55 protein-coding genes and 1 riboswitch are annotated in these 55816 nt (G+C 64.9%); of the genes, 39 read left to right on the forward strand and 16 right to left on the reverse strand.

Features of this window, described 5'->3' with window-relative positions; genetic code table 11:
* The first annotated feature begins 153 nt into the window (after positions 1-153).
* The 3 genes from C8N34_RS18985 (at position 154) to ribD (ending at position 2449) form a co-directional block, all read left to right on the forward strand.
* Complete coding sequence (locus C8N34_RS18985) at positions 154-567, forward strand: hypothetical protein (protein ID WP_108130105.1); 414 nt, start codon at positions 154-156, stop codon at positions 565-567.
* A gap of 314 nt (positions 568-881) precedes the next feature.
* Positions 882-1352 (forward strand): transcriptional regulator NrdR, encoded by a 471-nt coding sequence (nrdR, locus tag C8N34_RS18990; RefSeq protein WP_054302633.1) that lies wholly within the window; start codon positions 882-884, stop codon positions 1350-1352.
* Positions 1353-1366: 14 nt separating this feature from the next.
* Positions 1367-2449, forward strand: a complete 1083-nt coding sequence (gene ribD / locus C8N34_RS18995; protein ID WP_108130173.1) for a bifunctional diaminohydroxyphosphoribosylaminopyrimidine deaminase/5-amino-6-(5-phosphoribosylamino)uracil reductase RibD — start codon at positions 1367-1369, stop codon at positions 2447-2449.
* A 3-nt stretch (positions 2450-2452) separates the two neighbouring features.
* Here the strand turns inward: ribD and C8N34_RS19000 are convergent, their stop codons facing one another.
* Positions 2453-3136, reverse strand: a complete 684-nt coding sequence (locus C8N34_RS19000) for a DNA alkylation repair protein (protein WP_108130106.1) — start codon at positions 3134-3136, stop codon at positions 2453-2455.
* 122 nt (positions 3137-3258) lie between these two features.
* Here C8N34_RS19000 and C8N34_RS19005 point away from each other — a divergent pair, with 122 nt between their 5' ends.
* Complete coding sequence (locus C8N34_RS19005) at positions 3259-3675, forward strand: hypothetical protein (protein WP_108130107.1); 417 nt, start codon at positions 3259-3261, stop codon at positions 3673-3675.
* Here C8N34_RS19005 and C8N34_RS19010 read toward each other — a convergent pair.
* From C8N34_RS19010 to glmU, 3 genes are read right to left on the reverse strand one after another with little or no spacing between them, the layout of a single operon-like run.
* Entirely contained in the window at positions 3672-4229 is a 558-nt protein-coding gene (locus tag C8N34_RS19010; protein ID WP_054302683.1) for a pyridoxamine 5'-phosphate oxidase family protein, read from the reverse strand. The two genes, C8N34_RS19005 and C8N34_RS19010, sit on opposite strands and share 4 nt — an antisense overlap.
* Complete coding sequence (gene glmS / locus C8N34_RS19015; RefSeq protein WP_108130108.1) at positions 4229-6043, reverse strand: glutamine--fructose-6-phosphate transaminase (isomerizing); 1815 nt, start codon at positions 6041-6043, stop codon at positions 4229-4231. Before glmS ends, C8N34_RS19010 begins: the two co-directional genes overlap by 1 nt.
* Positions 6043-7398 (reverse strand): bifunctional UDP-N-acetylglucosamine diphosphorylase/glucosamine-1-phosphate N-acetyltransferase GlmU, encoded by a 1356-nt coding sequence (gene glmU, locus C8N34_RS19020; protein ID WP_108130109.1) that lies wholly within the window; start codon positions 7396-7398, stop codon positions 6043-6045. The genes glmS and glmU overlap by 1 nt, the downstream gene beginning before the upstream one ends.
* A 105-nt stretch (positions 7399-7503) precedes the next feature.
* On the opposite strand from glmU, the gene C8N34_RS19025 reads away from it, so the two are divergent.
* Together C8N34_RS19025 and C8N34_RS19030 are read left to right on the forward strand one after the other, a co-directional pair.
* The gene (locus C8N34_RS19025; RefSeq protein ID WP_108130110.1) at positions 7504-8166 is read left to right on the forward strand and encodes an HAD-IA family hydrolase; all 663 of its coding nucleotides are present in this window, start codon (positions 7504-7506) and stop codon (positions 8164-8166) included.
* A 3-nt stretch (positions 8167-8169) separates the two neighbouring features.
* Positions 8170-8427 (forward strand): hypothetical protein, encoded by a 258-nt coding sequence (locus C8N34_RS19030; RefSeq protein WP_108130111.1) that lies wholly within the window; start codon positions 8170-8172, stop codon positions 8425-8427.
* Between the two features lie 70 nt (positions 8428-8497).
* On the opposite strand, the gene C8N34_RS19035 is transcribed toward C8N34_RS19030, so the two are convergent.
* Positions 8498-9370: a glycosyltransferase family 2 protein gene (locus C8N34_RS19035; RefSeq protein ID WP_108130112.1), complete on the reverse strand. Its 873-nt coding sequence runs from the start codon at positions 9368-9370 to the stop codon at positions 8498-8500.
* 136 nt (positions 9371-9506) lie between these two features.
* Here C8N34_RS19035 and miaB point away from each other — a divergent pair, with 136 nt between their 5' ends.
* From miaB to metK, 8 genes are all read left to right on the forward strand, one after another.
* Positions 9507-10868, forward strand: a complete 1362-nt coding sequence (gene miaB / locus C8N34_RS19040; protein ID WP_054302640.1) for a tRNA (N6-isopentenyl adenosine(37)-C2)-methylthiotransferase MiaB — start codon at positions 9507-9509, stop codon at positions 10866-10868.
* A 179-nt stretch (positions 10869-11047) separates the two neighbouring features.
* Positions 11048-11611, forward strand: coding sequence for an OmpA family protein (locus tag C8N34_RS19045; protein ID WP_229825443.1), 564 nt, complete (start codon positions 11048-11050; stop codon positions 11609-11611).
* Positions 11612-11616: 5 nt separating this feature from the next.
* Positions 11617-11973: a hypothetical protein gene (locus C8N34_RS19050; protein WP_145693653.1), complete on the forward strand. Its 357-nt coding sequence runs from the start codon at positions 11617-11619 to the stop codon at positions 11971-11973.
* A 240-nt stretch (positions 11974-12213) separates the two neighbouring features.
* Positions 12214-13230: a PhoH family protein gene (locus C8N34_RS19055; RefSeq protein WP_054302642.1), complete on the forward strand. Its 1017-nt coding sequence runs from the start codon at positions 12214-12216 to the stop codon at positions 13228-13230.
* A 94-nt stretch (positions 13231-13324) separates the two neighbouring features.
* Positions 13325-13828: an rRNA maturation RNase YbeY gene (ybeY, locus tag C8N34_RS19060; protein ID WP_108130113.1), complete on the forward strand. Its 504-nt coding sequence runs from the start codon at positions 13325-13327 to the stop codon at positions 13826-13828.
* Between the two features lie 40 nt (positions 13829-13868).
* The gene (locus tag C8N34_RS19065) at positions 13869-14786 is read left to right on the forward strand and encodes a transporter associated domain-containing protein (protein ID WP_108130114.1); all 918 of its coding nucleotides are present in this window, start codon (positions 13869-13871) and stop codon (positions 14784-14786) included.
* A complete protein-coding gene (gene lnt / locus C8N34_RS19070; protein ID WP_108130115.1) occupies positions 14786-16252 on the forward strand; it encodes an apolipoprotein N-acyltransferase in 1467 nt (488 codons plus the stop codon). Before C8N34_RS19065 ends, lnt begins: the two co-directional genes overlap by 1 nt.
* A gap of 33 nt (positions 16253-16285) precedes the next feature.
* A riboswitch (SAM-SAH riboswitch) is annotated at positions 16286-16334 on the forward strand.
* A 7-nt stretch (positions 16335-16341) separates the two neighbouring features.
* Positions 16342-17508: a methionine adenosyltransferase gene (metK, locus tag C8N34_RS19075; protein WP_108130116.1), complete on the forward strand. Its 1167-nt coding sequence runs from the start codon at positions 16342-16344 to the stop codon at positions 17506-17508.
* 254 nt (positions 17509-17762) lie between these two features.
* Here the strand turns inward: metK and betC are convergent, their stop codons facing one another.
* Complete coding sequence (betC, locus tag C8N34_RS19080; RefSeq protein WP_108130174.1) at positions 17763-19271, reverse strand: choline-sulfatase; 1509 nt, start codon at positions 19269-19271, stop codon at positions 17763-17765.
* Between the two features lie 92 nt (positions 19272-19363).
* On the opposite strand from betC, the gene C8N34_RS19085 reads away from it, so the two are divergent.
* From C8N34_RS19085 to C8N34_RS19115, 7 genes are all read left to right on the forward strand, one after another.
* Positions 19364-20248: a LysR substrate-binding domain-containing protein gene (locus tag C8N34_RS19085; protein ID WP_108130117.1), complete on the forward strand. Its 885-nt coding sequence runs from the start codon at positions 19364-19366 to the stop codon at positions 20246-20248.
* A gap of 86 nt (positions 20249-20334) precedes the next feature.
* Positions 20335-22341 (forward strand): CocE/NonD family hydrolase, encoded by a 2007-nt coding sequence (locus tag C8N34_RS19090; protein ID WP_108130118.1) that lies wholly within the window; start codon positions 20335-20337, stop codon positions 22339-22341.
* 99 nt (positions 22342-22440) lie between these two features.
* A complete protein-coding gene (locus C8N34_RS19095) occupies positions 22441-24027 on the forward strand; it encodes an ABC transporter substrate-binding protein (protein WP_108130119.1) in 1587 nt (528 codons plus the stop codon).
* A gap of 3 nt (positions 24028-24030) precedes the next feature.
* Positions 24031-24990, forward strand: coding sequence for an ABC transporter permease (locus C8N34_RS19100; RefSeq protein WP_054302650.1), 960 nt, complete (start codon positions 24031-24033; stop codon positions 24988-24990).
* Positions 24987-25805: an ABC transporter permease gene (locus tag C8N34_RS19105; protein ID WP_054302651.1), complete on the forward strand. Its 819-nt coding sequence runs from the start codon at positions 24987-24989 to the stop codon at positions 25803-25805. The genes C8N34_RS19100 and C8N34_RS19105 overlap by 4 nt, the downstream gene beginning before the upstream one ends.
* The gene (locus C8N34_RS19110) at positions 25798-27435 is read left to right on the forward strand and encodes an ABC transporter ATP-binding protein (RefSeq protein ID WP_108130120.1); all 1638 of its coding nucleotides are present in this window, start codon (positions 25798-25800) and stop codon (positions 27433-27435) included. The genes C8N34_RS19105 and C8N34_RS19110 overlap by 8 nt, the downstream gene beginning before the upstream one ends.
* 106 nt (positions 27436-27541) lie before the next feature.
* On the forward strand, positions 27542-28372 hold the full coding sequence (locus tag C8N34_RS19115) for an alkaline phosphatase family protein (RefSeq protein ID WP_108130121.1): 831 nt from the start codon (positions 27542-27544) through the stop codon (positions 28370-28372).
* On the opposite strand, the gene C8N34_RS19120 is transcribed toward C8N34_RS19115, so the two are convergent.
* Positions 28369-29277, reverse strand: a complete 909-nt coding sequence (locus C8N34_RS19120; protein WP_108130122.1) for an alpha/beta hydrolase — start codon at positions 29275-29277, stop codon at positions 28369-28371. The two genes, C8N34_RS19115 and C8N34_RS19120, sit on opposite strands and share 4 nt — an antisense overlap.
* Positions 29278-29438: 161 nt before the next feature.
* Here C8N34_RS19120 and C8N34_RS19125 point away from each other — a divergent pair, with 161 nt between their 5' ends.
* The 5 genes from C8N34_RS19125 (at position 29439) to C8N34_RS19145 (ending at position 33627) form a co-directional block, all read left to right on the forward strand.
* Positions 29439-29879: a hypothetical protein gene (locus tag C8N34_RS19125; RefSeq protein WP_054302654.1), complete on the forward strand. Its 441-nt coding sequence runs from the start codon at positions 29439-29441 to the stop codon at positions 29877-29879.
* 211 nt (positions 29880-30090) lie between these two features.
* The gene (gene ccrA, locus C8N34_RS19130) at positions 30091-31383 is read left to right on the forward strand and encodes a crotonyl-CoA carboxylase/reductase (RefSeq protein ID WP_054302655.1); all 1293 of its coding nucleotides are present in this window, start codon (positions 30091-30093) and stop codon (positions 31381-31383) included.
* A gap of 159 nt (positions 31384-31542) precedes the next feature.
* The gene (locus tag C8N34_RS19135; protein ID WP_108130123.1) at positions 31543-31731 is read left to right on the forward strand and encodes a hypothetical protein; all 189 of its coding nucleotides are present in this window, start codon (positions 31543-31545) and stop codon (positions 31729-31731) included.
* A gap of 43 nt (positions 31732-31774) precedes the next feature.
* Positions 31775-33301, forward strand: coding sequence for an ATP-dependent DNA helicase (locus tag C8N34_RS19140; protein ID WP_054302687.1), 1527 nt, complete (start codon positions 31775-31777; stop codon positions 33299-33301).
* Between the two features lie 89 nt (positions 33302-33390).
* The gene (locus tag C8N34_RS19145; protein ID WP_054302657.1) at positions 33391-33627 is read left to right on the forward strand and encodes an Lrp/AsnC family transcriptional regulator; all 237 of its coding nucleotides are present in this window, start codon (positions 33391-33393) and stop codon (positions 33625-33627) included.
* A gap of 54 nt (positions 33628-33681) precedes the next feature.
* On the opposite strand, the gene C8N34_RS19150 is transcribed toward C8N34_RS19145, so the two are convergent.
* The 8 genes from C8N34_RS19150 to C8N34_RS19185 all read right to left on the reverse strand — a co-directional run bounded on the left by C8N34_RS19150 (position 33682) and on the right by C8N34_RS19185 (position 41459).
* On the reverse strand, positions 33682-34083 hold the full coding sequence (locus tag C8N34_RS19150; RefSeq protein WP_054302658.1) for a Na+/H+ antiporter subunit G: 402 nt from the start codon (positions 34081-34083) through the stop codon (positions 33682-33684).
* 11 nt (positions 34084-34094) lie between these two features.
* Complete coding sequence (locus C8N34_RS19155; protein ID WP_054302659.1) at positions 34095-34364, reverse strand: K+/H+ antiporter subunit F; 270 nt, start codon at positions 34362-34364, stop codon at positions 34095-34097.
* Positions 34361-34852 (reverse strand): Na+/H+ antiporter subunit E, encoded by a 492-nt coding sequence (locus C8N34_RS19160; RefSeq protein ID WP_054302660.1) that lies wholly within the window; start codon positions 34850-34852, stop codon positions 34361-34363. Before C8N34_RS19160 ends, C8N34_RS19155 begins: the two co-directional genes overlap by 4 nt.
* Position 34853: 1 nt before the next feature.
* Positions 34854-36359 (reverse strand): monovalent cation/H+ antiporter subunit D, encoded by a 1506-nt coding sequence (locus C8N34_RS19165; RefSeq protein WP_108130124.1) that lies wholly within the window; start codon positions 36357-36359, stop codon positions 34854-34856.
* Positions 36359-36691 carry a Na+/H+ antiporter subunit C gene (locus C8N34_RS19170; RefSeq protein WP_054302662.1) on the reverse strand — a complete coding sequence of 111 codons (333 nt, stop codon included), beginning with the start codon at positions 36689-36691 and terminating at the stop codon, positions 36359-36361. Before C8N34_RS19170 ends, C8N34_RS19165 begins: the two co-directional genes overlap by 1 nt.
* A gap of 1 nt (position 36692) precedes the next feature.
* Complete coding sequence (locus tag C8N34_RS19175) at positions 36693-39545, reverse strand: monovalent cation/H+ antiporter subunit A (RefSeq protein WP_108130125.1); 2853 nt, start codon at positions 39543-39545, stop codon at positions 36693-36695.
* A gap of 172 nt (positions 39546-39717) precedes the next feature.
* Positions 39718-40944: an ROK family transcriptional regulator gene (locus C8N34_RS19180; protein WP_054302664.1), complete on the reverse strand. Its 1227-nt coding sequence runs from the start codon at positions 40942-40944 to the stop codon at positions 39718-39720.
* A 59-nt stretch (positions 40945-41003) separates the two neighbouring features.
* Positions 41004-41459, reverse strand: coding sequence for an RbsD/FucU family protein (locus C8N34_RS19185; protein ID WP_054302665.1), 456 nt, complete (start codon positions 41457-41459; stop codon positions 41004-41006).
* 226 nt (positions 41460-41685) lie between these two features.
* Between C8N34_RS19185 and C8N34_RS19190 the strand changes: the two genes are divergently transcribed.
* The 12 genes from C8N34_RS19190 to C8N34_RS19245 all read left to right on the forward strand — a co-directional run bounded on the left by C8N34_RS19190 (position 41686) and on the right by C8N34_RS19245 (position 53790).
* Positions 41686-42708 (forward strand): sugar ABC transporter substrate-binding protein, encoded by a 1023-nt coding sequence (locus C8N34_RS19190; RefSeq protein ID WP_108130126.1) that lies wholly within the window; start codon positions 41686-41688, stop codon positions 42706-42708.
* A 116-nt stretch (positions 42709-42824) separates the two neighbouring features.
* Positions 42825-43898, forward strand: coding sequence for an ABC transporter permease (locus C8N34_RS19195; RefSeq protein WP_054302667.1), 1074 nt, complete (start codon positions 42825-42827; stop codon positions 43896-43898).
* A complete protein-coding gene (locus C8N34_RS19200) occupies positions 43895-44677 on the forward strand; it encodes an ATP-binding cassette domain-containing protein (RefSeq protein WP_108130127.1) in 783 nt (260 codons plus the stop codon). The genes C8N34_RS19195 and C8N34_RS19200 overlap by 4 nt, the downstream gene beginning before the upstream one ends.
* Positions 44674-45282, forward strand: a complete 609-nt coding sequence (locus C8N34_RS19205; protein ID WP_108130128.1) for a nucleoside/nucleotide kinase family protein — start codon at positions 44674-44676, stop codon at positions 45280-45282. Before C8N34_RS19200 ends, C8N34_RS19205 begins: the two co-directional genes overlap by 4 nt.
* Positions 45283-45344: 62 nt before the next feature.
* Entirely contained in the window at positions 45345-45812 is a 468-nt protein-coding gene (gene dut / locus C8N34_RS19210) for a dUTP diphosphatase (RefSeq protein ID WP_108130129.1), read from the forward strand.
* 50 nt (positions 45813-45862) lie between these two features.
* Complete coding sequence (locus C8N34_RS19215) at positions 45863-46846, forward strand: HesA/MoeB/ThiF family protein (protein WP_242013851.1); 984 nt, start codon at positions 45863-45865, stop codon at positions 46844-46846.
* A gap of 73 nt (positions 46847-46919) precedes the next feature.
* On the forward strand, positions 46920-47429 hold the full coding sequence (locus C8N34_RS19220) for a MarR family winged helix-turn-helix transcriptional regulator (RefSeq protein ID WP_054302671.1): 510 nt from the start codon (positions 46920-46922) through the stop codon (positions 47427-47429).
* Positions 47422-48543: an HlyD family secretion protein gene (locus C8N34_RS19225; RefSeq protein ID WP_108130131.1), complete on the forward strand. Its 1122-nt coding sequence runs from the start codon at positions 47422-47424 to the stop codon at positions 48541-48543. The genes C8N34_RS19220 and C8N34_RS19225 overlap by 8 nt, the downstream gene beginning before the upstream one ends.
* A 4-nt stretch (positions 48544-48547) precedes the next feature.
* Positions 48548-50053, forward strand: a complete 1506-nt coding sequence (locus C8N34_RS19230) for a DHA2 family efflux MFS transporter permease subunit (protein WP_108130132.1) — start codon at positions 48548-48550, stop codon at positions 50051-50053.
* Positions 50054-50128: 75 nt separating this feature from the next.
* Positions 50129-50917 carry a transporter substrate-binding domain-containing protein gene (locus C8N34_RS19235; RefSeq protein WP_108130133.1) on the forward strand — a complete coding sequence of 263 codons (789 nt, stop codon included), beginning with the start codon at positions 50129-50131 and terminating at the stop codon, positions 50915-50917.
* A gap of 9 nt (positions 50918-50926) precedes the next feature.
* Entirely contained in the window at positions 50927-51709 is a 783-nt protein-coding gene (locus C8N34_RS19240; protein WP_108130134.1) for an amino acid ABC transporter permease, read from the forward strand.
* A 62-nt stretch (positions 51710-51771) separates the two neighbouring features.
* Positions 51772-53790: a M3 family metallopeptidase gene (locus tag C8N34_RS19245; RefSeq protein WP_108130135.1), complete on the forward strand. Its 2019-nt coding sequence runs from the start codon at positions 51772-51774 to the stop codon at positions 53788-53790.
* A 59-nt stretch (positions 53791-53849) separates the two neighbouring features.
* Here the strand turns inward: C8N34_RS19245 and C8N34_RS19250 are convergent, their stop codons facing one another.
* On the reverse strand, positions 53850-54926 hold the full coding sequence (locus C8N34_RS19250) for a GlxA family transcriptional regulator (RefSeq protein WP_242013849.1): 1077 nt from the start codon (positions 54924-54926) through the stop codon (positions 53850-53852).
* On the opposite strand from C8N34_RS19250, the gene bcoG reads away from it, so the two are divergent.
* Complete coding sequence (bcoG, locus tag C8N34_RS19255) at positions 54895-55809, forward strand: 3-dehydrocarnitine:acetyl-CoA trimethylamine transferase BcoG (RefSeq protein ID WP_054302677.1); 915 nt, start codon at positions 54895-54897, stop codon at positions 55807-55809. The genes C8N34_RS19250 and bcoG overlap by 32 nt on opposite strands.
* The last annotated feature ends 7 nt before the right edge of the window (positions 55810-55816 follow it).

Below are 55816 nucleotides of genomic sequence, written 5' to 3' on the forward strand. Positions count from 1 at the left end.
CGGTAAGATCCGCCTGACCCTGATCCTGCCGCATGGGCCGATCCCGCTGTACGCACCGCCCGAGGCGCGGGTGATCACGCATCCCGAGCCGATCATCGTCACGGCAGACGGGCCGATCCCGCTGCCGAGCTACACGCCTGAGGAGGCCACGCAATGAGCATCGACTGGAGCAGGACGATCACCGCCGAAGCCCGCGCCGCAGCCGCGCTGGAGGCCGCCAAAGCCGAGGCCCGTGTCACGCTGGCAGCGGCCGTCACCGCCGCCCGCGCCGCGCTGATCACCGATCTGCCCGGGCAGAGCATGATCTATCTCGCCAAGGAAGCAGAGGCCCGCGCCTGGATGGCCGATCCCACACCGGACCCCGCCGCCTATCCGCTGCTCTCGGCCGAGCTGGGCATCACCGCCCCCGATGGCGCCAGCCTCGCGCAGATCTGGCTCAACCTCGCCACCCTCTGGCGCAGCACCGCCGCCGATCTGGAGGCCCTCCGCCTCACCACCCGCGCCGCAATCGACGCCGCGACGGCACCTGAGGAAGTCGGCGCGGCGATGGCAGGCCTGGCGATTTGAGGGCTGGCGTTAACCGGGGCTTTGCAGCACCCTTTGACGGTTGAGGTAAAAAATCGTTCTGCTGCAGGATTTGCTGTAAAACTCTGCAGCTTTTGCCGTCACGCTACAACAGCCGTCACGCTACAGTCACGCTACAGTCACGCTGCACTCGCTGAGTCCGTTGCGCCACAGTCTGACGCATCAAGATGCAGTGTCGCAAAATTGCCTCTGGGCGAAGGCTGGGGTTCTGCGCTAGGGTCTGTGGATAACTGGGGCCCAAAGCCAAGGTGAACCCCGGATCACGAGGCAGAACAGACAGGACAAGGGGGACGGCCATGCGCTGCCCATTCTGCGGCAATATCGACACCCAGGTGAAGGACAGCCGCCCCGCCGAGGATCACGTCTCGATCCGGCGACGGCGCTTTTGCCCGGCTTGCGGCGGCCGCTTTACCACCTATGAACGTGTGCAGCTTCGCGACCTCGTGGTCATCAAGACCTCGGGCAAGCGCGAGGATTTCGACCGAGACAAGCTGGAGCGGTCCATTCGCATCGCCATGCAGAAGCGCCCCATCGACCCCGAACGCATCGACCAGATGATCTCGGGCATCGTGCGTCGGCTGGAAAGCATGGGCGAGACGGACATCTCGTCGCGCATCATCGGCGAGATCGTGATGGAAAGCCTCGCGCGGATCGATACGGTCGCCTATGTGCGGTTTGCCAGCGTTTACAAGAACTTCCAGGCCGCCGACGATTTCGACAAATTCGTCTCGGAACTGCGTCCCGCGCAGGAAAAGACCGAGGAGTGAGCGACGCGGCCTACATGCGATCCGCCCTCGCGCTGGCAGCGCGGGGACTGGGCAATACCTGGCCCAATCCGGCGGTGGGTTGTGTGATCGTGACCAACGGCCCCGGTGGGGGCCGTGTAGTGGGGCGCGGCTGGACCCAGCCGGGCGGCCGCCCCCACGCCGAACGCCGGGCACTGGATCAGGCAGGCGAGGCGGCGCGGGGCGCGACGGCCTATGTCACGCTGGAACCCTGTGCCCATCACGGCAAGACCCCCCCCTGTGCCGAGGCGCTGAACGCCGCTGGCGTGGCGCGCGTGGTGACGGCACTGACCGATCCCGATCCGCGTGTGGCGGGGCGGGGGCACGCCATGCTGCGCGCGGCGGGGATTGCGGTGACCGAAGGGGTTTGTGCGGCTGAGGCGCGCGCGCTTCAGGCCGGGTTCCTGAAACGGGTTGAACAGGGGCTGCCCTTCGTCACGCTGAAGCTCGCCACCACGCTGGACGGGCGTATCGCCACGGCCAGGGGTGAAAGCCGCTGGATCACCGGGGCAGAGGCGCGGCGTGCCGTCCATGCCATGCGGATGCGCCATGACGCGGTGATGGTGGGGTCCGGCACTGCGCGGGCCGACGATCCCGACCTGACGGTGCGCGACATGGGCGCCGTGCGGCAGCCGGTGCGACTTGTGATCGACAGCCGCCTGAGCCATAGCCCCGACAGTCGTCTTGGTCGCAGCGCGGGGCAAGTGCCGGTCTGGCTGATCCATACCGAGGCCGCGCCGGAGGCCGCGCGCGGTGCATGGGCCGCCACGGGGGCCGAGTTGATCGCGGTGCCCGAGGCCGACGGCCACGCCGATCTGCGCGCCGCGATGCAGGCGCTGGCCGCGCGCGGCCTGACCCGCATCTTTTGTGAGGGCGGCGCTGATCTGGCTGCCGCCATGATCCGTGCCGGTCTGGTGGACGAACTTGCGCATTTCGGTGCCGGGGCGCTGATCGGGGCCGAGGGGCGCGCGGCGCTTGGTCCGCTGGGCCTGACCGCACTGGCCGAAGCGCCACGCCTGCGGCGTATTGAAACCACCCCGGTTGGCGCCGATGTGCTGACCCGCTGGACGCTGGGCTGAGCCTTATCGGGGCAAATGCTTCGCCGCCTCTTTCCGGGCGAAGGCTTTCATCCCGGCGCCATGCTCGGTCAGAAACGCCTCGACCCGTCCCGCATCGTGTTTCGACAGGTCGCGCAGCCACCAGGCGATGGCCTTCTGGATGAACCAGTCGCCGTCCGGCACATAACCCGCCGCCCAGCCCAGTACACGCTCACGCGCCTCAAGCTCTGCCGGTTTGGGGAAGTTCAGCTTGGTCAGGGGCAGGGTGATGACCAGAGCCGCACGGCGCTGCCACATCAGCGGGCTTTGGGTCCAGCTTTCCACCGTGTCGAGCCGCGAAAGATCGGCCATCACCCGCTTTTCGCCCGCCTTGCAGGCGTGATCGGCAATCGCCCAGGCGTCGAACTCGGGCACCCAGCCACAGATCATGTCCCAGACCGCGTCATCGGGTCGGATGCGCGCCTGCGTCAGCAGCTTCGCCGCCGCAACGCGCCCCTCATGCACATTGCTCCGCCACAGACCTTCGGCCAGCGCCAGCCGTTCCTCTGCCGTCACCTCCTCGCGCCAGGCCTTTGCCAGCGCGTCGATCTCGGGCACGGTCACGCCCAGATAATGCCGCGCGGCCTTGTGGTAGGCCGCCATCTCCGGAGCTTTTGCCGGGTCGGCGGCGGCTTCCAGTTGCGCAAGGGCGGTGGCGGTGTCGATCATCGGCGGCTCCTGTCTGGTCCTTCCGATCTAGCAGCCACGGCAGCGAAGGCCAGAGTTTTGTCGCGCCCCTTGACGGCAGGGCAGGGCGGGCGGATGCTTTGCCCGTAATGACGGAGGGTCCGATGCGCCACCTGCCCGCAGCTTCGCTTTGTCTTGCCCTTGCGGCCTGTGTGCCGCCCGAACCACCCGCCGATGGCGAGCGGATCGAGCTTTCCAGCGGCGGGGCATTTTCCGGCTCCACCCGTCTTGTGCTGACCCCGGATGACAGGGCGGTGACCGCGATTTCAGGCCCGTTCTCGGACAAGAGCACGCGCACGGTGAAGCAACTGCGCCCCGGTGCCTTCGCGGCAGCGCGGGATCACATCCTCGCCCATCCGATTCCGAAATCGCAGCTCAAGACCGGGATTTGCGAGGATTACGGAGCCGATAGCATCCTTTACACCGGGCCGGGCCGCGAAATCCGCTATGTCGCCACTTGCCCGAACCCGGCCATCGCAGCGCTGGACGGCCAGATCCGCGCGCTTCTGTCAGGCGGTTAATCCTCGCCCAGATTGGCGCCGATACCGGTGGGCAAACCGTCGATGGATTTACGGTTCTTTTCATCCCAATAGGCGGCCAGACCGGCCTCGCCCTTCTGTTCGGCCCAGTTGCGCAGCACCGGGCGCTCGCGCGGGGCTTCCATGAAGGGCACGGCAAAACCGCAGGAGGTTTGCACCATCTCCACCGCCATGTCGAACACCTGCCGCGCGCCGGGTACATCCGGCAGTTCAGCCGCCAGCGCGGGCCAGTCGGCATCGCCGCGATGCACCACCCGCGCCGTGCCGTAGGCGCGCAGGATCAGCGGCCGGGTGCCGAAGCTGCACCACATCACCGTCATACGCGGGTCCAGCGGCAGATGCGCCGCCGTCTCGTTCCCCGAGCCGGTAACATTGAGCCAGAGCAGGCGGTTCGCCCCGGTCACCCGCAACGAATCCATCCCCTTGGGGCTGAGGTTCAGCCGCGCGCCCGGTGCGCTTGTCGCCACGAAAAACAGCGGCTGTTCCGCGATGAAGGCGCGGTGATCCTCGGTGAAGCCGTCGAACTGCTTTGCCATCATTCCACCGTTACGGATTTTGCCAGATTTCTGGGCTGGTCGACGTCAGTGCCTTTTGCGATTGCGGTGTGGTATGCGAGGAGCTGGGCGGGGACGGCGTAGAGGATGGGGGCGAGGAGGTCGGGGACGCGGGGCAGGGTGAGGCAGCGCCAGCAATCTGCGCCGGCTTCGGCGATACCGGGCTGGTCGGAGAGCAGCAGCACCCGGCCATGGCGGGCCATGACTTCCTGCATGTTCGACACGGTCTTTTCGAACAGCGCATCGCGGGGGGCCAGCACCAGCACCGGGACGCTGGCGTCGATCAGCGCGATGGGGCCGTGTTTCAGCTCGCCGCTGGCATAGCCCTCGGCATGGATATAGCTGATTTCCTTCAGCTTCAGCGCGCCTTCCAGCGCCAGCGGATACATCGCCCCCCGGCCGAGGAACAGCACGTCCTGCGCCTTGGCCAGCTCTTCCGCCAGCCCCTCGATCTCGGGCGCCAGCGCGAGGGCCGCGTTCATCAGCCCCGGCAGCAGCCGCAGATCCGCGAGGCGGGTGGCCAGCTGCGCGGCATCGAGACGCCCGCGATCCTGTGCGGCCTTCAGCGCCAGGGTCAGCAGCACCGTCAGTTGGCAGGTGAAGGCCTTGGTCGAGGCGACCCCGACCTCGACCCCGGCCATGATCGGCAGCGTCACGTCGCATTCCCGCGCGATGGAGGAGGTGGTGACATTCACCACCGCCAGCGTCCGCGCCACCTTGTCCTGCACATGGCGCAGCGCCGCCAGCGTATCGGCGGTTTCGCCCGACTGGCTGACGAAGACCGCCCAGCCGCGGTCCGACAAAGGCGGCTCGCGATAGCGGAACTCGGATGCGATATCGATGTCGCAGGGCAGGCCCGCGAGGCTTTCGAACCAGTATTTCGCCACATGGCAGGCGTAATGCGCGGTGCCGCAGGCGACCAGCGTCAGCCGGTCCACGCCGGTGAAATCCACCCCGGCGGGCAGGTTCAGCCCGTCCTCGCGCAGGTAATGGCGCAGCGCATCGGCCAGCACCACCGGCTGTTCGGCGATTTCCTTGGCCATGAAGTGCTTGTAGCCCGCCTTCTCGATCCGGGTCGCATCCACCTGGATGCGGGCCATGGCGCGGTTGGCGCGGGCGTTGCGGGCGTCGAAGATCTCGGCCCCCGCGCGGGTGATCACCGCCCAGTCGCCTTCTTCCAGATAGGTGATGCGGTCGGTCATCGGCGCGAGGGCGATGGCATCCGACCCCACGAACATCTCGCCGTCGCCATGCCCGATCGCCAGCGGCGAGCCCTTGCGGGCGCAGATCATCAGATCCTCCTCGCCCTCGAACAGGAAGCACAGGGCAAAGGCGCCGTGCAGGCGCGGCAGAAGCCGGGCAGTGGCCTCGGCCGGGGTGCCGCCCTGCGCCAGCTCGTGCCGCATCAGCAGGGCCACCGTCTCGGTATCGGTCTCGGATTCGAAACTGTAACCCGCCGCCGTCAGCTCGGCCCGCAATTCGCGGAAATTCTCGATGATCCCGTTATGCACCACCGCCACATTGCCGGCGCGATGCGGATGGGCATTGGCCACCGTCGCCGCGCCATGGGTGGCCCAGCGGGTATGGCCGATGCCGGCCTTGCCCGCCAGCGGCTCATGCACCAGCAGGTCCGACAGGTTCACCAGCTTGCCCACGGCGCGGCGGCGGTCCAGCCGGCCCTCGTTCACCGTGGCGATCCCGGCGCTGTCATAGCCGCGGTATTCCAGCCGTTTCAGCGCCTCGACCAGGAGGGGTGCAACGTGGTGGTTTCCCAGAACCCCGACAATACCGCACATTACTTGGCGTCCTTCTGCCGTTTTTCTTTGATCGATCTATACATTTCAAACATTTTGGGGGCCAGCCCGGGCTTCACCACCTGACGCGCGCGTCCCAGCGCCACCGCGCCCGCCGGCACATCCGCCGTGATGACCGAGCCCGAGCCGGTCAGCGCCCCGTCCCCCACCGTGACCGGCGCCACCAGCATGGTGTCGGACCCGATGAAGGCGCGTTTGCCGATGCGGGTGCGATGCTTCATCACCCCGTCGTAATTGCAGGTCACCGTGCCCGCGCCGATATTGGTGCCTTCGCCCACATCGGCATCGCCAAGATAGGTCAGGTGACCGACCTTCACGCCTTCTTCCAGAATGGCATTCTTGATCTCGACGAAATTGCCGACATGCACATCCTCGGCCAGCTCGGCGCCAGGGCGCAGCCGCGCGAACGGCCCGACATCGGCGCCGCGGCTGACATGGCAGCCCTCCAGATGGCAGAAGGCCCTGATCTCGGCGCCGCTTTCAATGGTGACACCGGGGCCGAAGACCACATTCGGCCCGATGATCGCGTCGCGCCCCACCACGGTATCCAGCGCGAAGAACACCGTTTCCGGCGCGGTCAGCGTCACGCCGTTTTCCAGCGCTTCGGCGCGGGCACGGGCCTGAAAGGCGGCCTCTGCCTCGGCCAGCTGGGCGCGGGTGTTGACGCCCAGCGTCTCCGCCTCGTCACAGGTGACAACCCCGGCAGAGAGCCCGCGCCGGCGGGCCAGTTCCACCACATCGGTCAGGTAATATTCGCCTGCCGCATTGTCATTGCCCAGCGTGCCGACCAGATCAAGGAGCAGCGCGGTATCGGCGCAGATCACGCCGGAATTGCACAGCGTGATCGCGCGCTGCGCCTCGGTCGCATCCTTGAACTCGACGATCCGCTCCAGCGCCTCGCCCTGCGCGATCAGCCGGCCATAGCGCCCCGGATCACGCGCCTCGAAACCCAGCACCACCACGGCATGCCGCGCGCGCGCCTCCAGCATCGCCTCCAGCGTTTCGGGACGGATGAAGGGCGTGTCGCCATACAGAACCACGCAATCGCCCGATACACCCGCAAGGGCAGGGGCCGCCTGCGCCACCGCATGCCCGGTGCCCAGCTGCTCGGCCTGCACCACGATCCCGCAAGCCTCGTCCCAGGCCCGCGCCGCCTTCGAGACCGCCTCCGCCCCGTGCCCGGCAACCACCACCACACGCTCCGGCGACAGCGCCGCACCCGCCTGCATCGCATGATGCAACAACGGCGCACCCGCAACACGGTGCAGCACCTTCGGCAGATCCGAATTCATCCGAGTGCCTTGCCCCGCGGCAAGAATGACGAGAGAGACAGGCATGAGACCTCTTTCCTTGGCGATGCGCCCGTTTTAACCCGATGGCCGGGGCGCGCAAGCCATGCGCCTTCACACATCCTTTCGACAGGTTTCAGGAGAGGCAGGCAGATGAAAACGGTGGTCTTCGATCTGGATGGTACGCTGGCCGATACCTCCGCCGATCTGGTGGCGGCGGCGAATGCCTGCTTTCGCGGCATTGGTCACGGGGATCTGCTGGACCCGATGGCAGATGCGCTGACCGCGTTCCACGGCGGGCGGGCGATGCTGCGGCTGGGATTTTCCCGCATCGGCGGCGTGGATGAGGCGGCGGTGGACGCGCAATACCCGGTGCTTCTTGCGGCCTATGCCGAGGGGATCGACACCCACACCCGGCTTTATCCCGGTGCTGCCGAGGCGGTGGAGGCGCTGCGCGCCGCCGGTTACGCCACCGCGATCTGCACCAACAAGCCCGAAGGCCTGGCCGAGACGCTGATGACCCGGCTCGGGGTGCGGGGCCTGTTCGGCAGCCTGATCGGCGCCGATACGCTGCCTGTGCGCAAACCCGACCCTGCGCCCTATCTGGCTGCCGTGCGCGGCGCGGGCGGCGATCCTGGGCGGTCAATCCTCATCGGCGACACCGAAACCGACCGTAAGACCGCCACCGCTGCCGGTGTGCCCTGCGTTCTGGTCAGTTTCGGCCCCGAAGGGCCGGCCATCGCGCGGTTGGCCCCGGAGGCGATGCTGGACCGTTACGCCGACCTGCCCGCGCTGGCGGCCCGGCTGCTGGGATGACAGGTGGCACGCCGCCAGATCATTTCAGAAGACTGGTCTTGCATCAGCGGCTTGCCCTTTGAACGCGTCGGGCAACTGCTGCGCCTTGCGCTGCCGCCCCCGCTTTCGCAGGCCGCTGAAATAGTCGACCGCCCGGAACGCTGTTCTTTTGCAGCCTGGTCGACGCCGCGGCGGACCCAGGCACCCGCCGCAGACGGGCTGGGAGCAAACGCGGTGACCCGCCGTTTCGGCAATTTTCCGCAGTCGGACGCCCAGCCTTGAATGGTGAATGCGGCCCGAACCCGTCAATCGCGACGAGTTTGGCGGCAGGTGACAGGTCAGAGGCGCCGTTTCAAAACCACTGGCCCGGTTCCATCAGCCCCAGATCCATCAGTTGCTGGCTGTGCCACTGGAACTCAGTCGAGTTGCGCCAGCGGAAATCGTGGATCGAGAAGCGTGAGCCGGGGTTGGTTTTCAGCGCTTTTGCGGTTCGGAAAGAACAGATTGCGGCGGTCAGGTTGTGGTGCCACGGGCAGGCGTAAGTGTTGTATTCCTCGTCATTGAACGTGAAATCCCACCGCAGTTTCAGGCCGGGCCGCGAGCGGAACAGCGAGACGCGGTCGATCTTGCGCTTGGTCCAGGTTACATATTCCTCGAACCTCCAGCGCAGGCCGCCGAAGAAATCCAGCTGCCGTTCCTTGGTCTCCCAGTTCTTGTCGGGATCTTTGCGTCCCAGCGCGTAATAGCCTGAACGGTCCAGATGCGCATCTTCCAGCGAGACCGCATTGGGATAGCGGTTCAGATCGCCGGCATAGAGGTCGATCACATAGGTCAGCAGCGTGTCGCGCCGCTCTTCCGTCTGGAAGGTCAGCAGGTCGCGGACAGTGCGGCTTTCGCAGAACGGGAAGAACAGGTATTCGGCATTGAAGCAGTAATACAGCCAGGTTCCGGCCGGTGCGGCATCGTTGATCGCATTGACGGTTTCGGGCACCGCATCATCGGCATGGACATCGTGGTCGATGCGGTGAATGCGGTTTTCCAGATCCTCCGACACAGGCATTTCTTCATGCGCGAACAGCAGAACCTGCCGGAAACCGCTGTTCAGATGGTGCCGCAACGTGCTGTCCAGCTCGACGGTATCTTCGGCGAAGATCAGCGCCAGCGGCCCCTTGGCCAGCACCTTGTCGCTGGTCGATCTGAATTCCGCCAGACTGCCATAGCGCATTCCGTAACACTTTCCGCTGTCACTGCAAACTGTCGGCAGATTCTGCGAAGACCGCCGCCTTTGCAAGCCTTTGCCCCTTTGTTGCGTGGCAGGGCAGATTTCGTTAGAAGAACCGCCTAGCCGAAGGGGGCCGCCCATGACCGAACAGCCGACCGAGATTTCCGCCACTGCCACCGCCGAAGGGGCGGAGGCGCCGAAGAAGCTGTTCATCAAGACCTATGGCTGCCAGATGAACGTCTATGACAGCGAGCGCATGGCCGAGGCGCTGGGCGCCAAGGGCTATGTGACGACCGAGGTGGCGGAAGAGGCGGATATGGTGTTGCTGAACACCTGCCACATCCGCGAAAAGGCGGCGGAAAAGGTTTATTCCGACCTCGGGCGGCTGCGTCCGCTGAAACAGGCGAAACCCGATCTGAAGATCGGTGTGGCGGGCTGTGTGGCGCAGGCCGAGGGCGAGGAGATCCTGAAGCGGATGCCGCTGGTCGATCTGGTGGTCGGGCCCCAAAGCTATCACCGCCTGCCCGAGATGGTCGAGGCGAAGGGCAAGGTTGTCGATACCGATTTCCCCGAAGAGGACAAGTTCGACCACCTGCCGCAGCGCAAGGCGCTGCGCGGGCCGACGGCGTTCCTGACCGTGCAGGAAGGCTGTGACAAATTCTGTGCCTTCTGCGTGGTGCCCTATACGCGTGGCGCCGAGGTCAGCCGCCCGGCGGCGCGTCTTCTGGCCGAAGCGCGCGATCTGGTCTCGCGCGGGGTGCGCGAAATCACCCTGCTGGGGCAGAACGTCAACGGCTATCACGGTGCGGGCGAGGGTGGCACCTGGGGGCTTGGCCGTCTTCTGCGCGAGATGGCGGCAATCGACGGGCTGGACCGGCTGCGCTATACCACCAGCCACCCCAATGACATGGATGACGACCTGATCGCCGCCCATGCCGAGGTGCCCCAGCTGATGCCTTACCTGCATCTGCCGGTGCAATCGGGCAGCGACCGCATCCTCAAGGCGATGAACCGCAAGCATACCGCCGAGCAATATCTGCGGCTGATCGAGCGTATCCGGGCTGCGCGTCCCGACATTCTGCTGAGTTCGGATTTCATCGTGGGCTTCCCCGGCGAAACCGATACGGATTTTGAGGCGACGATGGATCTGATCCGCGCGGTCGGCTTTGGCGCGGCGTTCAGCTTCAAATATTCCGCCCGTCCCGGCACGCCCGCAGCGGAGAAGCCGGAGCTTCCGGCCGAGGTCTCTGATGCCCGGCTTCAGGCGCTTCAGGCGCTGATCACCGAACAGCAGCGCGCGGCGCAGATGGCCATGGTGGGCCGCGAGGTGGGCGTGCTTTATGAAAAGCCGGGCCGTCTGCCGGGGCAGATGGTGGGCAAATCCGACCACCTGCATGCGGTGCATGTGACTGATTCCCTTGGCAAGCCCGGACAACTGGTGCGGGTGCGCATCACCGGCTCCGCGCCTAACTCGCTGGCGGGGGAGCCTCTGCGCGACTGACCGGCGGTTTCCGCAGCGGCACCAATATCACGATTCGTTCCGGCTTGGCGCGTGCCCACGCAACAATTGGTGTGCCATCATCCCTGCACACCATATATTTTGCTTTACATAAGAATAGAGTAACGGCATTTCTGGCTTAATACTAAAGAAAGTCTTGTGTGAATTAGGGGAGCTGCGACGTGGAACCGATTTCCAAAGCAGTGCGGATGATCATTGGGGGAGTTGCACTCGCCGTCGGACTGGCCGGGGCTGCCCAGGCGCAACAGGCGCCCGAGATTGCCGGCAAGATCCAGTGGGGCGTGTGGGTCGATGACGATGGTTGCATGCACTGGTGGGCCGATGGCGGCCTTGAAGGCTACATGCTGGACCGGGTGAACCCGAAGACCGGCAAACCCGTCTGTCTGAAGCGCAATACCTGTATGGTGCAGAACACCGACACGCTGTTCGCGACCGACAGCGCCAAGCTGACCGCCTCGGGCCGCAGCTATCTGCAACAGTTCTTCCAGCAGGCCGGGGCCTTCGGCTATGCGGTCTATGGCCATACCGACAGCCGCGCCTCGGATGAATACAATATCAAGCTGTCGCAGCGCCGCGCCAAGGCCGTGGCCGATGTGGCCCGTTCGGTCGGGGCCATGGTGGAGCGCGAGATCGGGTTCGGCGAACGCCAGCCCATCGCGTCGAACAGCACGGCGGCGGGCATGCAGAAGAACCGCCGCGTCGAAGTCGTTTGCTATCGGTGGTGATCAGGATGACCAAAGTTTTCGTTCCGGGCTTCGCCCTTCTTGCCATCACCACGCTGGCTGGCTGTGTCGATGGCCTCACCCCCTATCGGCAAAGCCCCGATACGGTGATCGCCACCAATCAGGATCGCGGTCGCGACAATATTCCGCTGGCACCGGGGGGCGGGGCGATTGCCTATGATCCCGACGGCTGTCAGGGCTGGATCATCGACGATGGCGTCGAAGGCTATTCGGGCCGCCGCTTCGATCCGGTTTCGGGCCTGCCGATCTGCAACAATCACTATCCGCCGGGCACCGTGCTGCGCAATTACCAGACCAAGGACGCGGGTCTGCGCGACTATGTGCCCTACGCTGGCCGTAACTGACCAGCCTGCGCCAGGATATGAATATGGTAGGGCCGCGCGATGTCGCGGCCCTTTCCTTTTGCCGGATGCCACATTTTTTATCGCAGGACATACAAGCCCTAGCGGTGGTGTGGCGGAAATGTGCAACATCTGCAATTTCGGCCGCCGGTGGTGAAAGTTTGAACAGCTTTGTCTTGTTTCCTTAACCTTCGAGGCGCAGATTCTGAGTCAGGAAGCCTTCGAACCGCAAAGGATGATGATTTGGGCATCAGCGCGCTGACCCCCCCGCCCCGTGCCGAAGACGTTGTGGAAACGACGCTGGAATTTCCCGACAATCGGCTGCTGATTGATCTGTGCGGTGAGTATGACCGCAACCTTGCGCAGATCGAGCATGAGATGGGGGTGCATATCCTCCGACGTGGGAACCGCCTGTCGGTTATCGGGGAGAAGGGCGCGCGCGAGCAGGCGGCGGCCGTGCTGCATGCGCTTTACGCCCGGCTGGAGGCGGGGCGCGCGGTGACGGCGGGCGATATCGAGGGGGCGATCCGCATGGGCCGTCCGATGCCCGAAACGCCACGCGAAGGGGCCGAACAGATCGAGATGTTCGGGGCGGGTTCCATCGAGCTGCGGACCCGCAAGAAACCGATCGAGCCGCGCACCGAGGCGCAGAAGGCCTATGTGGCCAATCTGTTCGCCAACGAACTTGGCTTCGGCATCGGCCCGGCGGGCACCGGCAAGACCTATCTCGCTGTTGCGGTCGGCGTGACCATGTTCATATCGGGGGCGGTGGAAAAGATCATCCTGTCGCGTCCGGCGGTGGAGGCGGGCGAACGCCTTGGCTTCCTGCCGGGCGACATGAAGGAGAAGGTCGATCCCTATATGCAGCCGCTTTATGACGCGCTGAACGATTTTCTTCCGGCCAAGCAGGTGCAGAAGCTGATGGAAGAGAAGCGGATCGAGATCGCGCCGCTGGCCTTCATGCGCGGACGCACGCTGTCCAACGCCTTCGTGGTGCTCGACGAGGCGCAGAACGCCACCACCATGCAGATGAAGATGTTCCTCACCCGTCTGGGCGAAGGATCGCGCATGGTCATCACCGGCGACCGCACGCAGGTCGACCTGCCGCGCGGCGTGGCCTCGGGCCTTCAGGATGCCGAACGCATCCTGAAGGGGGTGAAGGGCGTCAGCTTCAACTACTTCACCGCCAAGGATGTGGTGCGGCACCCGCTGGTGGCGCGGATCATCGAAGCCTATGACCGCGAAGAGGCGCAGGGCTGAGCTTCCCGATCCGGGCCACCGGATCGGGCTTTCCCACCACCACAGATGATCAAAGGCATTTGCGGTTTGTCCGGCTTGGCCCTATGAGGCGCGCATGAAAACATGCGTCGACATCGTAATCGAGGATGACCGCTGGACAGCCTTCGGGCTGGATGCGGCCGCGATGGCTGCGGCTTGCGCCACATTGTCGCATCTTGGGATGTCGCCTGACCTTTACGGTCTCGTCGTCATGGGATGTGACGATGCGCGTATCGCCGGGCTGAACGGCGAATTCCGTGACAAGCCCCGGCCCACGAATGTGCTGAGCTGGCCATCCGAAGAACGCGGCAGCGAATATGCGGGTGAGGCTCCGGAGATGCCGGAGCCCGGAACGCCGGAAGATCCCGCCCCGCTGGGCGATATTGCGATTGCCTGGGAGACCTGCGCGCGCGAGGCGGCCGAGCAGGGCAAGACCGTTCACGATCACGTCATGCACCTGCTCGTTCACGGAGTCCTGCACTTGCTGGGCTATGACCACATCGACGAGGACGACGCGAATTTGATGGAAGAGACCGAGCGGCAGATACTTGCCTCGCTTGGCATTGCGGACCCATATTAGGGCAGGCGCTGCGGCGCAGGATATTCGGGTAGAAGGACAGATGGGCAGTAGTTACGAAGGATCGACCGCGGCGCCGCAACAGGCGCCATCTGATGAGGCATCCGGCGAAGAGGGCGAGTCTCGCTCCGATCCTGCCCAGAAAGGTTTCTTTGGCCGGCTTCTGTCGGCCTTTTCCCCGCAGGATGTGACCGAACCCGACAGCCCCGCGCCGGCGCTCAGCCCGGCACCGGCGCAGCTTCCGGGGCTTGCGAACCTTCGCAAGCTGCGGGTCGACGACGTGGCCATTCCGAAGGTCGAGATCGCGGCGGTCCCGCTGGATATCGGCAAGGATGAACTGGTCGAGGTCTTCCGCCACCAAGGCTTTTCCCGGCTGCCGGTCTACAAGGGCACGCTGGATCATCCTCAGGGCCTTGTGATGCTGAAGGATCTGGCGCTTCAGCACGGTTTTGGCGCGGGCGGACGGTTCAGCCTGAAGCGTCTGTTGCGCCCGATCCTTTACGCGCCGCCGTCGATGCCGCTGCATGTACTGTTGCAGAAGATGCAGAAAGAACGTGTCCATATGGCGCTGGTCATTGATGAATATGGCGGCGTGGACGGTCTGGTCACCATCGAGGATCTGATCGAGACAGTGATCGGCGAGATCGAGGACGAGCATGACGAGGCCGAAGGCATGCTCTGGAAGCAGGAAAAGCCCGGCGTCTGGCTGATGCAATCCACCGCACCAATGGATGAGGTGGAGGCCGAGATCGGCATGGGTCTGCGCACCGGCGAGGACGATGGCGAGATCGACACGCTGGGTGGTCTGGTCTTTCTGCGCACCGGCCGGGTTCCGGCAAGGGGCGAAATCGTGACCCACGAGACCGGCGTTCAGTTCGAGGTGGTCGATGCCGACCCGCGCCGCATCAAGCGGCTGCGGCTGCGGCTGCCCGAGGTCCCGGCTCCGGCCGACGGGGGCTGATGGGGGTGCGGGGCTGGCGTGACCTTGCCCCCGCCTTCGGGCTGGGGGTACTGGCGGCCTCTGGTCAGGCGCCGCTGGGGGCATGGTATCTGGCCGTGCCCGCTTTCGCCGGGATCGTCTGGCAGGTGACAGCCGGGCGCCCGGCGGCAAGGGGCTGGGCGGCGGGCACCGGCTATTTTGCCGCAGCACTCAGCTGGATCGTGCAGCCCTTCTTTGTGGAACCGGAAACCTATGGCTGGATGGCGCCCTTCGCGCTGGTGCTGATGGCCGGGGGGCTGGCGCTGTTCTGGGGCGCGGCCGCGGGGCTTGCTGCCCGACTGGTGCGCACCACCGCGCGGCAGGCTCTGGCCTTCGCGCTGTGCCTTTCCGGGGCCGAGGCCCTGCGCGGCGTGGTTTTCACCGGCTTCCCCTGGGCGCAGCCGGGTCATATCTGGATCGACACGCCGGTGGCGCAGCTTGCAGCGCTGACCGGGGCCGATGGCCTGACACTGCTGACGCTGGTTCTGGCGGCTTTGCCGGTGATGGCGCGGGGCAGGGGCACGCTGGCCGCCGCCCTGCTGCTGGCTATGGTCTGGGGCGGCGGAGTCTGGCAACTGGCGCAGCCCGATCCGGCGGCGCCGGGCCTGACCTTCCGGCTGGTACAGCCCGCGGCCGAACAAAGCCTGAAATGGGATCCGGCCCAGGCCGAGCGGCTGTACCGGCTTCAGACCGGCTATACGGCGGCCGAGCCCCGCCCAGATCTGGTGATCTGGCCAGAAACCGCGCTGCCCTATCTTTATACGCCCGGCGGTGATGCGGCGCTGGGCGTGGCCGAGGCTGCGCGCGGCGTGCCGGTCGCGCTCGGGGTGCAGCGGGTGGAGGGTGCCGCCGCCTATAACAGCCTCGCCGTGCTGGGCCCCGATGGCTACCAGACCGCGATTTATGACAAGGCGCATCTGGTGCCTTTTGGCGAATATCTGCCCTTCGGCGATCTGGCATGGCGGCTGTTCGGCATTTCTGCCTTCGCCGCGCGGCAGGGTTATGGCTATGCCGCCGGGCCAGGGCCGCGCGTGCTTGACCTTGGGCCACTGGGCAAGGCGATGCCGCTGATCTGCTATGAGGCGGTCTTCCCCGAAGAGGTGAATGCCGCCCCGGAACGGCCGGGCTGGCTGTTGCAGATCACCAATGACGCCTGGTTCGGCACGCTGACCGGCCCGTTCCAGCATGCCGCGCAAGCCCGGCTGCGCGCGGTGGAACAGGGCCTGCCGCTGGTGCGTGTGGCCAATACCGGCGTGACACAGATGGTGGATGCGCGGGGCCGCGTCACCGCCGAACTGCCGTTCGGCAGGCCGGGCTATCTGGATGCGGCGCTGCCTGGTGCCCTGCCGCCGACCCCCTACAGCCGCTACGGAATGATGCCGTTCCTGCTGTTGCTAGGGGGACTCGCCCTGACCCTTGCAAGACGCCGTGCGCACCCTTCTGCTTGACTGTGGGCCGGGCGAGGCATAACCCGGGGCATCGAACCGTCACAACGGCTTCCTGGCGTGGCGGGGATACATCAACGGAGCACGTCCCCATGAGCAGACTTGATTATGTTTTCACCTCGGAATCGGTTTCCGAGGGGCACCCCGACAAGGTGTGCGACCGGATTTCCGATGCGGTTCTCGATGCTTTCCTGACCGAAGAACCGAATGCCCGCGTGGCCTGCGAAACCTTCGCCACCACAAATCGCGTCGTCGTGGGGGGCGAGGTTGGCCTGTCCGACCGCAAGAAGCTGAAAGACATGCTGGAAGGGGTCGAGCAGATCGTCCGCGACTGCGTGAAGGACATCGGCTACGAACAGGATGAATTCCACTGGGCGACGCTGAAGGTGAAGAACCACCTGCACAAGCAGTCGGCCCATATCGCGCAGGGTGTGGACCGCGACGGTGCGGGCGACCAGGGCATCATGTTCGGCTATGCCTGCCGCGAGACGCCGGAATTGATGCCGGCGCCGATCCAGTATTCGCATGCCATCCTGCGCCGACTGGCCGAGGTGCGCAAATCCGGTCAGGAACCGACGCTGCGCCCCGATGCCAAATCGCAGCTTTCGCTGCGCTATGAGGGCGGCAAGCCGGTCGAAGTGACATCGATCGTGCTGTCGACCCAGCATGAAAGCGAAAGCCAGAGCTCGGATGACATCCGCGCCATCGTGGAGCCCTATATCCGCGAAGTGCTGCCCTCGGGCTGGATCACCCGGAAGACCGAATGGTGGGTCAATCCGACCGGCACATTCGTGATCGGTGGGCCGGATGGCGACGCGGGCCTGACCGGGCGCAAGATCATCGTTGACACCTACGGTGGCGCAGCCCCGCATGGCGGCGGCGCTTTCTCGGGGAAAGACCCGACCAAGGTGGACCGTTCGGCGGCCTATGCCGCCCGCTATCTGGCGAAGAACGTGGTGGCCGCAGGCCTCGCCGACCGCTGCACGCTTCAGGTCAGCTATGCGATCGGCGTCGCGAAGCCGCTGTCGATCTATGTCGACACCCATGGCACCGGACAGGTCGACGAGGCGCTGATCGAGAAAGCCGTGGCCGAAGTGATGGATCTTACCCCGCGTGGCATCCGCGAGCACCTGCAGCTCAACCGCCCGATCTATGCCCGGACCTCGGCCTACGGCCATTTCGGTCGTGCACCGGAAGCCGATGGCGGCTTCAGCTGGGAAAAGACCGATCTCATCGAAGCGCTGAAAAAAGCGGTCTGAGCTGCCCCGGGACAGGGGGCCTTTGCCGGGGGGAGCGACCCCCCGTCAAAGGCGCTGCCGCGAGATATCGAGGCCCGGTCGCATTGACCGGGCCTTTGCATGCGCCCGGAGCGCGAAAAGTGAGTATTTTTGCAAGAAGCAAATATGCCCTGCTTCTTGAACAAATACTCCCGCCGGAGGCAGGGACGCGGTCCCCGGCGCAGCCGGGGGCCGGGATGAACGGCTGGCGCCGCAGGCGCGCTATATAAATAGCCTCATTCGCCGCGCGGGAAGCGTTTGCTTTCTTCCAGCACGTTCAGATCCATATGGTTGCGCATATAGCGTTCTGAGGCGGCGCGCAGCGGCTGGTAATCCCAGGGGAAATAGCTTCCGTTGCGGAGGGCCTCATAAACCACCCAGCGGCGGGCCTGGCTTTCACGGACCTCGGCATCGTAGCGGTCCAGATCCCAGCGGGCCTCCGCCATGGCGCGGAAATGGGCGAGGGTTTCGGCATGGGCGGGCTCTTGCGCGAGGTTTGTGCGTTCCTCGACATCCGTGTCCAGATCGAACAGCATTTCCGGGTCCGCCAGACAGTTCACATATTTCCAGCGACCTTCGCGCAGGGCGACCAGAGGGGTGATGCTACCTTCGGCGGCATATTCCATCGCGACCGGACTGGTGCGATCAAAGCCCTTCGCCAGCGGCACGAGGCTCTCGCCATCGGTCCAGGGCATGACTTCGTCCATCGAGATTCCCGCCAGATCGCAGAGCGTCGGTGTCACATCGATTGTACAGACCGGGGTATCCACCCGACCCGGTTCCAGCCCCGGGGCGGCGATCATGAGCGGCACGCGGGCAGAGCCTTCGAAGAAGTTCATCTTGAACCACAACCCGCGGCGGCCCAGCATCTCGCCGTGATCCGAGACGAAGATGATGATGGCCTCTTGCCGCGTCGCCTCCAGCGCCGCGAGAATTTCGCCGATCTTGTCATCGACGTAAGAGATATTGGCAAAGTAGCCCTGTCGGGCGCGGCGGATATGGTCGGGCGTCACCTCCAGCCCGCGCCAGTCGCAGGCATCCATCAGCCGCTGTGAATGGGGATCCATGTCCTCGTAAGGGATCGCCTCGGGCGGATCGAGGTGCAGGCAGTCGGTATAGAGATCCCAGTATTTGCGGCGCGCGACGAAAGGATCATGCGGGTGGGTGAAGCTCGCGCACAGCGCCCAGGGGCGGGCATCCTGGCCACGCGACAGGTCGTAAAGCTTCTGCACCGCCTGGAAACACACGTCGTCGTCATATTCCAGCTGGTTGGTGATTTCTGCCACGCCCGCACCGGTGACCGAGCCGAGATTGTGATACCACCAGTCGATCCGCTCGCCCGGTTTGCGGTAATCCGGGGTCCAGCCGAAATCGGCGGGGTAGATGTCGGTCGTCAGGCGTTGCTCGAATCCGTGGAGTTGATCGGGGCCGACGAAATGCATCTTGCCGGAAAGGGCTGTCTGGTATCCGGCGCGGCGCAGATGATGGGCGAAGGTCGGGATGTCCGAGGTGAATTCGGCCGCATTGTCGTAAACCCGTGTCCGGCGTGGCAGTTGCCCGGACATGAAACTGGCACGCGCCGGGGCGCAGAGCGGCGAGGCGGTATAGGCATTGGTGAAGCGGACTGCGCCCTCGGCCAGCCGTTTCAGGTTGGGCGCATGCAGCCAGTCGGCGGGGCCATCCGGGAACAGCGTTCCCGTCAGCTGATCGACCATCAGGATAAGAATGTTGGGCCTGTCCGCCATGATCTGCGCCTTTTGCTTCCGTTCATATTGAAACACCATATGCTGCAAACAAGAAAGACAGGAGTTTTTGATGTTTTACATAAAGATGATTTATGCAACTTGACCCGGCAGCCCTTCGGGTGATCGAGGCGGTGGCGCGGCACGGGTCTTTGACGCGGGCCGGGGCGGCGCTGGGGCTCAGCCAGCCGGCTATCAGCTATCAGCTGCGCCGGGCGGAAGATCATCTGGGCGTGGCGCTGTTCACGCGGGGGCGGGGCGGCTGTCTGCCGACCCCGGCAGGGGAGGTGCTGTTGCGCGCTCTGCTGCCGGCGCTGGCGCAGATCGACGCCGCGCTGGCCGAGGTGTCGGGGCTGGCGCGGGCGCCCGCGCTGCGTATCCTCACCGATTTCGGCTTTGCAGGGTTGTGGCTGATGCCCCGTCTGGCGCGGTTTCGCAGCCTGCATCCGGGGATTGAGGTGCAGATCACCGCCTCGCAGGAAAACCGCGCGCCGCAGGCCGGGGAGGTGGCGATCCGCTTTGCGCAGCAGGGGGATCTGGCTGAAGGGGCGTGGCTGCTGATGCCGGAACGGGTGGTTCCTGTTTGCGCGCCGGGGTTTCTGGATGCGCAGGGGCCGCTGGATACACCCGCACTATTGGCGCAGGCGGTGCTGCTGCATCTGGATGCACCGGCGGAGGCGCGCTGGTTCACCTGGGCAGGCTGGTTTGCCGATCAGGGGATCGCCCGACCACGCCGGAGCGGCGAATTGGGCATGAATACCTATGATTTCGTCGTGCAGGCCGCGCTGGCGGGGCAGGGGGTGGCGCTGGGCTGGCTGCCGCTGATCGCGCCGCATCTGGCATCCGGGGCGCTGGTGCCACTGGGGCCCGAGATCCTGCGGGCAGAGAGCGGATATTGGGTGGAAACGCGCGGGGCTGCGACGGCGGCGCAGGCCGCTTTGGCGGATTGGTTGCGTTCAGAAGCAAGGCATGGTTCATAAGCGACAAAATAATGTCGAATTTCGGCGTGACGTGGTGGGCGGGCAGGCTCAGCCTGCCGCGATACCCAACAGGCCCCGGAGTTGCCATGACTGCGCTCACCACCGTTTCCGATTTTCCGCACAGGTTGATCGACGATCCTGATGTCGGGATTGTCATGCCTGATGGCATCCGGCTTTCGGCGCGCATCTGGCGGCCCGAGGGGGCGGATACGCAGCCGGTGCCTGCGGTGCTGGAATATATCCCCTATCGCAAGCGCGACGGTACGTTGCCGCGGGACGAGTTGATGCACCCCTATGTCGCAGGCCATGGCTATGCGAGCGTGCGGGTCGACATGCGCGGCAATGGCGACAGCGAAGGGCTGATGACCGACGAATACACGCAGCAGGAAATGGATGATGCGCTTGCCGTCATCGCCTGGCTGGCGGAACAGCCATGGTGCAGCGGTGCGGTCGGGATGATGGGCAAAAGCTGGGGTGGGTTCAATTGCCTGCAAACCGCTTTTCTGCGGCCGCCCGCGCTGAAAGCGGTGATTTCGGTCTGCTCCACCACCGACCGTTTTGCAGATGACGTGCATTTCAAGGGTGGTTGCATGCTGGGTGAAAATCCGGGCTGGGGGGCGGTGATGTTGTCTTTCAGCTCACGCCCTGCCGATCCGGCGCTGCGACCCGACTGGCGGGCGGACTGGTTGCGGCGGCTGGAGGCCGAGCCCTACCTCGCCCCACGCTGGGCCAGCCACCAAAGCCGCGATGCCTATTGGCGGCACGGCTCGGTCTGCGAGGATTGGGCTGCCATTCAGGTGCCGGTGCTGAGTGTCGGCGGCTGGGCCGACAATTACATGAACACCGTCGGGCATCTGATGGGCAAGCAACAGTCGGTGGTGCAGGGGCTGATGGGTCCGTGGGTCCATCAATACCCGCATACCGCCGTGCCGGGGCCACAGATCGGTTTCCTGCAAGTCGCGATTCGCTGGTGGGATCGCTGGCTGAAGGGAATTGAAAACGGGGCGGAGACCGATCCGGCTTATCGGGCCTATATGCTGCATTCCGAGCCGCCTTCGGCCGCGCCCGCATTTCGCAAAGGCCACTGGGTGACGGAAACCGCATGGCCCAGCCCGCGTGTCACGCCCGAGGTCTGGCCGCTGGCGCCGGGGCGTCTGGGCGGGCAGGGCGCGCCGCTGGAGATGGCGGTGAACACGCCACAGCATCTGGGGCTGCACACCGGCGAATATTTCCCGATGGGGCTGAATGCCGAAATGCCGGGTGACCAGCGCGAGGATGACGCAATGTCGGTCTGTTTTGACAGCGCGCCACTGGCCGGAGGGATGGATCTTCTGGGCCGCGCGGTGCTGCGGCTGCGGCTGACCAGCGACAAGCCCTTCGCCCAGATATTCGCGCGACTGTGCGATGTGGCGCCCGACGGCAGTTCGGTCCGCATCTGCCACGGCATGCTGAACCTGCGGCACCGGGACAGCATGGAAAACCCGACGCCGGTGCCGGTGGGCACCCCCTTCGACATCGAACTGGCGTTGGACGAGATGGGCTACCGGCTTGCCCCCGGCCACCGGCTGCGGCTGGCGCTGTCGACGACCTACTGGCCCTTTGCCTGGCCCTCGGCCGAGGCGGCGACACTGACCCTGCAGGAGGGCAGCCTTGAACTGCCGCGTCATTCCGGCAGCACCGGCGACGAATGGACGCCGCCCGCACCAGAAGCCGCACCGGCATGGCGCCACCGGGTGCTGCGCAAAGGGGCGGCGGCCCGCCGGATCGAGCGCAACCTGATTTCCGGCGAGGTCTCGCTGGTGATCGAGGAAGACGGAGGCGACGCCGAAAATCTGGATCACGGGCTGGTCAGTGGCGACACGATGCGCGAGGTCTGGACCATCCGTCCCGACGATCCGCTGTCGGCGCGCGTGACGATCACCTATGAACAGCGCCTTTCGCGGGGAAACTGGTCGGTCCGCACGCTTGCCGAGACGAATCTGACCTCGGAAAGCGGCCATCTGGCGTTCACCGCCAGGTTGCAGGCCTGGGAGGGGGAGACTCCGGTCTTCGACCGCGATTTCCGCGAATTTGTCAAACGCGACCACCTCTGATACAAAACCGACAGGTTTTCAGGTCAGAAAACAATTTACGCCGGGCCGCCTTGTGCATCATGCTCGGGAAAACACAACAAGACTGTCAGGGAGTCCTACATGAAAGACGATCTCGCCAAGCTGATCGAGCTTATCGATAACGGCGGGCTGAACCGCCGTGCCTTCCTCGGGCGCACCGCGGCCTTCGGCTTGACCGCCGCGCTTGGCACCTCGCTGCTGCCCGGCGCGGCGCGTGCGGACGAGCCCAAGAAGGGCGGCGTCCTGAAACTGGGTCTGGGCGGCGGTGAAAGCACCGATGCGATTGATCCGGGCCTGGCTGACGGGCCGGTTGCCTTCAACGTGAACCGTCAGTGGGGGGACACGATCGTCAATGTCGCGCCGGATATGACGATTGAACCGAGTCTGGCCGAAGCCTTTGAAAGCAACGAGGATTCGACGGTCTGGACCTTCCGGATCCGCAAGGGTGTGAAGTTCCACGACGGCAGCGAGATGACGCCGGAGGATGTGGCGGCCACCTTTAGGCGCCATTCCGACCAGAACGCCAAATCCGGCGCCTATGGCATCATGCAGGGCATTTCCGACATCAAGGTCGACGGTGACAATGTCGTGCTGACCATGGCCTCGGGCAATGCCGACCTTCCCTATCTGCTGGCCGATTATCACCTTGTGGTGCAGCCCGGCGGTGGTGTGGAAGACCCGAACAAAGGCATTGGCACCGGCCCCTACAAGATTGCCTCGGCCGAACCCGGTGTCCGCTATGTCTTTGAAAAGAATGCGGATGACTGGGATGCGAGCCGCGGTCACTATGACAGCATCGAATTCCTCATCATTAACGACACCACTGCCCGCACGGCTGCGCTGCAATCGGGGCAGGTGCATATGATCAACCGGGTCGATCCCAAGGTGGCGAAGCTTCTGTCGCGGGCGCCGGGGGTGGTGGTCACCAATGCCTCGGGCCGTGGGCATTATGTGTTCATCATGCACTGCAACACCGCGCCCTTCGACAACAACGACCTGCGTCTGGCGCTGAAATACGCGATCAACCGGCAGGAGATGGTCGACAAGATCCTTGACGGCTACGGTTCGGTCGGCAACGACATCCCGATCAACAAATCCTATCCGCTGTTTGATGAAAGCCTGCCGCAGCGCGAGTTTTCCATCGAGAAGGCGGCAGAGCACTACAAGGCTTCCGGCCATGACGGCAGCCCGATCGAACTGATCGTGGCCGACGGCGCCTTCCCCGGTGCGGTGGATGCAGCGGCGCTGTTCCAGGCGACGGCGAAACAGGCTGGCATTCCGCTGGAAATCAAGCGTGTGCCGGATGACGGCTACTGGTCGGATGTGTGGAACGTCAAACCCTTCTGCGCAAGCTATTGGGGCGGTCGCCCGGTGCAGGATCAGATGTATTCCACGGCTTACCTCTCGACCGCTGACTGGAACGACACCAAGTTCTTCAACAAGGAGTTCGACGAACTGGTGCTGGCAGGCCGCGCCGAAACCGACCCGGAAAAGCGCAAGGAAATCTACAGCAAATGCGCCCATATCCTGTGGGAGCAGGGCGGCGTGATTTGCCCGATGTTCAACGATTTCGTCGACGCGCACAGCGAAACGGTTGCCGGCTGGATCGAGGATTCCAACCTCGAACTGATGAACGGCTTCGCCACCGCCAAGACCTGGTTCGCGTAACCGATGGTCCATCCGGTGATCAAACTGGTTGCCCAGCGCATTGCGCTGGGCCTCCTGCTGCTGCTTGCAGCTTCGGTGCTGATTTTCGTGGGTACACAGATCCTGCCCGGTGACGTGGCGCAGTCGATCCTCGGCCAGTCCGCCACGCCCGAGACGCTGGCCAACCTGCGTCAGGAACTGGGGCTGAACGAACCGGCGCTGACGCGCTATTTTTCGTGGCTCGGCGGGGTGTTGCACGGCGATCTTGGCAATGCGCTGACCAATGGCCAGCCCATCGCGCCCGCGCTTGGCAAACGTCTGCTGAACACGCTGTTCCTGGCCGCCTGCGCCGCTGTCATCGCGGTGCCCTTGGCCATCATTCTGGGTCTGGTGTCGGTACGCTATCGCAACCGCTGGCCCGACAAGCTGATCTCGGCAGTGACGCTCGCCACCATTTCGGTGCCGGAGTTCCTGCTGGGCTATATCGTGATCTTCTTCCTTGCGGTGCAATACCGGCTGCTGCCTTCGCTTTCGACGGTCTATGACGGCATGGGCTTTGGCGACCGGCTTTACGCCATTGGTCTGCCGGTCATCGTTCTGGTGCTGGCGGTGCTGGGCCACATGATGCGGATGACCCGCGCCGCCATCCTGAACGTGATGCAATCGGCCTATATCGAGACGGCAGAGCTGAAGGGCCTGCGTCCCTTCGCCATCATCGCGCGCCATGCCTTCCCCAATGCCATCGCGCCGGTGGTCAACGTGGTGATGATCAACCTTGCCTATCTGGTGGTGGGTGTCGTGGTGGTCGAGGTGGTCTTCGTCTATCCCGGTATGGGGCAATATCTGGTCGATCACGTTTCCAAGCGTGATGTGCCGGTCGTGCAGGCCTGCGGGCTTGTCTTCGCCGGGGTCTATATCGGGCTGAACCTGATTGCCGACCTCGTTTCCATTCTTGCAAATCCGCGACTGAGGCACCCGAAATGACGCGACTGCCCCTGGCCGCGCTGATCGGCCTCGTCTTCACCGGCGCCTACTTCGCCGCCGCACTGCTCGCCCCCTGGATTGCCCCTTACGGCATGGCCGAAATCGTCGGCGACAGTTGGGAGCCTTCGTCCAGCCAGTTCTGGCTGGGCACAGATTCCATCGGGCGCGATCTCTTGTCCCGCATGATCTGGGGCGGGCGCACCACGATCTTCATCGCCACCTGTGCGACGCTGCTGTCCTTCGGCATGGGCTCGATCCTTGGCTTCTTCGCGGCGGTCAAGGGCGGCTGGGTCGATCAGGTGCTGTCGCGTCTGGTCGATCTGATGATGTCCATCCCCTCGCTGATTTCGGCGCTGGTGGTGCTGTCGGTCATGCCGGTCACCATCCCGGTGCTGATCCTCGTCATGGGGATTCTCGACAGCACGCGGGTGTTCCGTCTGGCCCGCGCCGTGGCGGTGGACATCGCCGTGATGGATTACGTCGAGGCCGCGCGCCTGCGGGGCGAGAAACAGGGCTGGATCATCTTCCGCGAGATCCTGCCCAATGCGCTGTCGCCGCTGGTCGCCGAAATGGGTCTGCGCTTCATCTTTGCCGTGCTGTTCATCTCCACCCTCTCGTTCCTCGGGCTTGGCGTGCAACCGCCGATGGCGGATTGGGGCGGCATCGTGAAGGAAAACAAGGAGGGCATCGTCTACGGTATCCCCGCCGCGCTGATCCCGGCCTTCGCCATCGCGACGCTGGCGATTTCGGTGAACCTCGTGGCCGACTGGGTGCTCAACCGCACCTCCAGCCTGAAAGGAGGCCGCGGTGCCTGAGACGCTTCTTGACGTGCGCGGCCTCGTGATCGAGGCGACGAGCTATCCGCCGGGCGAGCCGCCGAAGGATGTGACGCTGGTGCATGGCGTGTCCTTCACGCTGGAAAAGGGCAAGGTGCTGGGCCTGATCGGCGAAAGCGGCGCCGGCAAATCCACCATCGGGCTGTCGTCGATGGCCTATGGCCGGGGCGGCGTCCGCATCACGGGGGGTGAGGTCTGGCTGAACGGTCGCGACATCCTCAAGGGCGGCGCTGGCGGCTTGCGCTCGCTCCGCGGCAAAGAGGTGACTTATGTCGCCCAATCCGCCGCAGCCGCCTTCAACCCGGCGAAGCCGCTGATGGAACAGGTGATCGAGACGACGCTGGCGCGCGGTATGATGGGCCGGGCCGAGGCCGAGGCCCGCGCGGTCGATCTGTTCCGCCAGCTTGGCCTGCCCAACCCCGAAACCATCGGCAAGCGCTTCCCGCACCAGGTGTCCGGCGGACAGTTGCAGCGGGTGATGACGGCGATGGCGTTGTGTCCGAAGCCGGATCTGGTGATCTTCGACGAACCGACCACGGCGCTGGACGTCACGACCCAGATCGACGTGCTGGCGGCGATCAAGCGGGCGATCCATGAAACTGGGGTCGGCGCGCTTTACATCACCCATGACCTTGCAGTGGTGGCGCAGGTCTCCGATCACATCATGGTGCTGCGCCACGGCAAGACCGTCGAATACGGCACCTGCCAGCAGATCATCGAGGCCCCGCAAGAGGACTATACCCGCGCGCTGGTCTCGGTCCGTTCCATCGACCATGCCGAGAAGAACCCCGATGTCGCGCCGGTGCTCAGCGTCCAGAACGTCACTGCGCGCTACAAGGGCACGCATTTCGATGTGCTGAAGAACGTGACAGTCGATCTGCCGCCGGGGCAGACGCTGGCCATTGTCGGCGAAAGCGGCTCCGGTAAGTCGACTCTGGCGCGGGTGATCACCGGGCTTCTGCCCGCTGCGCAGGGGCGCATCACCTTTGGTGGGCGCGATCTGTCGCCCGATCTGGCGGGCCGCTCGCGCAATGATCTGCGCGAATTGCAGATGATTTACCAGATGGCCGATGTGGCGATGAACCCGCGCCAGACGGTGGAAACCATCATCGGCCGCCCGCTGGAGTTCTATTTCGGCCTGCGTGGGGCCGAGAAACGCAAGCGCGTGCAGGAACTTCTGGACCAGATCGAGATGGGCAAGGGCTTTGCCGACCGCTACCCGGCCGAGCTATCCGGTGGCCAGAAACAGCGCGTCTGCATCGCCCGCGCGCTGGCTGCAAAGCCGAAGCTGATCATCTGCGACGAGGTGACTTCGGCGCTCGACCCGCTGGTGGCCGATGGCATTCTGAAACTCCTGCTGGAGCTTCAGGCGCAGGAGGGCGTCGCTTACCTGTTCATCACCCATGACCTTGCGACCGTTCGCGCCATCGCCGACCGTATCGCGGTGATGTTCAAGGGCAAGGTGCAACGCTACGGGCCGAAATCCGACGTGCTGGCACCGCCTTTCGATGATTACACCGACCTCCTGCTGTCTTCGGTGCCGGAAATGAAGCTCGGCTGGCTGGAACAGGTGCTCGACCATCGCAAGATGGAAGGCGCAGGCAACTGAACAGACGGGGCAGGGCGTGGCCTTGCCCATTCATCCTGGCCCAAATATCCCCGCCGGAGGCATCCGTCCGCACCATAGGGCGGCCCCGCCGGGTTGGAGCGACCTGATGCCCAAGCTGCTTCTCATCCTCATCGACGGTGTGCCCTATGCCAACTGGCGCAGGCTGTTCGGCAATCTGGAAGGCTGGGTCGCGCAAGGTGATGCGCGGGTGTGGAAGATGCGCTCGGTCCTGCCGTCGACCTCGGCCACCTGTTATGCCTCGATCCACACCGGCCTGCCGCCGCAAATCACCCGCGTCTGGGGGAACGAGGCGGTTCGGCGGCTCGACCATCCCGACATCTTTTCCGAATCGCATCGCGCCGGGCTGAAAACCGGGGCCGTGGCGCACAGCTTCTGGTCGGAATTCTTCAACCGCGCGCCCTTCGATGCCGTGCGCGATGTGGAATATGATGAACCCGATGGCCCGATCAGCCATGGCCGCTTCCACACGATGTATGGCTACAACCTGATCAACCAGACCACGCCCGCCGACCACGATCTTTTCGCCACGCTGACCCGGCTGTGTGAACGCCATGGCATCGACTACGGCATGCTGCACACCTGCACGCTTGACAGCATGGGCCATCGCTTCGGCCATGCCTGCCACGAGATGGACCACGCCTGTTATGCGCTGGATGCGCAGCTTGCGCCCTTCCTGCAACGCTGGCTGGATGCGGGGTATGAGGTCATCGTGACTGCCGATCACGGGCAGGACATGCGGGGCCATCACGGTGGCGCGGCGGATGAACAGCGCGACTTCGCGCTTTATTATTTCGGCACGGCCGAAGGGCCTGCACCGGATGTGCTGCTGGATCAGCTTTCGCTGGCGCCGACGATCCTGAGCCGACTGGGGGTTCCGGTGCCGGACAGCATGACCGGGCCGGTCTTCCTGCGTTAAGCCAGCGCTTTGAGACGTCCCAGAATCCGGTCGAAAGCCGCGCGGGCACGCGGCACACTATGGCGTGCGCGCAGCCAGCCATGCACCAGCCCTTCATCCAGCAGGGCCTCGGCTTGACCACCTGCGGCGCGCACCTTCGCGGCATAGGTGAACGGGTCGTCGGCCAGCGGGTCGCATTCGGCGGCGAAGGCAACCACCGGCGGCAGGCCGCTGAAATCGGTATCGCGCAGGGCCGAGGCGGTTGGGTCGGATTCCGGCGCGGGGCCGCCGTGTCGGATCTTTTCGTAATATTCCGTATCCGCCAGCGTCAGCATCGGAGCCTCCGCATGGGTCTGGTAGCTGCCCGTCGTCCGGTCGCCGCCAAGGCCCGGATAGATCAGCAGCATCCCGTTCAGAGCCAGTTCCCCGCGCAGAGCGTGTGCGACGGAGGCCGCCAGTGCGCCCCCGGCCGAATCACCCGCCAGGATCAGCGCCCCGCCATAATCCGCGGCCGTCGCCCGCGTGGCGGCGATGCAATCGTCAAAGGCCGCCGGATGTACATGTTCCGGGCTCAGCCGGTAATCGGCGCTGACCACGCGGAAGCCGGTCACCGCCGCCATTTCCGCGCAAACGTCATCATGGCTGTCGAGACCGCCAACGACGAACCCGCCACCGTGGAAATACATCATGGTCTGTTGCGCGCCTTTCGGCGTGTAGATCCGGCAGGGCACACCGCCCATGGAGTGGTCTTCGACCCCCAGCCCCTCGGGGCGGGGCTGGCGAAAGGCGGCGCACATCCGGTCATAGACCTCGCGCTGGCCTGCGATGGTCAGGCCAACCGAATCCGGCGGATACCAGCGCTCGGTTTCCCGGATGAAGGCCCAGGTGGGGCCGTCGATAAGCTTCTGGTAATCGCTCTGTGACATGATGATTCCCTGCCCCCTTGATCAAGGGCATCAAAGCAGAGCGACTGCGGCCCCGCCAGAGGTGCCCCGCAGCGGGGAGGACAGAACATCCTTTCCCCTCAAATCCGCCATATTCCACCTGTAGCAACAGGAGGACCGCAGCTCAGCCCGTGAGGACCGCCATGCAGATGTTCCGACCGATGGAAGAAGATGCCGCCCTTGTCGGGTGGGGGGTCCGTGTGTTGTTGCTGGCAGATCCGATGTCAAACCGCACCGAAGAGATCATGCGCCGCGTGGCGGGGTTCGGCGGTCTGGTGGAGGAACAGCACGAACTGTTTGCCGCAATGTCGGCGCTGCTGGACGATCCTGCCGGATACGGCATGCTGATGATGGATTGCGATGTCTTCGGCGGGCTGGAGGCGGGGCGGCGGGCCTTGTCGCTGCTGCGGGGCAGCGGTCTGCGTATTCCGGCGATCCTGCTGTCTTCCGAGGTCAAGGGCGGGCAGACCTTCCCCGAAGACCGGATGGAGCCGATCCTGCTGCGCGCGCCGGTTTCGGCGGTATCGCTTCGGGTTGGTTTTGAACATGCGCTGCGCGAAAGGCTGGTGTGGCGCGCGGCCTGAGCCCTGTGCAGACCCGACATACCAAGCGCGCCTTCGGGCGCGCTTTTGCTTTGTGGCCCATGTCACAGCTTATGCGATAACGCTGCGACGCGGCGGACATAAAATTACAACATGTACTTTATTGTTGTTGCAAAGTTGCGTGACGAATGTATTTCTGTGCCCAGACCCGCGCCGATTCTGCGGCGCGGCATCATTCTGGCAGGAGGCCCCGATGGCACTGGATACGCAATCCGCGATCGCCGCTTATGACGCGCCGAAAAAAGATCTGTATGAGATTGGTGAAATGCCGCCGCTCGGCCATGTGCCGAAAAATATGTATGCTTGGGCTATCCGCCGCGAGCGTCACGGCGAGCCCGAGCAGGCGATGCAGCTTGAGGTCGTGCCGACCTGGGAACTGGACAGCCACGAAGTGCTGGTTCTGGTGATGGCAGCCGGGGTGAACTACAACGGCGTCTGGGCCGGTCTCGGCGTGCCGATCTCGCCCTTCGACGGCCACAAGCAGCCCTATCACATCGCCGGTTCCGATGCCTCGGGTATCGTCTGGGCGGTGGGCGACCGTGTGACCCGCTGGAAAGTGGGTGATGAGGTGGTGATCCACTGCAATCAGGATGATGGCGACGACGAGGAATGCAACGGCGGCGACCCGATGTTCTCGCCCACCCAGCGGATCTGGGGCTACGAGACGCATGACGGTTCCTTCGCGCAGTTCACCCGCGTGCAGGCGCAGCAGCTTATGCCGCGTCCGAAGCACCTGACCTGGGAAGAATCGGCCTGCTACACGCTGACCCTCGCCACCGCTTACCGGATGCTGTTCGGCCATCACCCGCACGAGCTGAAACCCGGCCAGAACGTGCTGGTCTGGGGCGCCTCGGGCGGTCTGGGGTCTTACGCGATCCAGCTGGCCAATGCGGCGGGCGCTAATGCGATCGGCGTCATCTCGGATGAGGACAAGCGCGATTTCGTCATGGGCCTTGGCGCCAAAGGCGTGATCAACCGCAAGGATTTCAAATGCTGGGGGCAGCTGCCCACGGTGAACAGCCCCGAATATAACGAATGGCTGAAAGAGGCCCGGAAGTTCGGCAAGGCGATCTGGGATATCACCGGCAAGGGTGTGAGCGTCGACATGGTGTTCGAACATCCGGGCGAAAGCACCTTCCCGGTGTCGACGCTGGTGGTGAAGAAGGGCGGCATGGTGGTGATCTGCGCCGGCACCTCGGGTTTCAACTGCACCTTCGACGTGCGCTACATGTGGATGCACCAGAAGCGCCTGCAAGGCAGCCACTTCGCCCATCTGAAACAGGCCGCCGCCGCCAACCGTCTGATGTGCGAACGCCGTCTGGACCCCTGCATGTCCGAGGTCTTCCCCTGGGCCGAGATCCCCAAGGCGCACACGCTGATGCTGCGCAACCAGCACAAGCCGGGCAACATGGCCGTGCTAGTGCAGGCGCCGCGTACCGGCCTGCGCACCTTCGAGGACACGCTGGAAGCCAGCCGCGACCGCTGAGCCCTCTGCCGATACACGACGCAAACGCCGCCCCACCGGGCGGCGTTTCGCTTTGGAAAATCGGCAGATGGTGACAATCTGTTGACCACTCCGGCGATAGTGTCACGTTGAGTTGCGGGACTGTGCGCGATTCATTGACGATTACGGGACGGGGGCTTCATGCGCGACGAGTGGATTTTTGATGTCCTGACAGATCTGCATAACTTCGCGCTGACCAATGGCCTGCCTGCCTTTGCGGCACAGATCCATACGGCGCTGCGCGTGGCCGAGGCCGAGATTTCAGCGATGACCGACGGCGGCGCGGATCTGCGGGGACAGGGGCCAGCCTCTGGCGGGCGGCCGAACTGAGGCCCTCTCGCCATTGCGGCGCGGCTGGTCTATGGTCCGCCGCATGACGAACCCAGCCTTGCCGTTTTCCGAAGATCAGGCCGAAGCCTGGGACCGTGTGGCCGAACGCCTGCGTGGCATGGGCATTGATCTGGCGGAGGGTGTGCTGTCACCGCCGGTCGAGGGCAAGAACACCGTTCTGGCGGTGATCGGCAAGGCCGGTTCGGGCAAGACCATGCTGCTGGCCAGTCTTTACAAGGCCTTGCAGGCTGCCGGTGTCGATATCGTCTCGGGCGATTACGAGGGCAAGAAGCGCAAGGACCGCCGCACGCTGGCGATTCTGGCGCCGACCAACAAGGCTGCTTCGGTGCTGCGCATGCGGGGCGTTCCGGCGACCACGATCCACCGCATCCTCTACACCCCGGTCTATGATCCGCAGTACGAACTGATCGCCGAATGGTTGGCCGGGAATGCAAAGCGCCCCGAAGTCGAGGGGCTGACCGAGCAGGCACTCGACCGGGCGAAGGCGTTCTACGATCAGGTCGCCTCGATCCCGGGTGCGCTGGCGGCGGCCGGGTTGCGCGGGTCCGATTTCATCAAGGGCTGGAAGCGACGGGAAGAGCCGCTGGACGTGGGCTTCATCGACGAAAGCTCGATGCTGGACGACCGGCAGTTCGATGACCTGCGCGAGATCTTCCCCTCGCTGGTGCTGTTCGGCGATCCGGCGCAGCTGGCCCCGGTGGGGCAAAGCGGCCAGATGGTGTTCGATACGCTGGGCGAGCACGCGAAGCTGATGCTCAGCCGCATTCACCGGCAGGCAGAGGGTAACCCGATCCTCGATCTGGCACATGCGTTGGCCGACCCCGATCTGCGGTTCGAGGAGTTCGAGCGCATGGTCGAAAAGGCCGCCCGCAGCGATGACCGTGTGGTCTGGGCGGAGCGTGTGGACAGCGAGATGATGGCGCGCAGCCCGGTGCTGGTCTGGCGCAACGCGACACGCATCCGGCTGATCAACGCTTTCCGCGCCGTGCATGGCGCACCAGAGGACGAACTGCTGCCGGGTGAACCCCTGATCTGCGACGGGATCGAACTGCCGCTGAAACACCGCAAGAAACGCATTGATCTGGAGGCGCGCGGGCTGATCAAGGGGGCGCAGGTGATCTACCTTGGTCCCGGCACGCGGCAAGGCTTTGCCCGTCTGCATGTGATTGGCGCCGAGGAGCCGCAGCTTTCCGCCGCTTCGATCATCAAGATCGAAAAGCCGGACGAGGAAGAACCCTTCATCCCGCAGGCCGCCACCATGGGCGCGACCTTTCTGCATGGGGCGGCCGTGACCATCCACAAGGCGCAGGGCTCGCAATGGCCCGAGGTGCAGGTCTTTGCCCCCGACCTTTGGGCGGCGGCACAGGCCGGGCGCACCGAGGCGGGGATTCCGCTGTGGAAACGGCTGGCCTATGTGGCGATCACCCGCGCCGAGAAACGCCTGCACTGGGTGGTGCGCAACCGGCTTGGACGCCCGCAGGCTCCGCTCGGAATCGACGACCTGCGCGGCCAGACGGCCGCGCCGCTCAGCCTCCGCCCGGAGGGCTGAGCGCAAATTTCCTGAGGAAGAAATTTGCAAAAGTCTTGCAAGACTTTTGCCCGTGCCCCGCGCTAGTCTCGCGCTGAAAGGAGCCTCCCATGACCTGTGTTTTCGTCCAGTTCCGTTGCACCCCCGGCCAGACCTACAGCGTCGCCACCGCCATCTACGACCGCGAGGTGGTGAGCGAGCTTTATTCGACCTCGGGGGAATATGACCTGATCGCAAAGGTTTACATCCCCGAGGGCGAGGATGTGGGCCATTATCTGTCAGAACGGCTGTTCGACATTCCGGGCATCGTCCGCACGCTGACCACGATGACGTTCAAGGCGTTCTGAGGAAGGGCTTTCCGCGGGCAGGGAGCCACCACGGGCGGCCCGCCCGTTCCGCGTTCAGGACGGCCGCCCCGGCTGGCCGGGCGGGGTCATCTCGGGCTGCACCGGCTCTTCGCTCATGTCCAGCGTTGCCCAGTCACGGTCAGTGCCGGTGGGCGGCAGATCGCCGGATTTCAGCTTCTCGGCCATATGGGCCTTGGCGATGAAATTCGCTGTAATCGGCGCGGTGAGAAACAGGAATAACGTGATCAGAAGCTCGTGCCAGCTCACTTCATTACGCCAGACGATCGCATGCAGCATCGAGGCGATCAGCGCGCCGCCAACCCCCAGGGTAGAGGCTTTGGTCGGCGCATGAAGCCGGGTCATCAGGTCTGGCAGCTTGATCAGCCCATAGCTGCCGACCAGCGCGAAGACGCCCGAAATGACCAGAAGGGCCGCGACAAGGATTTCCGCAAACATCTGTCAGCCCCTCATTCGATGATGTCGCCGCGCAGGATGAACTTCGCATAGGCGACGGAAGAGACGAAGCCCGTCATCGCGAACAGCATCGCAGCTTCAAAGTAAGTGCCGGTACCGATGGCGATCCCGTAAATCACGATCAGCGCGATCATGTTCACGACCATTGTATCCAGTGCCAGCACGCGGTCGGGGATCGAGGGCGCGAAGATCACGCGCCACAGGCAGATCAGCACACCGATCCCATAGCAGGCGAAAGCGAAGGTGAGGGCGGCTGCGATCATTCGAAAATCCTCATCAACCGGGTCTCGTAACGAGATTTGATATCGTCGCGGATGGCATCGGCATCGGTGGCATCCAGACAATGCACCAGCAGCGACCGGCCATCCGCCGACATGTCGGCGGTGACGGTGCCGGGCGTCATCGTGATGGTCCCGGCCAGAACCGTAATCGCCTCGGGCGTGCGCAGGTCCAGCGGCACGGTAACCCACAGCGGATGGATCTGCGACTTCGGCTTGAACAGGACGATCAGCGCGACCGTGATGTTGGATTTTACGATGTCATACAGCACGATCAGCACGAATTCGGCGGCGGCGAGCCAGTTCTTCACCACCGGCCGGTCGGGCCAGAACGGCGCTGTCAGCCACGGGATGCAGATAGCCAGAATGGTGGCAAAGACCAGGCTGCCCCATTTGAAATCATTGACCAGCAGCAGCCATGTCAGGATCAGCAGCGCGGACAGGCCGGGATGTGGCAGGATCTTGCGCAGCATATCACTCCCCTCCCAGTTTATTGGCGGCGATATAGGCATCCGGCGTGTGCAGCATCAGCGCGGTCTCCTCCAGCCAGGCGGTCGCGGGACCGGCGGCAACGGTCCAGAGCGCCAGTGCTGCCAAGAGCCCGCCGGTTGCCACGAAAGCAAGCGGCTGCGCCGGATGGGCAGGCAGATCACCGGGGGTGGCCTGCGACTTCCAGAACAGGGTGGAGCCGGTGCGGCTCAGGCCGAGGATGACGAGGAAAGAACTGACAAGGATCGCGCCCCAGACCAGCGCCATATCCGGGCCACGGGTCGCATCAAGGATCAGCAGCTTGCCAAGGAAGCCCGAAAGCGGGGGCATCCCGGCGGTCGCAATCGCCGAAGCCATGAAGAACGAGGCGATGAGGCCGTTCTGGGGCAGGGGGGGCAACGCCTCAGTCAGTGAGCCGGTGCCGCGGCGGCTGACCACCAGATCCGCGATGAGGAACAGCGCGCCGCCCGCCAGCGTCGAATGCACGGCATAGTAAAGTGCCGCGGCCGTTGCCTCGGGGGTGAACTGCGCCACGGCAGTGAACAGTGTCCCCATCGAGGTGATGGCGGCAAAAGCAGCGACCCGGCCCAGATTGCGCGCGCCCATCACGCCGAAAGCGCCGACGAACAGGGTGATCAGGGCGGCTGGCAGCAACAGGTCGGCGAACAGCAGGCCGGTTGCGGGCAGGTCTTCAGGGAAGAACAGGGTATAGCAGCGGATCACCGCATAGGCGCCCACCTTGGTCATCACCGCAAACAGCGCGGCGACCGGGCCGGGCGCCTCGGCATAGGTGGCGGGCAGCCAGAAGTGCAATGGCACCAGCGCGCCCTTGATGGCGAAGACCATCAGCAGCATCACCCCGGCAGCGCGCATCAGGGCGAAATCCCCTTCCGGCAGATCGGGCAGCTTCACCGCAAGGTCGGCCATGTTCAGCGTGCCGGTCACCGAATAGATCGTGGCAAGGGCAAACAGGAACAGGGTGGAACCGAGCAGGTTATAGGCCACATATTGCACCCCGGCCTTCAGACGGTCACGCCCGCCGCCATGGATCATCAGCCCGTAGCTGGCGATCAGCAGCACCTCGAAGAAGACGAACAGGTTGAAGGCGTCGCCGGTCAGAAAAGCGCCGCAGACGCCCATCAGCTGAAACTGCCAGAGGGCGTGAAAGTGGCGCCCCTTCCGATCCCATCCGGTGCCGATGGCATAAAGCTGCACCGCAAGCGCGAGGAACGCCGTCAGCGCCACCATCAGCGCGGACAGCCGGTCCAGCACCAGAACGATGCCGAAGGGCGCGGGCCAGTCGCCGAGGAAATAGACTTCGGGGCCGTTCACCGTGGCGTCATGCAGCAGCATGACTGACACGGCCAGCAGGGCGAGCGTTGCAGCGGTGGAAAACACCCGCGCCAGATCCAGCGTGGTGCGCAGCACCAGCAGGGTGAAGGCGCCCATGATGGCGGGCAGGACAACCGGAACGATGATCCAGTGGTTCATCACTTGTCATCCTCCGCGAGGTCGATGCGGTCGTCGCCGGATTCGAGGAAAGCCCCCAGCGCCATCATCACGATCACCGCGGTCATGCCGAAGGAGATCACGATAGCGGTCAGCACCAGCGCCTGCGGCAGCGGATCGGTGTAGCCCGCGGCAGTTTTCGACAGGATCGGCGGCAGGCCGGTCACGATGCGGCCCGAGGCAAAGATGAAGGCGTTGCAGGCATAGGACAGCAACGCCAGACCGACGATGACCGGAAAGCTGCGCAAGCGCAGGATCAGATAAATGCCCACGGCGGTCATCAGGCCCACGGCAGAGGCGACAAGGATTTCCATGTTACTTCGCCTCCTGTGCCGGTGCGGGAACTTCATCTTCGGGGTGCACGTCATAGGCTTCGACGTTGACCGTTTGTCCCGCGCGGATGGCGATGCGCGACAGCGAGGACAGCGCCAGCATCACCGCGCCCAGAACGGTCAGGAACACGCCAAGGTCAAACAGCGCGGCGGTGGCCAGTTCGAACTCCTCCAGCCCCGGCAGCTTGAAATAGCCAAAGGCCGAAGTCATGAAGGGCGCGCCCGCGAACCATGAGCCGATGCCGGTGGCGGCGGCGATCAGGACGCCCGCGCCGATCAGCCCGTGATAGTCGATCTTCTGCCGCGCGGCCGTCCAGCCAAAGCCGGAAGCCATGTACTGCATGACCAGCGCGATGGCGACCACAAGGCCCGCGACGAAGCCGCCGCCGGGCACGTTATGGCCCCGCAGGAAGATGTAGATGCCCACCATCAGCGCGATGGGCAGCATCATCCGGGTCGCGACCACCATCATCAGCGGGTGGCGGTCACCGGCGTCCGGTGTGTCGCTGACCCAGTTCAGCAGGCGGGTGTTGGCGGGGCCGGGGCGCAGCAGCGCTTCGGTCAGCGCGTAGATCAGCGTCGCGGCGATGCCGAGTACCGTGATCTCGCCAAATGTATCGTAGCCCCGGAAGTCCACGAGGATCACGTTCACCACATTGGTGCCGCCGCCGCCGGTCTTGGAATTGGCAAGGTGGAAATCGGCAATGGTGGGGAAGGCGAAATCGCGCGTCATCAGCGCATAGATCAGCCCGCCAACTGCAAGGCCGCCTGCGCCTGCCAGCACTGCGTCGCGCAGTTTGCGGCCGGTCGGGCTTTCCGACGGTGTGTATTTCGGCAGGAAGTTCAGCGCCAGCAGCAGCAGGATCACCGTTGCCACCTCGACCGAGATCTGGGTCAACGCCAGATCGGGCGCTGAAAGATAGGCGAAGCCCACGCTGACCACGAGGCCGATCACCCCCACCAGAACCAGCGTCAGAAGGCGCTGCCGGTGCAGGGTGGCCACGGCAATGGTGGCAGCCATCAGTGCCAGCCAGCCGATGGCGGCCACCGGCTCGATCACCGTCAGAGGCCGCGATCCGGGGGTATGGCTGCCGCTGAAGAAGGCATAGGCGCCGACCGCCACGATGGTGGCCGTGGCCGCGCCGAGATAGCCGCCCATCCGCCCGGTGTGCAGCGCGCGGGTCAGTGCACCGGCCAGACGGGCCAGCGGCTCGATGATGGCGTCGAAAATGCGCTTGGCCTCAGGGCGCGGGATGGCGAGCCAGATGCGGTCCATCGCGGCATGCAGGCCCAGGAGCATCAGACCTCCGCCGATGGCCGCCAGCGACATCCACAGCGCCGGGCTTTGCAGCCCGTGCCAGTGCTTGATATGGGCGTTGACGCCCTCGCCGGTGACGGCGCCTGCCGCCGCATCGACCAGCCAGCCCGCAAAGGTCATCGGCATCAGACCGATCAGCACCACCAGAACCGCCAGCAGGGCAGGGGCCGCCCACATGCCGAAGCCGGGGTCATGCGGCTTGTGCGGATAATCGTCGCGCACCGGGCCAAGGAAAGTATGGGCGATCAGCCGGAAGGAATAGGCGACCGAGAACAGCGCCCCGATCACCGCCAGCGCCGGGATGACCCAGGGGGCGGTATGGGCGGCTTCCTCCAGCATCATCTCCTTGGACAGGAAGCCGTTGAAGGGCGGAATGCCCGCCATCGACAGGCCCGCCACCGTGGCAATGGTGAAAGTGACCGGCATCAGGTGCCGCAGCCCGCCCAGCCGCTTGATGTCGCGGGTATGGGTCTCGTGATCGACGATCCCGGCGGACATAAACAACGCCGCCTTGAAAGTGGCGTGGTTGATGATGTGGAACACCGCGACCGTCGCCGCTGCCTTGGTGCCAAAGCCCAGCAGCATGGTGATCAGGCCAAGGTGCGAGACGGTCGAAAACGCCAGCAGCGCCTTGAGATCATCCTTGAAGAAGGCGATCTTGGCCGCCATCACCATGGTGAACAGCCCGGCCGAGGTCACGATCCAGAACCACTCCGGCGTGCCCGCCAGCACCGGCCACATGCGCGCCATCAGGAAGATGCCCGCCTTCACCATGGTCGCCGAATGCAGATAGGCCGAAACCGGGGTGGGGGCAGCCATCGCATGTGGCAGCCAGAAATGGAACGGGAACTGCGCCGATTTGGTAAAGGCGCCCAGCAGGATCAGGATCAGCGCCGGCAGATACCAGTCGCTTGCCTGAATCTCGGCCTTGTGTTGCAGGATCACCGTCAGGTCATAGCTGCCGACGATATTGCCAAGGATCAGCATGCCCGCAATCATCGCAAGCCCGCCGCCGCCGGTCACCGTAAGCGCCATGCGCGCGCCCTGACGACCCTCGGGCAGGTGCTTCCAGTAGCCGATCAGCAGGAAGGACGACAGCGAGGTCAGTTCCCAGAACACCAGGAGAAGCAGGATGTTATCGGACAGGACAATCCCTACCATGGCGCCCTGAAACAGCATCAGATAGGTATAAAACTGCCCCATGGGATCGCGCGGTGACAGGTAGAAGCGCGCGTAAAGGATGATCAGCAACCCTATGCCCAGGATCAGCCCGGCGAACAGCAGGCCCAGCCCGTCAAGGAAGAAGGTCGCGTTCAGCCCCAGCGCGGGCAGCCAGTCGATCCGTGTCTGGATCGTCTCGCCTCGCAAGACGGCGGGGATGTGCAAGAGCAGCCCCACAAGGGCAAGAAGGGTCACAGATCCGGTGGTGGCGGCGCAGGCATTTCGCCCCGCACGGATCAGGAGACCTGGGAGGAGCGCGCCGAGAAATGGCAGCGCAGCGATCAAGGCAAGTGACATACCGGGGGCGTTCCGTCTTTGGCCGTTCTCGGGCGTCGTGTCTGGTCGGGCTGGCTTTGGCCCTATATGGGCCAAATACAGGGTGGAGCAAGCATTTCCGGGCCGGAAATCGCCCCTGCGACCACGATTTTTGCAGAAATGCACAACCGGCGGCCGCCGGGGCCGGGATCGCCTAGCCCTCGGTCAATACCGCACCCTGTTCGAGCAAATAGCGCTGTGCAAGGGGAATCGCGGCCGCACCCAAGGCGCGGGCCTCTGGGCCGATGGTGCCTTCGCGGATCTGCGGCGGGTCGATGCCTTGCAGATCCATGCGATGAAGTGACGCATGGGTGCGCCGGGTGATTTCGGCCCGGATTTCGGCGGGCATCCAGCCGTCGATCAGGACTGCCCCCAGTTCCAGCAGCGCCGAGGCGCTGATGATGGCCGCCGCCAGCCCCTCGGCAGCCTCGGTCATCCAGTCGTCCAGAATGGTGGGGCTTACATGCCAGGGCGCCGGGTTCTCCCACAGATGCGACGAGTCCTCGCCCGCGGCATCCATGGCGGCGGCGAGGCTCGACAGCGAGGCGATGGTCAGGAGCCGCCGCATGCGCCCGTCGCGGCCCGGCACCAGCATCGGCCCCACGCCTGCGGCATTGCCGCTGCGCCCGGTGAAAAGCTGGCCATTGATGACCAGCCCGCCGCCGATGAAATAGCCGAAGTAGAAATACAGAAAGTCATTCGGCTTTTCGCCGGTTCCGAAAACCAGTTCGGCCCCGCAGGCGGCTGTGGCATCGTTCTGCACGGTGACCGAAAGGCCCGTCACCGCCGCCAGTTCGGCGGCGATGTCGGTGCTGCGCCAGGCATCCATCGCGGCCTGTGGGGCACCGATGAACTGCACCCAGCTCCACAGCTGGAAGGGCATGGCGACGCCCATTCCGGCAACACGGTCACGCAGGGTTTCAGGCAGGGTGGCGCAGAGTGCGGGCACCGCCTCGGCCGCGAAGGCCAGCACCTGATCGGGGGTCGGATAGCGATAGACCCGTCGCCGGGTGGCGCGCACCTTGCCGGTGAAATCCACAAGGCTCAGATCGGCCGACCGCCGCCCGAGTTTCAGCCCCAGGAAAAAGGCACCGTCGGCCGCAAGTGACATCGGCACCGAAGGCTGACCGATCTTGCCGCGCACCGGCTCGCCGCGTGCGAGCAGGCCGTCCTGCTCCAGCGCCCGCATGATTACCGACACGGTTTGTGCCGACAGGCCGGTAATGCGGGCGATATCGGTTTTTGCAAGGGCGCCGTGCTGGCGCAGCAGGCTGAGGACAAGACGTTCGTTGTGGGCGCGCATGCCTGACTGGTTGGAGCCGCGTGCGCCCGCCGTGCCCATGATCGCGCCGCCCGGCGCCTCGGGGCTTTGCCGATCCATCGCTGTGGTCACTTGCGGCACGTCGGCCTCCTCCCGATCCCTTGTGCCTTGCAGGAAGGTCAGCGGCGCGGGCTGACGGGTCTGTCCTGCGGGCCGATGACACCCTTACGCAATATGACATTGCCGTATAGCTCCGGCTCGCCGGTGGCAATGATCGCATGTGCGGCGCGGATGCGCGGATAAAGCGCCGCTCCTTCCAGCGGCGCTACGGCATGATCCGGGGCAAGATCGGCGCAGGTGGCGTCGATCCGGTGATGGATGTCGCCTGCCTGTGCCGGATCGTTGTTCAGCGCGGCGCGCAGGATCGGGGCGGGCACATCGCGGTCCAGCGGCAGCACCGCGAGGATGGCCGACAGGACCGCGATCATCCCGTGCCCGTCTGCCCGGATCAGCCGCTGCGCATGGCTCAGAGCGGGGTAGTTCGCATCGACCAGCGCGATCTCGTCGCCATGCCCCATGGCGCGCAGGGTAAAGAGCATTTCGGGCCCAAGCAGGGCAGGCAGGCCGATCAGCATGGAATTTCACCTCTTTGGGCGCGCACTGCCCGAGTCATGGGCAGCTTGTGTCTGTCCCCGCCAGAGTGGGGGCAGAGCGACGCAGCTGTCAATATTAAATCAGACTGATTTATTTATCTTGACCCAAGACCGGGAATCAGGCTTTCTGTGTCCAACGCAGCGAGTGAGAGGCGCTGTGTTCGCTTCGGCCATCGGGTGAAAACCCGTTCCCTTGGGAGGAATAGACATGAAATTCAAGACCAAAGCCCTTGCGGGCGCTGCTGCGCTTGCCCTGATGTCGGCGGCTCCGGCCATGGCCGTGGGTGTATCGGCCTGCCTGATCACCAAGACCGACACCAACCCCTTCTTCGTGAAGATGAAGGAAGGCGCCGAAGCGAAGGCCGCCGAACTGGGCGTGACGCTGAAGTCCTATGCCGGCAAGATCGACGGCGACCATGAAAGCCAGGTCGCGGCTATCGAGGCCTGTGTGGCCGATGGTGCCAAGGGCATCCTGCTGACCGCCTCGGACACCAAGGCTATCGTCGATGCCGTGAAAGCCGCGCGCGACGCCGGTGTTCTGGTCATCGCGCTGGACACGCCGCTTGATCCGATTGACGCCGCCGATGCCACCTTCGCGACCGACAACTTCCGCGCCGGCCTGCTGATCGGCGAATGGGCCAAGGCCACGCTGGGCGACAAGGCCGCCGAAGCCAAGATCGCGCTGCTGGACCTGTCCATTGCACAACCCTCGGTCGACGTGCTGCGCGATCAGGGCTTCCTGCAAGGTTTCGGCGTCGATCTCGCCGATCCGAACAAATGGGGTGACGAGACCGACGCCCGTATCATCGGCAACGAAGTCACCTCGGGCAACGAGGAGGGCGGCCTGAAAGCCATGGAAGCCCTTCTGACCAAAGACCCCGACATCAATGTCGTCTACACGATCAACGAACCCTCTGCTGCCGGGGCCTATGAGGCGCTCAAGGCCGTGGGACGTGAAAAGGATGTGCTGATCGTTTCGGTGGACGGCGGCTGTCCGGGCGTTGCAAACGTCAAAGACGGCGTGATCGGGGCCACCTCGCAGCAATATCCGCTGCTGATGGCTTCGTTGGGGATCGAGGCGATTGCCAAATATGCTGCCGACGGCACCAAGCCCGCGCCGACTGAAGGCAAGGACTTCTTCGATACCGGCGTGGCGCTTGTGACCGACAAGCCGGTCGCAGGGGTCGAGTCGATCGACACCACCAAGGGCACGGAACTGTGCTGGGGCTGAAGGCCCGGCATTGATCCAGAACCCGAAAACCCTGCAACTGACCTCCAGGGGCGGCCAAGCGCCGCCCTTGTCGCAAGCGCGCCCGCGCGAACCGGGCGAGGCAAAGGGGGAATGACATGACATCCGACGCCAAGGCTGCGACGACGTTTGAAGAGGGGCTGAAAGGCGCCTCGGAAAAGGTCGCCGAATTCCAAGACGACAAGACTGCCCTGAAACGCATCCAGCACTGGCTGCACCAGACGCCCTCGGCCGTGCCGATGATCGTTCTGGTGGTGGCGCTGGTGATCTTCGGGGTGCTGTCGGCCAATTTCTTCAAACCGACCACGCTTTCCACCATCCTGCAACAGATTGCCATTGTGGGCATTCTGGGCTGCGCGCAATCCATCGTCGTTCTGACGGCGGGGATCGACCTTTCGGTCGGCGCCATCGCGGTGTTTTCCTCTGTGCTTATGGGCCAGATGACCTTCCGCTACGGGATACCGGCGCCGCTGGCCATCCTGATCGGGCTGGCACTCGGCACAGCTATGGGCTTCATCAACGGCTGGCTGGTCGCGAAGGTGAAGCTGCCACCCTTCATCGTCACGCTGGGCACCTGGCAGATCCTTCTGGCCTCGAATTTCATTTTCTCGGCGAACGAGACGATCCGGTCTTCGGACATTGCCGCGCAGGCACCGGCGCTGCAATTCTGGGGGAATGCGATCCAGCCGGGCGGGGTGAAGGTGCTTTACGCCGTGTTCCTGATGATCGCGCTGGTGGCGATCATGGCCTATGTGCTGCGCCATACCGCCTGGGGCCGCCATGTCTATGCCGTGGGCGACGACCCCGATGCGGCGGAACTGGCTGGCGTGCAGACCAAGCGCATCCTGATCCAGGTCTATGCTCTGGCCGGGCTGTTCTGCGCCATCGCTGGCTGGGTGATGATCGGCCGCTTCGGCTCTGTCTCTCCCACTGCATCGACCGGGCAACTGGGCAACATCCAGTCCATCACCGCCGTGGTGATCGGGGGGATCAGCCTTTTCGGCGGGCGCGGCTCCATCGTCGGCATGTTCTTCGGCGCGCTGATCGTGGGCGTCTTTGAAATGGGCCTGCGCCTTGTCGGCACCGACCCGCAATGGACCTTCTTCCTGATCGGCGTGCTTATCATCTTCGCCGTGGCCGTGGACCAGTGGATCAGAAAGGTATCGGCATGACGCAAGAACCTCTTCTCAAGGCGCGTGGTCTGGTCAAGCGCTATGGCAAGGTGACCGCGCTCGACAACTGCGACTTCGATCTGATGCCGGGCGAGATTCTGGCGGTGATCGGCGACAATGGTGCGGGGAAATCCTCGCTCATCAAGGCGCTGTCGGGGGCGGTGCAGCCTGACGAGGGCGAGATCACGCTGGATGGCAAGCCCGTCCGGTTTGAAAGCCCGCTGGAGGCGCGCGCGCATGGCATCGAATGCGTCTATCAGACGCTGGCCATGTCGCCCGCGCTGTCCATCGCCGACAACATGTTCATGGGCCGCGAGTTGCGCAAACCCGGCCTGATGGGCAACCTGCTCCGCCAGCTTGACCGCCCTGCGATGGAAAAATTCGCCCGCGCCAAGCTGAACGAGCTGGGGCTGATGACCATTCAGAACATCAACCAGCCGGTGGAAACGCTTTCGGGCGGCCAACGGCAGGGGGTCGCGGTGGCACGGGCGGCGGCTTTCGGCTCGAAGGTCGTGATCCTTGACGAGCCCACCGCCGCGCTGGGCGTCAAGGAAAGCCGCCGCGTGCTGGAACTGATCCGTGATGTGCGTTCGCGCGGCATCCCGATCATCCTCATCAGCCACAATATGCCGCATGTGTTCGAGGTGGCGGATCGCATCCACATTCACCGGCTGGGCCGCAGGCTCTGTGTCATCAGGCCCGGCGATTACAGCATGTCGGATGCGGTGGCCTTCATGACCGGGGCCAAGCTGCCTGACGGCGTGAGCGAGGAAGCATGACGACCCCGGCCGTGCTGGCCGACGAGATCCGCCGCAGGGCGGCAGGGCGGGGGCGGTTCATCACCGCCCTCGCCGGTCCGCCGGGGGCGGGCAAATCCACCCTGGCCGCGGCGCTGGTTGCGGCGCTGGGCGAAGGTGCCCGCGTGGTGCCGATGGATGGCTTTCATCTGGACAACCGGGTGCTGGAGGCGCGGGGCCTTCAGACGCGCAAGGGCTGCCCGGAAAGCTTTGATGCCTTGGGCTTCGTGCATCTGGTGCAGCGGTTGCGGGCAGAACCTGAGGTGGTCATTCCCACATTCGACCGCAGGCTGGACCTCGCGCGGGCGGGCGGCGATGTGGTGCGGCCTGACGACCGGCTGCTGATCGTCGAGGGCAATTATCTGTTGCTGGATGAAGCCCCCTGGTCTGATGCACGGCCGCTTTACGATCTGACCCTCGCGCTGGAGGTGCCGGAGGCAGAGCTGGAGCGGCGTCTGGTTCGGCGCTGGCTTGACCATGGTTTTGCGCCTGAACAGGCGCGCGACAAGGCGCTGTCGAATGATATTCCGAATGCCCGGCGCGTGCTGCGGCACAGCGCGCAGGCGGAAATCGAGATCCGGCCCTGACGCCTGGGTGGCTTGCCACTGCCCGGCCTCGCGCCCCATAAGGGGGCAAACGGAGGGACAGGATGGCGCCGGCACTGCGGATCATGTGGGAAGACTGGGCAGACCGTAACCTGGCCCTGCCTGCCTATGAAACCCCCGGCGCGGCGGGGGCCGATATCCGCGCCAACCTGCTGCCGGAACAGCGGGACACAGGCATCACCCTGCAACCGATGCAGCGGCTCATCGTGCCGACTGGTATCCGCGTCGAAATCCCGGAGGGGTTCGAGATGCAGGTGCGCCCGCGCTCTGGCCTTGCGCTGAAGCACGGCATCACCCTGCCTAATACGCCCGGCACCATCGACAGCGACTATCGCGGTCCGCTGGGGGTGGCGCTGGTCAATCTGGGGGCGGAACCCTACACCGTGCAGCATGGCGACCGCATCGCGCAGATGATCGTGGCGCCGGTGGTGCAGGTGCGCATGGTGGTGGTCGAGGCGCTGGGCGAGACCGCGCGCGGCGCGGGCGGTTTCGGATCGACCGGGCGGCGCTGATGCTCGCGGTCTTCGCAGCTTTCGCGGCCGTCTGGATCATCGGCGGGATCATGGGCGCTTCCACCCGTGCGCGGGGCGGCATGATCGTCGTAATCTGGGCGCTGGTGGTGCTGTCGCTGCTGATCCTTCCCGACGGGGGCTTGCGGGCGGGTCTTGGCGATCTGCGGCTCTGGCTGGTGCTGGGCGGTGTTGCCGCTCTGACGCTGGCCTATCGTCGGGGTTTGGGTGCACTGCGGGAAAGGGCGAAACCGATGGAAGAGGCGAAACCGCAAGGCACGTTCCGCGAGGCAGAGCTGAATCGCTATGCCCGCCACATCCTGCTGCGCGAGATCGGCGGGCCGGGGCAGAAGCGGCTGAAGGCCGCGAAGGTGCTGGTGATCGGGGCAGGGGGGCTGGGTAGCCCGGTCTGCCTCTATCTCGCCGCCGCCGGGGTCGGGGTGATCGGCGTCGTCGATGATGACACGGTGGACAGTTCCAACCTGCAACGTCAGATCATCCACCGCGATCAGGGCATCGGCATGCCCAAGGTCCATTCCGCAGCGGAAGCCATGCGCGCGCTGAACCCCTTCGTCGAGGTGCGCCCCTATCAGCGCCGGCTGGACGAGGACAGCGCCGCCGCGCTGTTCGCAGAATATGACCTGATCCTCGATGGCACCGACAATTTCGACACCCGTTACATGGTGAACCGCGTGGCGGCGCGCCTGGGCAAGCCCCTGATCGCCGGGGCGATCACGCAATGGGAAGGCCAGATCTCGCTTTACGATCCGGCGCGCGGAACGCCTTGCTATCAATGCGTTTTCCCTGAGCGGCCCGCCCCTGGCATGGTGCCGACCTGCGCCGAGGCAGGCGTGGCGGCCCCCCTGCCGGGCGTCATCGGTTCCATCATGGCGATGGAAGCGGTGAAGCATCTGACCGGCGCGGGGCAGACGCTGGCCGGGCGGCTGATGATCCATGATGCGCTTTATACTGAAACGCGGGTCATCAGCATCAAGCCACGCCCGGATTGCCCGGTCTGCGGAAATCTGCACAGCTGAGCCTGCATGGATATGGTAAGCATGCTTACCTTCTTTGATTGAATACTAAGCATGCTTATTATATCTATGCTTCATGACCTATCGCATCGACCGACTCGCCCAGCTTCTGCATGACGCCTCGCGCGCCTTGCGCCGGGAATTTGCGGCGCGCACCACGGAACACGGATTGTCCGCGACGCAATGGCGGCTGCTTGGCTCTGTCCTGCGCGACGGGCCGATGACGCAGGCTGCGCTGGCCGACCGGCTGGATGTGGAACCGATCAGCGTGTCGCGTCTGGTCGACCGCATGGAACAATCCGGCTGGGTGCGGCGCGAAGCCGATCCCGACGACCGCCGCTGCCGCATCGTTGTGGCCAGCGACAAGGCGCAGGCCATCGCGCCGGGCGTGCGCCAGATCGTCGAAGAGGTCACGGAGGAGGCCATGGCTGGCCTGCCCGATGAAACCCGCCGCGCCCTGCAAGCGGCCCTTGTGTCGATCATCGACACGCTGAACCGAAATCCGGTGTCGGGTATCGACACAACCAACCGAAATCCTGCGGATGCCCTGTCGTCCGCTGCCGTATGTGAGAAGACCGATGAGTGATCTGCCGACCGATCTGCCAGTCGAAGAGCCGACCCGGACTGCTGCCCCCGCGGCTGTCCCTGCCGTGAAGAAGCCGCGCAGCAAGCTGCGGATGATGTTCCTGATGTTTGCCGTGCCACTGGCGCTTGCCGGAGGCGCGGGGGCGTGGTGGTTTGCCGGGGGGCGTTACGAATCCACTGAAAATGCCAACCTGCATCAGGCGCGTGTCTCCATCGCGCCGGTGATCGGCGGGCGGGTTGTCGATGTGGCGGTCAGCGAATTGCAGACGGTCCACAAAGGCGATGCCCTGTTTCAGGTTGACCCCGAGCCGTATCGGCTGGCGCTGGCGCAGGCCGAGGCGGCGCTGGATGGCGCGCGGGTGCAGGTGGAACGGCTGAAGGCGGCTTACGCTCAGGCCGTTGCGCAGCAAAAGCTGGCCCGCGATGACGCGGACTTCCAGCAAAGCGAACTCGCCCGTCAGGAGGCGCTGTCGCGCAAGGGTGTCAGCCGCGAAAGCGATCTGGATTCCGCCCGCCACGCCGCGAAGCAGGCCGCCGAACAGGCGTCTGTGGCCGAGGTGAATGTCTCTGCGGCTCGTGCCGCACTGGGCGGGGCGCCGGACGCCGCAACCGACGCGCACCCCACCGTGCGCGCGGCGCTGGCCGAGCTGGACCGCGCCCGCTATAACCTTGACCAGACCACGGTGCTCGCCCCGGCAGATGGCGTGATCTATCAGGCGGCCTCGTTCCGTCCGGGCGCCATGGTTTCGGCCGGGCAGTCGGTGTTCGCGCTGGTCGAAACCGGCGATCTGTGGGTCGAGGCGAATTTCAAGGAAACCCAGCTGGAAGGCATTGGTGTCGGTCAGGAGGCCGAGATCAGCTTTGATATGGCGCCGGGCCGCAAGTTCGCAGGCAAGGTCGAGGCGATCGGTGCGGGCACGGGGGCGGAATTCTCGTTGCTGCCCGCGCAGAACGCCACCGGCAACTGGGTCAAGGTGACCCAGCGCATTCCCGTGCGCATCCGGCTGGATGACCCGGCGGCGGCGGCGGGCCTGTCCTCGGGGCTCAGCGCCGAGGTGACGGTCGATACCGGGCGTGAACGCGGTCCGCTGTTCGCGGCGCTGGCGGGCGAGTGATGCCATGCAGACCGCTGAAACCCATCCCGAGGTCAAGCACCGCGGGCTGATCACGCTTGCCATCATGCTGGCGACGATCATGCAGGTGCTGGACACGACCATCGCCAATGTGGCGCTGCCCTCGATGACGGGCGACCTTGGTGCCTCGCAGGATACGATTACCTGGGTTCTGACCAGCTATATCGTTGCTGCTGCCATCATGACCCCGGTGACCGGCTGGCTGTCCGACCGGTTGGGCAAGCGCGAGCTGTTCCTGATTTCCATTGTGGGCTTCGTCGCCACATCCATCGCCTGCGGTCTGGCCTGGAGCCTGCCCTCCATGGTGGTGTTCCGCCTGTTGCAGGGCGTGTTCGGTGCCGCCATCGTGCCGCTGTCGCAGACCTTCCTTCTGGATATTAACCCGCGCGAAAAGGCAGGGCAGGCCATGGCGCTGTGGGGGGCGGGGATCATGGTCGGGCCGATCATCGGGCCGACGCTGGGCGGCTGGCTGACCGAAAGCTACAACTGGCGCTGGGTGTTTCTGGTGAACCTGCCGGTCGGCGCGCTGGCGCTGGCGGGGTGCCTGCTGTATCTGCCGCGCGTGCCGCGCCGTCCGCGCGCCTTCGACATGCCGGGCTTTGCCCTGCTGTCGCTGGCCATCGGTGCGCTGCAACTGATCCTTGACCGGGGCGGCGAGGTTGACTGGTTCTCCTCGGGCGAGATCTGGATCTATTCCATCGTTTCGGCCGCGACCTTCTGGATGTTCGTCGTCCATATCCTGCATGCCGAGAAACCCTTTCTTGACCCCCGCATGTTCGCCGACCGCAATTTCGTGACCGGCCTCGTGTTCATCTTCATCGTGGGGATCATCCTGCTGGCGAGCCTTGCGCTGCTGCCGCCGATGCTGTCGCGGATCTTCGGCTATCCGGTCATCACCACCGGCCTTGTGATGGCGCCGCGCGGGGTGGGGACGATGATTTCCATGCTGCTGGTCGGACGTCTGGTGCGCCATGTCGATGCGCGGCTGCTGGTCATCGCGGGGCTCAGCCTCACCGCGATCTCGTTGTGGGAAATGACGGGCTTCAGCCCGCAGATGGATGCCTTTCCCGTGATCCGCTCGGGTGTGGTGCAGGGACTGGGCCTTGGCCTTGTCTTCGTGCCGCTGTCCACCATCGCCTTTTCGACGCTGGAGCCGCGCTTCCGCGCCGATGCCACCAGCCTGTTCAGCCTTGTGCGCAATATCGGGTCGAGCATCGGGATTTCCATCGTCTCGACCATGCTGACCCGCAATATCCAGGTGAACCATGCCGAGCTTGGCGCCTTCATCAATCCGTTCAATCCCGCGCTCTGGGCCTACAGTCCGGCGGCGGCCAGCGGTAACACCACCGCGCTGTTGAGCATGGATGCGCTGGTGAACGTGCAGGCGGCGATGGTGGCCTATATCGACGATTTCTGGCTGATGATGTGGGTCTCGCTCGCCGCGGTGCCCCTGGCCCTGATCCTGCGCCGCCCGTCGATGGCCAAGGCGTGATCCCCCGCCGCCCTTGCCTCTGCCGGGCGGGGGCGGCATAGTCCGGCAAATGCTCTGTGACAGGGAGTTTGTCCGATGAAACCGACCGCCGTTCTGGCTGGCCTTGTGCTTGCCCTTTCCGCCACCGTCGCTCTGTCAGAAGGGCTGCCCGATCTGGGCGGGCGGGCTGTCACGGTGGTGACGGAAAACGCCTATCCTCCGCTTCAGTTCATCAATGGTGACGGGCAGGCCGTGGGCTGGGAATATGACGCCATGGCGGAAATCGCCAAACGCCTGAACATGACCGTCACTTATGAAAACACCAGTTGGGACGCGATGATCCCCGCTGTTTCGGGCGGGCAGTATGACATCGGCATGACCGGCATCACCATCCGCGACGACCGGAAGGAACAGGTGGATTTCTCGGATCCCTACATGCGGTCGGAAATGGTGATGATGGTGCGCGGTGACGAGGCGCGCTTTACCGATGCGGCCTCTTTCGCGGCCAATCCCGATCTGCTGATGGCGGCGCAGCCGGGCACCACGCCCTTCTATGTCGGCGTCTATGAGGTGCTGGATGGCAACGAGGCCAATCCCCGCATCAAGATGTTCGAAACCTTCGGCGCCGGGGTCGAGGCGCTGCGCGCGGGCGATGTCGATCTGGTGCTGACCGATGGCACCAGCGGCAATGGATATGTCGCGGCCTCGGAAGGCGGGCTGAAGATCGTGGGCGAGAAACTGGGGGCCGAGGATTTTGGCTTCATCTTCCCCAAGGGCTCGGACCTCGTGGCGCCGGTCAACGCCGCCATTGCCGCGATGAAGGCGGATGGCACGATGTCGGCGCTGGACAAGAAGTGGTTCCTTGACTTCAAGATGGGGCAATAAGCGCCCCTGATGGCCGCAAAGACCCCGAAGCAGGATTTTCCCTGGTGGCTCGTCGTGCTGGGCGCGACGGGCCTTTGGCTGTTTTATGAGGTCTGGTCCAGCCCGGTCTATGCCCAGATCATGCAGAAGCTGGTGAAGGGCGTCGGCATCACCCTGATGGTGACGGTGGTGGCCTTCCTGTCCGCCGCCGTGCTGGGCCTCTTGCTGGCGGTGGGGGCGGGGTCGAAGCGGCTGGTGATCCGTCAGGCGGTGCGGCTTTACACCGAGGTCGTGCGCGGCGTGCCGATCATCGTCCTGCTGCTCTACGTCGCCTTCGCCGCGGTGCCCGCGCTGGTGGCGGCATGGAACTGGGCGGGCTTGCCGGAAATCCGCGCCCGCGATGTCTCGCTTCTGTGGCGGGCGGTGATCGCGCTGACCATCGCCTATTCCGCCTTTCTGGCCGAAGTGTTTCGCGCTGGTCTGGCCTCGGTTGATCGCGGGCAGATCGAGGCTGCGATGGCGCTGGGTCTGAACGGCTGGCAAAGGTTCCGCCTGATCGTCTTTCCGCAGGCCTTCCGCACCATCCTGCCGCCTTTGGGCAATGATTTCGTGGCCATGGTGAAGGATTCAAGCCTCGTCAGCGTGCTGGGCGTTGCCGATGTGACGCAGCTTGCCAAGGTCACTTCGGCCGGGAATTTCCGCTATTTCGAAACCTATAATGCGGCGGCGCTGATCTACCTGACGCTGACCGTCAGCGCTTCGCTGGCGTTGCGGCGGCTGGAGCGGCACCTGCGCGGGCGCGATACACGATAGGGCGAGCGCATCTGGACCTTGGCGGCGGGGCTGATAGGCTCCGCACCAAAGGAGATTTGCCGATGACCAACCCGCTGCTTGCCCCCTGGGAGGGGCCGTTTGAACTGCCGCCGTTCGACGCGATCCACGACGAGGATTTCGCGCCCGCCTTCGAGGCCGGTCTGACCGAGGCCCGCGCGGCGATTGCCGCGATTGCCGGGAACACCGAGCCGCCGACCTTCGCCAATGTCATCGAGGCGCTGGAACTGGCGGAAGGCACGCTCGACCGGGTGGCGGGGGTGTTCTACAACCTCGCCGGAGCCGACAGCACGGATGCACGCGAGGCGCTGATGCGGGATCTGGCGCCCAGGATGAGCGCGTTTTCGTCCGAGGTCACCAATAACAAGGCGCTCTTCGCCAAGGTGGAAACCCTGTGGCAAGGGCGCGAGGCGCTGGGGCTTTCCCCCGAACAGGCCCGCGTGCTGGAGCTTTACCGTCAGATGTTCGTGCGCTCCGGCGCCCTGCTGGACGGCGCAGAGGCCGAGCGTCTGACGGAAGTGAAATCGCGACTGGCCGTGCTGGGCACCCGGTTCAGCCAGAACATTCTGGCGGAAGAGCGCACATGGTTCATGGAACTGGCCGAGGAAGATCTGGAAGGCCTGCCGGATTTCGCCGTGGCGGCGGCGCGGGCGGCAGGCGCCGAAAAGGGGGTGGCCGGGCCGGTCATCACCACCAGCCGTTCGCTCATCGTGCCGTTCCTGCAATTCTCGCCGCGCAGGGCCTTGCGCGAAAAGGCCTACGAGGCCTGGGTGGCGCGCGGTGCCAATGGCAATGACCATGACAACCGCGCCATTGCGGCGGAAATCCTGAAGCTGCGCGAGGAACGGGCGCATCTGCTGGGCTATGCGAGCTTTGCGGATTTCAAGCTGGAACCGGAAATGGCCAAGACCCCGGCGGCCGTGCGTGATCTGCTCATGCGGGTCTGGGCACCGGCGCGCGCCCGGGCCGAGGCGGATGCGAAAGTGCTGGAGGCGATGCTGCATGCCGATGGCATCGCCGGGCCGCTGGAGCCGTGGGACTGGCGCTATTATTCGGAAAAGCGCCGCAAGGCCGAACATGACCTGGATGAGGCGGCGCTGAAACCCTATCTGAGCCTTGAGGCGATGATCGCGGCCTGTTTCGACTGCGCCAACCGGCTGTTCGGGCTGGAGTTTCACGCGCTGGACGTGCCGATGTATCACCCCGACGCAAGGGCGTGGGAGGTGACGCGCGAGGGTCAGCACGTTGCGGTGTTCATCGGCGATTACTTCGCGCGCGGGTCCAAACGCTCGGGCGCCTGGTGTTCGGCGATGCGCAGCCAGAAACGGCTGGGGCAGGATGTGCGGCCGATCGTGGTCAATATCTGCAACTTCGCCAAGGGCGACCCGGCGCTGCTGTCCTATGACGATGCGCGCACGCTGTTCCATGAATTCGGCCATGCGCTGCACCAGATGCTGTCGGATGTGACCTATGGCTTCATCAGCGGCACCAGCGTGGCGCGCGATTTTGTGGAACTGCCGAGCCAGCTTTACGAACATTGGCTGGAAGTGCCCGAAGTGCTGGAAACCCACGCAAAGCACTGGCAGACCGGCGCGGCGATGCCTGCCGATATGCTGAAACGGCTGCTGGACGCGGGCACCTACGATCAGGGCTTTGCAACGGTGGAATTCGTGGCCTCCGCCATGGTCGATCTGGCGTTTCACGAAGGCGCGGCGCCCGCCGATCCGATGCAGAAACAGGCCGAGATTCTGGCAGAACTGGGCATGCCGCACGCGATCCGCATGCGCCACGCCACGCCGCATTTCGCACATGTGTTTTCCGGCGACGGCTATTCCTCGGGCTACTACAGCTACATGTGGTCCGAGGTGATGGATGCTGATGCTTTCGCTGCATTCGAGGAAACCGGCGATGCCTTCGATCCCGAAACGGCAGCGAAGCTGGAAAGGTTCATCCTGTCGGCCGGTGGTTCGCGTCCGGCGGAAGAGCTGTATCTGGAATTCCGGGGCCGGATGCCGGGGGTGGAGGCGTTGCTGAAGGGGCGCGGGCTTCTGGACGCGGCCTGAGGGCGGCAGACGTCTTTTGAGTATTTTTGCAAGAAGCAAGACCCGTTGGCGCGTGCGCGTCAGCGGGTTTTGCGAAACTGGCTGGGCGGGGCACCGAATTTTCGGGTGAAGGCGCGCGTCAGCGTGGCGGCGCTGGAAAAGCCGGTGCGCAGCGCGATTTCGGTCAGCGGGTGGCGGGTGTCGGTCAGCAGCCGCCGCGCTGCCTGCAAGCGCAGGCCAAGCGCATGAGCGGCGGGCGAGAGGCCAATGTTTTCGCGGAACAGTTGTTCCAGCCGACGGGGGGAGAGGCCAAGCGCGGCGGCGGTCTCGGCTGCCGTTTCGGGGCTGTCGAGCCGCGCCTCCATCCGCGCGATGGCGCGGGCGACGCGGGCGTCGAGCCTCGGGTCCGGTCGGGTCGCGGTGATCTGCGGCTCGGTTCCCGGGCGGGGGGTGGTGACGAAGCTGGCCGCGACCTGGAGCGCGGTGGCCGGGCCATGGCGGGCGCGGATCAGATGGAGCATCAGGTCGGCGGCGGGGGCGGCGCCCCCTGCGGTGAAATAGCGCCCGGAAAGCGTGAAGCGGTCAGGGGTGACCTCGATTTCGGGAAAGGTGGCGGCGAAATCCTCCAGATCCTCCCAATGCACGGTGGCGCGCTGGCCGTCCAGCAACCCGGCGCGCGCCAGCACCCAGCCTCCGGCGTCGATGCCGCCAAGCGCGCGAAAGCGCGGGGCGATCCGGCGCAGGTCGCGCAGAAGCGGCTTGGTGGTAACTTCGGATTGCCGGTAGCCCGCAATGACGATCAGCACATCCGCGCCCTCGGCCGTGGCCAGCGCGCCCGATGAGGGCAACTCGATCCCGCATGTCAGCGGCACCGGCCCGCCATCGGGGGAAACCACACGCCAGCGGTAGGCCTCGGTTCCCAGGTGCCGGTTGGCCGAGCGCAGCGGGTCGAGCGTCGAGGCGACTTCCAGAATGGAACAATGCGGCAGCACCAGTAGCGCCAGCGAAAGCGGCTGCTGCGATGCGGCGAAGATCGTTGCGGATTTTGCCATGCGGATTTCGTAAACTGCAAAGCGCGACCCGACAAGCCCGCTAATCTCGCCGGGAAGGAACAGGAGGAATGCCATGCCCTTGGCCATGAACCGCGAAGTCTTCATCACCTGCGCCGTGACCGGCTCGGGCGGCACCCAGGACCGTTCGCCGCATGTGCCGCGCAGCCCCGCGCAGATCGCCGAAAGCGCCATTGCGGCGGCAAAGGCAGGGGCGGCGGTCGTGCATTGCCATGTGCGCGACGCCGAAACCGGCAAGCCTGCCCGCGACCCGGCACTGTATCGCGAAGTGACCGAGCGGATCCGCGACAGCGCAACCGATGTGGTGTTGAACCTGACTGCCGGGATGGGCGGCGACCTGCTGTTCGACGGCACGGAAAACATGAACCGCATGTCGGCACGCAGCGATATGGCGGGCGCGGCGGAGCGCGTGGCGCATGTGGTGGAGTGTCGGCCCGAGATCTGCACACTCGACTGCGGCACGATGAACTTCGCCGAAGCCGATTATGTGATGGTCAACACCCCCGGCATGCTGCGCGACATGGCAGCGCGCATGGTGGCGAGCGGCGTGCGGATCGAGATCGAGGCCTTCGACACTGGCCATCTCTGGTTCGCTAGGCAACTTGCGGAAGAGGGCATCATTCCCGATCCTGTGCTGGTGCAACTGTGCATGGGCGTGCCGTGGGGCGCGCCGGATGACCTGAATACCTTCATGGCGATGGTGAACAATGTGCCGAAGCATTGGCACTGGTCGGCCTTCGCGCTGGGGCGGCATCAGATGCCCTATGTGGCGGCCTCGGTTCTGGCGGGCGGGAATGTGCGCGTGGGGCTGGAGGATAACCTCTGGCTCGACAAGGGTGTGCTGGCGACCAACGCGCAACTGGTGGAACGCGCGGTGACCGTGATTTCCAACATGGGCGCGCGGGTGCTGACGCCCGCCGAGGTGCGCGCGAAGCTGAAGCTGGAGAAGCGCGCGCCGGTGGCGAAATGAGGCGACG

It is taken from the genome of Gemmobacter caeni (assembly GCF_003054195.1).
GTDB lineage: Bacteria > Pseudomonadota > Alphaproteobacteria > Rhodobacterales > Rhodobacteraceae > Gemmobacter > Gemmobacter caeni.

Coding starts and splice junctions, on each gene's coding strand:
- C8N34_RS18985 (WP_108130105.1), top strand. CDS start 154: ATGAGCATCGACTGGAGCAGGACGATCACCGCCGAAGCCCGCGCCGCA.
- nrdR (WP_054302633.1), top strand. CDS start 882: ATGCGCTGCCCATTCTGCGGCAATATCGACACCCAGGTGAAGGACAGC.
- ribD (WP_108130173.1), top strand. CDS start 1,367: ATGCGATCCGCCCTCGCGCTGGCAGCGCGGGGACTGGGCAATACCTGG.
- C8N34_RS19000 (WP_108130106.1), bottom strand. CDS start 3,136: ATGATCGACACCGCCACCGCCCTTGCGCAACTGGAAGCCGCCGCCGAC.
- C8N34_RS19005 (WP_108130107.1), top strand. CDS start 3,259: ATGCGCCACCTGCCCGCAGCTTCGCTTTGTCTTGCCCTTGCGGCCTGT.
- C8N34_RS19010 (WP_054302683.1), bottom strand. CDS start 4,229: ATGGCAAAGCAGTTCGACGGCTTCACCGAGGATCACCGCGCCTTCATC.
- glmS (WP_108130108.1), bottom strand. CDS start 6,043: ATGTGCGGTATTGTCGGGGTTCTGGGAAACCACCACGTTGCACCCCTC.
- glmU (WP_108130109.1), bottom strand. CDS start 7,398: ATGCCTGTCTCTCTCGTCATTCTTGCCGCGGGGCAAGGCACTCGGATG.
- C8N34_RS19025 (WP_108130110.1), top strand. CDS start 7,504: ATGAAAACGGTGGTCTTCGATCTGGATGGTACGCTGGCCGATACCTCC.
- C8N34_RS19035 (WP_108130112.1), bottom strand. CDS start 9,370: ATGCGCTATGGCAGTCTGGCGGAATTCAGATCGACCAGCGACAAGGTG.
- miaB (WP_054302640.1), top strand. CDS start 9,507: ATGACCGAACAGCCGACCGAGATTTCCGCCACTGCCACCGCCGAAGGG.
- C8N34_RS19050 (WP_145693653.1), top strand. CDS start 11,617: ATGACCAAAGTTTTCGTTCCGGGCTTCGCCCTTCTTGCCATCACCACG.
- ybeY (WP_108130113.1), top strand. CDS start 13,325: ATGAAAACATGCGTCGACATCGTAATCGAGGATGACCGCTGGACAGCC.
- C8N34_RS19065 (WP_108130114.1), top strand. CDS start 13,869: ATGGGCAGTAGTTACGAAGGATCGACCGCGGCGCCGCAACAGGCGCCA.
- lnt (WP_108130115.1), top strand. CDS start 14,786: ATGGGGGTGCGGGGCTGGCGTGACCTTGCCCCCGCCTTCGGGCTGGGG.
- metK (WP_108130116.1), top strand. CDS start 16,342: ATGAGCAGACTTGATTATGTTTTCACCTCGGAATCGGTTTCCGAGGGG.
- betC (WP_108130174.1), bottom strand. CDS start 19,271: ATGGCGGACAGGCCCAACATTCTTATCCTGATGGTCGATCAGCTGACG.
- C8N34_RS19085 (WP_108130117.1), top strand. CDS start 19,364: ATGCAACTTGACCCGGCAGCCCTTCGGGTGATCGAGGCGGTGGCGCGG.
- C8N34_RS19090 (WP_108130118.1), top strand. CDS start 20,335: ATGACTGCGCTCACCACCGTTTCCGATTTTCCGCACAGGTTGATCGAC.
- C8N34_RS19095 (WP_108130119.1), top strand. CDS start 22,441: ATGAAAGACGATCTCGCCAAGCTGATCGAGCTTATCGATAACGGCGGG.
- C8N34_RS19100 (WP_054302650.1), top strand. CDS start 24,031: ATGGTCCATCCGGTGATCAAACTGGTTGCCCAGCGCATTGCGCTGGGC.
- C8N34_RS19105 (WP_054302651.1), top strand. CDS start 24,987: ATGACGCGACTGCCCCTGGCCGCGCTGATCGGCCTCGTCTTCACCGGC.
- C8N34_RS19115 (WP_108130121.1), top strand. CDS start 27,542: ATGCCCAAGCTGCTTCTCATCCTCATCGACGGTGTGCCCTATGCCAAC.
- C8N34_RS19120 (WP_108130122.1), bottom strand. CDS start 29,277: ATGTCACAGAGCGATTACCAGAAGCTTATCGACGGCCCCACCTGGGCC.
- C8N34_RS19125 (WP_054302654.1), top strand. CDS start 29,439: ATGCAGATGTTCCGACCGATGGAAGAAGATGCCGCCCTTGTCGGGTGG.
- ccrA (WP_054302655.1), top strand. CDS start 30,091: ATGGCACTGGATACGCAATCCGCGATCGCCGCTTATGACGCGCCGAAA.
- C8N34_RS19135 (WP_108130123.1), top strand. CDS start 31,543: ATGCGCGACGAGTGGATTTTTGATGTCCTGACAGATCTGCATAACTTC.
- C8N34_RS19140 (WP_054302687.1), top strand. CDS start 31,775: ATGACGAACCCAGCCTTGCCGTTTTCCGAAGATCAGGCCGAAGCCTGG.
- C8N34_RS19145 (WP_054302657.1), top strand. CDS start 33,391: ATGACCTGTGTTTTCGTCCAGTTCCGTTGCACCCCCGGCCAGACCTAC.
- C8N34_RS19150 (WP_054302658.1), bottom strand. CDS start 34,083: ATGTTTGCGGAAATCCTTGTCGCGGCCCTTCTGGTCATTTCGGGCGTC.
- C8N34_RS19155 (WP_054302659.1), bottom strand. CDS start 34,364: ATGATCGCAGCCGCCCTCACCTTCGCTTTCGCCTGCTATGGGATCGGT.
- C8N34_RS19160 (WP_054302660.1), bottom strand. CDS start 34,852: ATGCTGCGCAAGATCCTGCCACATCCCGGCCTGTCCGCGCTGCTGATC.
- C8N34_RS19165 (WP_108130124.1), bottom strand. CDS start 36,359: ATGAACCACTGGATCATCGTTCCGGTTGTCCTGCCCGCCATCATGGGC.
- C8N34_RS19170 (WP_054302662.1), bottom strand. CDS start 36,691: ATGGAAATCCTTGTCGCCTCTGCCGTGGGCCTGATGACCGCCGTGGGC.
- C8N34_RS19175 (WP_108130125.1), bottom strand. CDS start 39,545: ATGTCACTTGCCTTGATCGCTGCGCTGCCATTTCTCGGCGCGCTCCTC.
- C8N34_RS19180 (WP_054302664.1), bottom strand. CDS start 40,944: ATGGATCGGCAAAGCCCCGAGGCGCCGGGCGGCGCGATCATGGGCACG.
- C8N34_RS19185 (WP_054302665.1), bottom strand. CDS start 41,459: ATGCTGATCGGCCTGCCTGCCCTGCTTGGGCCCGAAATGCTCTTTACC.
- C8N34_RS19190 (WP_108130126.1), top strand. CDS start 41,686: ATGAAATTCAAGACCAAAGCCCTTGCGGGCGCTGCTGCGCTTGCCCTG.
- C8N34_RS19195 (WP_054302667.1), top strand. CDS start 42,825: ATGACATCCGACGCCAAGGCTGCGACGACGTTTGAAGAGGGGCTGAAA.
- C8N34_RS19200 (WP_108130127.1), top strand. CDS start 43,895: ATGACGCAAGAACCTCTTCTCAAGGCGCGTGGTCTGGTCAAGCGCTAT.
- C8N34_RS19205 (WP_108130128.1), top strand. CDS start 44,674: ATGACGACCCCGGCCGTGCTGGCCGACGAGATCCGCCGCAGGGCGGCA.
- dut (WP_108130129.1), top strand. CDS start 45,345: ATGGCGCCGGCACTGCGGATCATGTGGGAAGACTGGGCAGACCGTAAC.
- C8N34_RS19215 (WP_242013851.1), top strand. CDS start 45,863: ATGGGCGCTTCCACCCGTGCGCGGGGCGGCATGATCGTCGTAATCTGG.
- C8N34_RS19220 (WP_054302671.1), top strand. CDS start 46,920: ATGACCTATCGCATCGACCGACTCGCCCAGCTTCTGCATGACGCCTCG.
- C8N34_RS19225 (WP_108130131.1), top strand. CDS start 47,422: ATGAGTGATCTGCCGACCGATCTGCCAGTCGAAGAGCCGACCCGGACT.
- C8N34_RS19230 (WP_108130132.1), top strand. CDS start 48,548: ATGCAGACCGCTGAAACCCATCCCGAGGTCAAGCACCGCGGGCTGATC.
- C8N34_RS19235 (WP_108130133.1), top strand. CDS start 50,129: ATGAAACCGACCGCCGTTCTGGCTGGCCTTGTGCTTGCCCTTTCCGCC.
- C8N34_RS19240 (WP_108130134.1), top strand. CDS start 50,927: ATGGCCGCAAAGACCCCGAAGCAGGATTTTCCCTGGTGGCTCGTCGTG.
- C8N34_RS19245 (WP_108130135.1), top strand. CDS start 51,772: ATGACCAACCCGCTGCTTGCCCCCTGGGAGGGGCCGTTTGAACTGCCG.
- bcoG (WP_054302677.1), top strand. CDS start 54,895: ATGCCCTTGGCCATGAACCGCGAAGTCTTCATCACCTGCGCCGTGACC.
- C8N34_RS19250 (WP_242013849.1), bottom strand. CDS start 54,926: ATGAAGACTTCGCGGTTCATGGCCAAGGGCATGGCATTCCTCCTGTTC.